Annotated in this window: 51 protein-coding genes and 1 riboswitch (2 of these 52 cut by a window edge); of the genes, 36 read left to right on the top strand and 15 right to left on the bottom strand. The window is 73.2% G+C overall.

What is annotated here, in order from left to right; all coding sequences use genetic code 11:
- The 4 genes from ADL22_RS20760 to ADL22_RS20745 form a co-directional block, all read left to right on the top strand.
- A protein-coding gene (locus tag ADL22_RS20760) for a sensor histidine kinase (RefSeq protein ID WP_066981662.1) crosses the window boundary here: on the top strand, positions 1–782 show its 3' portion. The gene continues 475 nt to the left of window position 1, outside the view; only the last 782 of its 1,257 coding nucleotides appear in the window; its start codon lies beyond the left edge, outside the window; its stop codon occupies positions 780–782.
- 16 nt (positions 783–798) lie between these two features.
- The gene (locus ADL22_RS20755; RefSeq protein WP_066981658.1) at positions 799–1,485 is read left to right on the top strand and encodes a response regulator; all 687 of its coding nucleotides are present in this window, start codon (positions 799–801) and stop codon (positions 1,483–1,485) included.
- A 259-nt stretch (positions 1,486–1,744) separates the two neighbouring features.
- The gene (locus ADL22_RS20750; protein WP_066981655.1) at positions 1,745–4,918 is read left to right on the top strand and encodes an efflux RND transporter permease subunit; all 3,174 of its coding nucleotides are present in this window, start codon (positions 1,745–1,747) and stop codon (positions 4,916–4,918) included.
- Between the two features lie 258 nt (positions 4,919–5,176).
- The gene (locus tag ADL22_RS20745; protein ID WP_234430783.1) at positions 5,177–6,373 is read left to right on the top strand and encodes a carboxylate-amine ligase; all 1,197 of its coding nucleotides are present in this window, start codon (positions 5,177–5,179) and stop codon (positions 6,371–6,373) included.
- Between the two features lie 62 nt (positions 6,374–6,435).
- Here the strand turns inward: ADL22_RS20745 and ADL22_RS20740 are convergent, their stop codons facing one another.
- Complete coding sequence (locus ADL22_RS20740) at positions 6,436–7,290, bottom strand: 4Fe-4S domain-containing protein (protein ID WP_066981745.1); 855 nt, start codon at positions 7,288–7,290, stop codon at positions 6,436–6,438.
- 306 nt (positions 7,291–7,596) lie between these two features.
- A complete protein-coding gene (gene nadA, locus ADL22_RS20735) occupies positions 7,597–8,775 on the bottom strand; it encodes a quinolinate synthase NadA (protein WP_066981652.1) in 1,179 nt (392 codons plus the stop codon).
- A 337-nt stretch (positions 8,776–9,112) separates the two neighbouring features.
- Here nadA and erpA point away from each other — a divergent pair, with 337 nt between their 5' ends.
- Positions 9,113–9,466: an iron-sulfur cluster insertion protein ErpA gene (gene erpA, locus ADL22_RS20730; protein WP_018539634.1), complete on the top strand. Its 354-nt coding sequence runs from the start codon at positions 9,113–9,115 to the stop codon at positions 9,464–9,466.
- Positions 9,467–9,557: 91 nt separating this feature from the next.
- Here erpA and ADL22_RS20725 read toward each other — a convergent pair whose 3' ends face one another.
- The gene (locus ADL22_RS20725; protein ID WP_234430782.1) at positions 9,558–11,075 is read right to left on the bottom strand and encodes a hypothetical protein; all 1,518 of its coding nucleotides are present in this window, start codon (positions 11,073–11,075) and stop codon (positions 9,558–9,560) included.
- A 321-nt stretch (positions 11,076–11,396) separates the two neighbouring features.
- Between ADL22_RS20725 and ADL22_RS20720 the strand changes: the two genes are divergently transcribed.
- Positions 11,397–12,371, top strand: coding sequence for a carbohydrate kinase family protein (locus tag ADL22_RS20720; protein ID WP_066981650.1), 975 nt, complete (start codon positions 11,397–11,399; stop codon positions 12,369–12,371).
- 10 nt (positions 12,372–12,381) lie between these two features.
- Here ADL22_RS20720 and ADL22_RS20715 read toward each other — a convergent pair whose 3' ends face one another.
- Positions 12,382–13,824, bottom strand: a complete 1,443-nt coding sequence (locus ADL22_RS20715; protein ID WP_066981647.1) for a cysteine desulfurase/sulfurtransferase TusA family protein — start codon at positions 13,822–13,824, stop codon at positions 12,382–12,384.
- Positions 13,825–14,106: 282 nt separating this feature from the next.
- Here ADL22_RS20715 and coxB point away from each other — a divergent pair, with 282 nt between their 5' ends.
- From coxB to ADL22_RS20695, 4 genes are all read left to right on the top strand, one after another.
- Positions 14,107–15,069 (top strand): cytochrome c oxidase subunit II, encoded by a 963-nt coding sequence (gene coxB / locus ADL22_RS20710; protein WP_079064293.1) that lies wholly within the window; start codon positions 14,107–14,109, stop codon positions 15,067–15,069.
- Entirely contained in the window at positions 15,066–16,796 is a 1,731-nt protein-coding gene (gene ctaD / locus ADL22_RS20705; protein WP_066981641.1) for a cytochrome c oxidase subunit I, read from the top strand. Before coxB ends, ctaD begins: the two co-directional genes overlap by 4 nt.
- Positions 16,793–17,191, top strand: a complete 399-nt coding sequence (locus ADL22_RS20700; protein ID WP_066981638.1) for a cytochrome c oxidase subunit 4 — start codon at positions 16,793–16,795, stop codon at positions 17,189–17,191. The genes ctaD and ADL22_RS20700 overlap by 4 nt, the downstream gene beginning before the upstream one ends.
- 154 nt (positions 17,192–17,345) lie before the next feature.
- Positions 17,346–18,623 (top strand): L,D-transpeptidase, encoded by a 1,278-nt coding sequence (locus tag ADL22_RS20695; RefSeq protein ID WP_199836344.1) that lies wholly within the window; start codon positions 17,346–17,348, stop codon positions 18,621–18,623.
- Positions 18,624–18,654: 31 nt separating this feature from the next.
- Here the strand turns inward: ADL22_RS20695 and ADL22_RS20690 are convergent, their stop codons facing one another.
- On the bottom strand, positions 18,655–19,068 hold the full coding sequence (locus ADL22_RS20690) for a hypothetical protein (RefSeq protein WP_066981632.1): 414 nt from the start codon (positions 19,066–19,068) through the stop codon (positions 18,655–18,657).
- 293 nt (positions 19,069–19,361) lie between these two features.
- Between ADL22_RS20690 and ADL22_RS20685 the strand changes: the two genes are divergently transcribed.
- The 6 genes from ADL22_RS20685 (at position 19,362) to ADL22_RS20660 (ending at position 26,546) form a co-directional block, all read left to right on the top strand.
- Positions 19,362–19,982, top strand: a complete 621-nt coding sequence (locus tag ADL22_RS20685) for a cytochrome c oxidase subunit 3 (protein ID WP_066981629.1) — start codon at positions 19,362–19,364, stop codon at positions 19,980–19,982.
- Between the two features lie 88 nt (positions 19,983–20,070).
- Positions 20,071–20,880, top strand: a complete 810-nt coding sequence (locus tag ADL22_RS20680; protein WP_066981626.1) for a c-type cytochrome — start codon at positions 20,071–20,073, stop codon at positions 20,878–20,880.
- Entirely contained in the window at positions 20,877–21,920 is a 1,044-nt protein-coding gene (locus tag ADL22_RS20675; RefSeq protein ID WP_066981623.1) for a ubiquinol-cytochrome c reductase iron-sulfur subunit, read from the top strand. Before ADL22_RS20680 ends, ADL22_RS20675 begins: the two co-directional genes overlap by 4 nt.
- Positions 21,917–23,554: a cytochrome b gene (locus tag ADL22_RS20670; RefSeq protein WP_066981620.1), complete on the top strand. Its 1,638-nt coding sequence runs from the start codon at positions 21,917–21,919 to the stop codon at positions 23,552–23,554. Before ADL22_RS20675 ends, ADL22_RS20670 begins: the two co-directional genes overlap by 4 nt.
- 140 nt (positions 23,555–23,694) lie before the next feature.
- Positions 23,695–24,759 (top strand): anthranilate phosphoribosyltransferase, encoded by a 1,065-nt coding sequence (gene trpD / locus ADL22_RS20665; protein WP_066981617.1) that lies wholly within the window; start codon positions 23,695–23,697, stop codon positions 24,757–24,759.
- Positions 24,760–24,835: 76 nt separating this feature from the next.
- Positions 24,836–24,953, top strand: a riboswitch (SAM riboswitch).
- Between the two features lie 207 nt (positions 24,954–25,160).
- Positions 25,161–26,546: an aminotransferase class V-fold PLP-dependent enzyme gene (locus tag ADL22_RS20660; protein WP_066981614.1), complete on the top strand. Its 1,386-nt coding sequence runs from the start codon at positions 25,161–25,163 to the stop codon at positions 26,544–26,546.
- 519 nt (positions 26,547–27,065) lie between these two features.
- Here ADL22_RS20660 and ADL22_RS20655 read toward each other — a convergent pair.
- Entirely contained in the window at positions 27,066–27,347 is a 282-nt protein-coding gene (locus ADL22_RS20655; protein ID WP_066981611.1) for an Lrp/AsnC family transcriptional regulator, read from the bottom strand.
- The gene (locus ADL22_RS20650) at positions 27,344–28,075 is read right to left on the bottom strand and encodes a rhomboid family intramembrane serine protease (protein ID WP_066981608.1); all 732 of its coding nucleotides are present in this window, start codon (positions 28,073–28,075) and stop codon (positions 27,344–27,346) included. Before ADL22_RS20650 ends, ADL22_RS20655 begins: the two co-directional genes overlap by 4 nt.
- Positions 28,076–28,273: 198 nt before the next feature.
- Between ADL22_RS20650 and ADL22_RS20645 the strand changes: the two genes are divergently transcribed.
- The 5 genes from ADL22_RS20645 (at position 28,274) to ADL22_RS20625 (ending at position 33,957) form a co-directional block, all read left to right on the top strand.
- A complete protein-coding gene (locus tag ADL22_RS20645) occupies positions 28,274–28,513 on the top strand; it encodes a hypothetical protein (RefSeq protein ID WP_066981605.1) in 240 nt (79 codons plus the stop codon).
- Positions 28,514–28,531: 18 nt separating this feature from the next.
- On the top strand, positions 28,532–29,905 hold the full coding sequence (locus tag ADL22_RS20640) for an NYN domain-containing protein (protein ID WP_079064292.1): 1,374 nt from the start codon (positions 28,532–28,534) through the stop codon (positions 29,903–29,905).
- Positions 29,906–30,209: 304 nt separating this feature from the next.
- Positions 30,210–31,235, top strand: a complete 1,026-nt coding sequence (locus ADL22_RS20635) for an NlpC/P60 family protein (protein WP_066981602.1) — start codon at positions 30,210–30,212, stop codon at positions 31,233–31,235.
- A gap of 235 nt (positions 31,236–31,470) precedes the next feature.
- A complete protein-coding gene (locus ADL22_RS20630) occupies positions 31,471–32,514 on the top strand; it encodes an NlpC/P60 family protein (protein ID WP_066981599.1) in 1,044 nt (347 codons plus the stop codon).
- Positions 32,515–32,565: 51 nt separating this feature from the next.
- A complete protein-coding gene (locus ADL22_RS20625; RefSeq protein ID WP_066981596.1) occupies positions 32,566–33,957 on the top strand; it encodes a hypothetical protein in 1,392 nt (463 codons plus the stop codon).
- Here ADL22_RS20625 and ADL22_RS20620 read toward each other — a convergent pair.
- Positions 33,914–35,224, bottom strand: a complete 1,311-nt coding sequence (locus ADL22_RS20620; RefSeq protein ID WP_066981737.1) for a glycosyltransferase 87 family protein — start codon at positions 35,222–35,224, stop codon at positions 33,914–33,916. The two genes, ADL22_RS20625 and ADL22_RS20620, sit on opposite strands and share 44 nt — an antisense overlap.
- 216 nt (positions 35,225–35,440) lie before the next feature.
- On the opposite strand from ADL22_RS20620, the gene ADL22_RS20615 reads away from it, so the two are divergent.
- Positions 35,441–36,583: a glycosyltransferase family 4 protein gene (locus ADL22_RS20615; RefSeq protein WP_066981594.1), complete on the top strand. Its 1,143-nt coding sequence runs from the start codon at positions 35,441–35,443 to the stop codon at positions 36,581–36,583.
- A 34-nt stretch (positions 36,584–36,617) separates the two neighbouring features.
- Here the strand turns inward: ADL22_RS20615 and ADL22_RS20610 are convergent, their stop codons facing one another.
- Positions 36,618–38,414 (bottom strand): AMP-dependent synthetase/ligase, encoded by a 1,797-nt coding sequence (locus ADL22_RS20610; RefSeq protein WP_066981591.1) that lies wholly within the window; start codon positions 38,412–38,414, stop codon positions 36,618–36,620.
- Positions 38,415–38,686: 272 nt separating this feature from the next.
- On the opposite strand from ADL22_RS20610, the gene ADL22_RS20605 reads away from it, so the two are divergent.
- From ADL22_RS20605 to ADL22_RS20580, 6 genes are all read left to right on the top strand, one after another.
- A complete protein-coding gene (locus tag ADL22_RS20605; RefSeq protein WP_066981586.1) occupies positions 38,687–39,463 on the top strand; it encodes a metallophosphoesterase family protein in 777 nt (258 codons plus the stop codon).
- Between the two features lie 170 nt (positions 39,464–39,633).
- Complete coding sequence (locus ADL22_RS20600) at positions 39,634–40,116, top strand: SRPBCC family protein (RefSeq protein WP_066981584.1); 483 nt, start codon at positions 39,634–39,636, stop codon at positions 40,114–40,116.
- Between the two features lie 2 nt (positions 40,117–40,118).
- The gene (locus ADL22_RS20595; RefSeq protein ID WP_066981582.1) at positions 40,119–41,336 is read left to right on the top strand and encodes an ArsA family ATPase; all 1,218 of its coding nucleotides are present in this window, start codon (positions 40,119–40,121) and stop codon (positions 41,334–41,336) included.
- 162 nt (positions 41,337–41,498) lie between these two features.
- On the top strand, positions 41,499–41,984 hold the full coding sequence (locus ADL22_RS20590) for a DUF5304 domain-containing protein (protein WP_066981579.1): 486 nt from the start codon (positions 41,499–41,501) through the stop codon (positions 41,982–41,984).
- Positions 41,985–42,044: 60 nt separating this feature from the next.
- On the top strand, positions 42,045–42,986 hold the full coding sequence (locus tag ADL22_RS20585; RefSeq protein ID WP_066981577.1) for an ROK family glucokinase: 942 nt from the start codon (positions 42,045–42,047) through the stop codon (positions 42,984–42,986).
- A 5-nt stretch (positions 42,987–42,991) separates the two neighbouring features.
- Positions 42,992–43,807, top strand: coding sequence for an endonuclease/exonuclease/phosphatase family protein (locus tag ADL22_RS20580; RefSeq protein ID WP_159048697.1), 816 nt, complete (start codon positions 42,992–42,994; stop codon positions 43,805–43,807).
- Between the two features lie 36 nt (positions 43,808–43,843).
- Here the strand turns inward: ADL22_RS20580 and ADL22_RS20575 are convergent, their stop codons facing one another.
- Both ADL22_RS20575 and ADL22_RS20570 read right to left on the bottom strand, forming a co-directional pair.
- Complete coding sequence (locus ADL22_RS20575; RefSeq protein ID WP_066981574.1) at positions 43,844–44,440, bottom strand: hypothetical protein; 597 nt, start codon at positions 44,438–44,440, stop codon at positions 43,844–43,846.
- Positions 44,427–45,224, bottom strand: coding sequence for an alpha/beta hydrolase (locus ADL22_RS20570; protein ID WP_066981571.1), 798 nt, complete (start codon positions 45,222–45,224; stop codon positions 44,427–44,429). The genes ADL22_RS20575 and ADL22_RS20570 overlap by 14 nt, the downstream gene beginning before the upstream one ends.
- Positions 45,225–45,429: 205 nt before the next feature.
- On the opposite strand from ADL22_RS20570, the gene ADL22_RS20565 reads away from it, so the two are divergent.
- From ADL22_RS20565 to ADL22_RS20545, 5 genes are all read left to right on the top strand, one after another.
- A complete protein-coding gene (locus ADL22_RS20565; protein WP_066981568.1) occupies positions 45,430–46,137 on the top strand; it encodes a lysophospholipid acyltransferase family protein in 708 nt (235 codons plus the stop codon).
- Between the two features lie 265 nt (positions 46,138–46,402).
- Complete coding sequence (macS, locus tag ADL22_RS20560) at positions 46,403–47,632, top strand: MacS family sensor histidine kinase (protein WP_066981732.1); 1,230 nt, start codon at positions 46,403–46,405, stop codon at positions 47,630–47,632.
- Positions 47,629–48,324, top strand: a complete 696-nt coding sequence (locus ADL22_RS20555; protein ID WP_066981565.1) for a response regulator — start codon at positions 47,629–47,631, stop codon at positions 48,322–48,324. Before macS ends, ADL22_RS20555 begins: the two co-directional genes overlap by 4 nt.
- A 186-nt stretch (positions 48,325–48,510) precedes the next feature.
- Positions 48,511–49,539, top strand: a complete 1,029-nt coding sequence (locus ADL22_RS20550; protein WP_066981562.1) for a 6-phosphofructokinase — start codon at positions 48,511–48,513, stop codon at positions 49,537–49,539.
- A 115-nt stretch (positions 49,540–49,654) separates the two neighbouring features.
- On the top strand, positions 49,655–50,671 hold the full coding sequence (locus tag ADL22_RS20545; protein ID WP_066981560.1) for a 2-hydroxyacid dehydrogenase: 1,017 nt from the start codon (positions 49,655–49,657) through the stop codon (positions 50,669–50,671).
- Here the strand turns inward: ADL22_RS20545 and ADL22_RS20540 are convergent.
- Entirely contained in the window at positions 50,637–52,601 is a 1,965-nt protein-coding gene (locus ADL22_RS20540; RefSeq protein ID WP_066981557.1) for an anthranilate synthase family protein, read from the bottom strand. The two genes, ADL22_RS20545 and ADL22_RS20540, sit on opposite strands and share 35 nt — an antisense overlap.
- Before the next feature lie 252 nt (positions 52,602–52,853).
- Between ADL22_RS20540 and ADL22_RS20535 the strand changes: the two genes are divergently transcribed.
- Both ADL22_RS20535 and ADL22_RS20530 read left to right on the top strand, forming a co-directional pair.
- Positions 52,854–54,203, top strand: a complete 1,350-nt coding sequence (locus ADL22_RS20535) for a class II 3-deoxy-7-phosphoheptulonate synthase (protein WP_066981554.1) — start codon at positions 52,854–52,856, stop codon at positions 54,201–54,203.
- 167 nt (positions 54,204–54,370) lie between these two features.
- On the top strand, positions 54,371–54,679 hold the full coding sequence (locus ADL22_RS20530; protein ID WP_066981551.1) for a (2Fe-2S)-binding protein: 309 nt from the start codon (positions 54,371–54,373) through the stop codon (positions 54,677–54,679).
- Between the two features lie 39 nt (positions 54,680–54,718).
- Here ADL22_RS20530 and bfr read toward each other — a convergent pair whose 3' ends face one another.
- Positions 54,719–55,195, bottom strand: a complete 477-nt coding sequence (bfr, locus tag ADL22_RS20525) for a bacterioferritin (RefSeq protein WP_066981549.1) — start codon at positions 55,193–55,195, stop codon at positions 54,719–54,721.
- 155 nt (positions 55,196–55,350) lie between these two features.
- Here bfr and ADL22_RS20520 point away from each other — a divergent pair, with 155 nt between their 5' ends.
- Positions 55,351–55,971 carry a sulfite oxidase-like oxidoreductase gene (locus tag ADL22_RS20520; RefSeq protein WP_066981546.1) on the top strand — a complete coding sequence of 207 codons (621 nt, stop codon included), beginning with the start codon at positions 55,351–55,353 and terminating at the stop codon, positions 55,969–55,971.
- A gap of 27 nt (positions 55,972–55,998) precedes the next feature.
- On the opposite strand, the gene ADL22_RS20515 is transcribed toward ADL22_RS20520, so the two are convergent.
- Together ADL22_RS20515 and pknB are read right to left on the bottom strand one after the other, a co-directional pair.
- Entirely contained in the window at positions 55,999–56,898 is a 900-nt protein-coding gene (locus ADL22_RS20515) for a deoxyribonuclease IV (protein ID WP_066981543.1), read from the bottom strand.
- 68 nt (positions 56,899–56,966) lie between these two features.
- A protein-coding gene (gene pknB / locus ADL22_RS20510) for a Stk1 family PASTA domain-containing Ser/Thr kinase (RefSeq protein WP_079064291.1) crosses the window boundary here: on the bottom strand, positions 56,967–57,671 show its end. The gene runs 1,287 nt beyond the window's last position; the window shows 705 of its 1,992 coding nt (coding positions 1,288–1,992); its start codon lies beyond the right edge, outside the window; its stop codon occupies positions 56,967–56,969.

Genomic DNA, 57,671 nt, shown 5'->3' with positions numbered 1-57,671 from the left:
TCCTCGCCTGGACGGGGCTGGCCGCGGCGGCCGGCGACGCGGTGCGCAGCCGCCGCGCCTACGTCGACGCCATCCGCGAACGCGCCGAACGCGCCGAGCGCACCCGCGAGGAGGAGGCCCGCCGCCGGGTCGCCGAGGAGCGGCTGCGCATCGCCCGCGAACTGCACGACGTGGTCGCCCACCACATCGCCCTGGTCAACGTCCAGGCCGGGGTCGCCTCGCACGTCATGGACAACCGCCCCGACCAGGCCAAACAGGCCCTCGCGCACGTCCGGGAGGCGTCCCGGTCGGCGCTGGAGGAGCTGCGCGCCACGGTCGGGCTGCTGCGCCAGTCCGACGACCCGACCGCGCCCACCGAGCCCACGCCGGGCCTGGGCGTGCTGGACCAGCTCGTCGAGGGGTTCGTCCGAGCCGGTCTGCCGGTCGCGGTGGAGCTGCCGCCCGGGCCGCCGCCGGCGCTGCCCGCCTCGGTGGACCTGACCGCCTACCGCGTCGTCCAGGAGGCGCTGACCAACGTCCGCAAGCACGCCGGCGACGGCGCCCGCGCCACCGTCCGCATCGGCCACACCGGCACCGCGCTGACCGTCGCCGTCCTGGACGACGGCCGCGGCCCGGGGGAGGGGGCCGTGCCGGAGCGCGGCGGCGGGCATGGTCTCATCGGGATGCGCGAACGCGTCCAGGCGCTGCGCGGCACGGTCGACACCGGCCCCCGCGCGGCGGGCGGCTTCCAGGTGCGGGTCACCCTGCCGCTGGGCGGCGCGCGTACCGCCGAGCCGACCTGAGCGCGAGGACACGGGGATGACCATCAAGGTGCTGCTGGCCGACGACCAGGCGCTGCTGCGCAGCGCGTTCCGGGTCCTGGTGGACTCCGAGCCGGACATGTGCGTGGTGGGGGAGGCGTCCGACGGCGCGCAGGCGTACGAACTCGCCCGCGCCGAGCGGCCCGACGTGGTCCTGATGGACATCCGGATGCCCGGCACGGACGGCCTGGCCGCCACCCGCATGATCTGCCGGGACCCGGAGCTGGACGGGGTGCGGGTGGTCATCCTGACCACGTTCGAGGTGGACGACTACGTGGTCCGGTCGCTGCGGGCCGGGGCCAGCGGCTTCCTCGGCAAGGGCGCCGAACCGGACGAGATGCTGAACGCGATCCGGATCGCGGCCGGCGGCGAGGCGCTGCTGTCGCCCGCCGCGACCAAGGGCCTGATCGCCCGCTTCCTGGCCCAGGGCGAGGACCCCGGGGAGGACGGGCCGGGCGGTGCGGGCGCGGCGCGGCTGGCCACCCTCACCGGCCGGGAGCGCGAGGTGCTGGTCCTGGTGGCCGGCGGGCTGTCCAACGACGAGATCGCCGGGCAGCTCGACGTCAGCCCGCTCACCGTCAAGACCCACGTCAACCGCGCGATGGCCAAGCTCGGCGCCCGCGACCGGGCCCAACTCGTCGTCATCGCCTACGAGTCGGGACTGGTCCGGCCCCGGGCGCACTGAGCCGCCGCCGGGCCGGGGGCACGGGCCGGGCGTCCGCCCGTACGCCCAGGGGTGCAGCGCGGGTGGAGTCCGCCGTACTGCGGACGCGGTACGGGCGGCGGGCCGGAAACCGACCTGGGAGCGACGAAAACGGGCCGGTCCCTGGCGCAGGGTGTAAGTGGGCCGGTGTCGGCCCCGCCCCCGGGCCCGCGCACGGCCCCCGCCGGTGCGCCCGCCCGCGGAACCCGCTTTTGCGAACAGAAGAGAGAGACCCCTACCCATGTCCTGGCTGTCCAGAATCAGCCTCGTACAACGGGGCCTGATAGCGCTGATGTCGATCGTCGCGATCGCTTTCGGTGCCATCGCGATCCCGCAGCTCAAGCAGCAGCTGCTGCCCTCCATCGACCTGCCGATGGTGTCGGTGATCGCCCCGTACCAGGGCGCCTCGCCCGACGTCGTGGAGAAGCAGGTCGTCGAGCCGCTGGAGAACGGCCTCCAGGCGGTCAACGGCATCAAGAGCGTCACCTCGACCTCCAGCGAGGGCTCCGGTGTCGTGATGGCGCAGTTCGACTACGGCAACGACTCCAAGCGCCTGGTCACCGACGTCCAGCAGGCCGTCAACCGCGCCCGCGCGAAGCTGCCCAAGGACGTGGACCCGCAGGTGGTCTCCGGCGGGACCGACGATCTGCCGACCGTCGTACTGGCCGTCTCCTCCACCACCAAGGACCAGCAGACCCTCGCCGACCAGCTCAACCGCACCGTCGTCCCGGACCTGAAGAACATCGACGGCGTCGGGCAGGTCAGCGTCAGCGGCGTCCAGGACCGGATCGTCGCGGTCACCCCGGACGACAGGAAGCTGGCCGCCGCGGGTCTGAGCTCCTCGGCGCTCGGCCAGGCGCTCCAGTCCGGCGGCACCTCGGTGCCGGCCGGCGCGTTCTCCGAGGGCGGGCAGAGCCGCACCGTGCAGGTCGGCGCCGGCTTCACCTCCGTCCAGCAGATCAAGGACCTGATGGTGACCCCGGCGGCCGGCCCGATGGGCGGCGGCCAGGGCGGCAAGCCCGTCCGGCTCGGCGATGTCGCCACCGTCAAGGAGACCTCCGCCACCCCGACCTCGATCACCCGCACCGACGGCCGGCCCAGCCTCTCGGTCACCGTGACGATGAACCAGGACGGCAGCGCGGTCGCCATCTCCGACGCGGTCAAGGGCAAGCTGGACGCCATCCGCAAGGACCTCGGCCCGGGCGCGCGCGTCACCATCGCCTCCGACCAGGGCCCGCAGGTCTCCAAGTCCATCGAGTCGCTGACCACCGAGGGCCTGCTCGGCCTGGTCATGGCGGTCGTGGTGATCCTGGTCTTCCTGCTGAGCCTGCGCTCGACGCTGGTCACCGCGGTCTCCATCCCGCTGTCGGTCGTCATCACGCTGATCGTGCTGTGGACCGGCGACCTCTCCCTGAACATGCTCACCCTGGGCGGTCTGACCATCGCCATCGGCCGGGTCGTCGACGACTCGATCGTCGTCCTGGAGAACATCAAACGGCACCTGGGCTACGGCGAGGAGCGCCGCACGGCCATCCTCACCGCCGTCAAGGAGGTCTCCGGCGCGATCACCTCCTCGACCCTGACCACCGTCGCGGTCTTCCTCCCGATCGGCGTGGTCGGCGGGATGGTCGGCGCGCTCTTCGGCTCGTTCTCCGTCACCGTCACCGTGGCGCTGCTCTCCTCGCTGCTGGTCTCGCTGACCGTGGTGCCGGTCCTGTCGTACTGGTTCCTGCGCGCGCCCGAGATCCCCGAGGGCACCGACCCCGAGGCGCTGCGCCGCGAGGCGGAGGAGAAGGAGTCCCGCAGCGCGCTCCAGCGGCTCTACGTGCCGGTGCTGCGGTTCGCCACCCGCCGCCGCGGGATCAGCCTGCTGATCGCCGTGGCGATCCTGGCCGGCACCTTCGGTATGGCCCCGCTGCTGAAGACCACCTTCTTCGACCAGGGCAAGCAGGACACCCTCAGCATCAAGCAGGAGCTGAAGCCGGGCACCAGCCTCAGCGCGGCGGACGCGCAGGCCAAGCGGGTCGAGCGGGTGCTCGCGGACGACGAGGACGTGGCGGACTACCAGGTCACCGTCGGCTCGTCCGGCATCATGGCGGCGTTCGGCGGCGGCTCCGGCGCCAACCAGGCCAGCTACCAGGTCAAGCTGAAGAGCTCCGCGGACTCCGAGAAGGCCACCACCCGCCTGCGGGACGGGCTGGCCAAGCTCGGTCCGGCGGCCGGCGAGACCACCGTCACCGCGGGCGGCGGCGGCTTCGGCAACCAGAACCTCAGCGTGGTCGTCAAGGCCGGCGACGGCACGGTGCTCCAGCGGGCCGCCGAGCAGGTCCGCAAGGCCGTCGCGGGCCTGGACCACGTCACCGACGTGCAGAGCGATCTGGCGCAGAGCGTGCCGCGGATCTCCGTGACGCCCAACGAGAGGGCCGCCGCGGCCGGTTACACCCAGACCTCGCTCGGCGCGGCCGTCGCCCAGGCCGTCAGCGGCACGTCCAGCGGCAAGGCCGTCCTGGACGACACCGAGCGCGATGTGGTGATCAAGTCGGGCCACCCGGCCACCACCGAGGCGCAGTTGAGGGACCTGCCGCTGCCGACCCCGTCCGGCATGGCCCGGCTCGGCGACCTGGCCACCGTCAAGACGGTGCCGGGGCCGGTCCAGATGACCCGGATCGACGGCGCCCGCTCGGCGACCATCACCGCCAAGCCCACCGGCGACAACACCGGCGCGGTCTCCACCGACCTGCAGAGCACGATCAAGGCCCTGAAGCTGCCGGCCGGCGCCACCGCCACCATCGGCGGCGTCTCCCAGGACCAGTCCGACGCGTTCTCCTCGCTCGGCCTGGCGATGCTGGCGGCCATCGCGATCGTCTTCCTGCTGCTGGTGGGCACCTTCCGGTCGATCGTGCAGCCGCTGATCCTGCTGATCTCGATCCCGTTCGCGGCCACCGGCGCGATCGGCCTGCTGGTCGCCACCGGCACCCCGATGGGCGTCCCGGCCATGATCGGCATGCTGATGCTGATCGGCATCGTGGTCACCAACGCGATCGTGCTGATCGACCTGATCAACCAGTACCGGTCGCGCGGCTACGGCATCGTGGAGGCGGTCGTCGAGGGCGGCCGGCACCGGCTCCGCCCGATCCTGATGACCGCGCTGGCCACCATCATGGCGCTGCTGCCGATGGCGCTGTCGCTCAGCGGCGACGGCGGTTTCATCTCGCAGCCGCTGGCCGTGGTCGTGATCGGCGGTCTGATCACCTCCACCCTGCTCACCCTCCTCCTCGTCCCGACGCTCTACGCGGTCATCGAACTGCGCAAGGAGCGCCGGGCGGCGAAGAAGGCGGCGAAGCGGGCCGGGAAGGGCGGCGGTCCGGCGGCCCCCGCGGACACCGACCGCGCCCCGGAGCCGGCCGGCGTCTGACCCCGGCCGCCTGATACCCGGGCGATCCGACGAGCCCCCGCGGCCGCGACCGGCGGCCGCGGGGGCCCGCGCGTTTCCGGGGGCGCCGCGCTCCCCGTACGGCCGGGCGTCCGCGGAGGCACCGCGTCCGGGTGGCCGGAAGCCGCCGCCCCGGCCGCCCCCGGGCGCACGCGCACCCCCACGCCCGCACCCGCGCCCTTATCATCGGCCTCCCCGCATCGATGAGTTGTCCTCCCAGGCCGGAAGGGTTGCCGCATCGTGACGTTGGAACCGGAAGGCCGAAGAGACCCCGGCCCCCGTACGGAAGCAGGGCGCGGGCGCCCCCTTTCCGGGGACCCGCCGACGTTCGGTGTCGAGGAGGAGTTCTTCCTCGCCGACCGCGCCACCCGGGCCACCGTCGCCCGCGCGCCGGACGTCATCAAACGCGCCCGCGCGCACCTCGGCGACCAGGTCGGGGCCGAACTCTTCACCACCACCGTCGAGACCCGCACCCCGCCCGTCAGCACCCTCCAGGAGCTCCGCCGCCACCTGCGGACGCTGCGCGCCGGGCTGGTCGCGGCCGCCGCCGAGGCCGACTGCCGGGTGGTGGCCTCCGGCACGCCGGTGATCCCGTTCGCCGGGCCGCCGGAGATCGCCGACGTACCGCGCTACCGCGCGATGGTCGACCGCTACGCCCCGCTGGTTTCCGGCGACCGGAACACCGGCGTCTGTGCATGTCATGTGCATGTCTTCGTACCGGACCGGGAGGAGGCCGTGCAGCTCTGCAACCACCTGCGCCCCTGGCTGCCGGTCCTCCAGGCGCTCGCCGCCAACTCCCCGTTCCAGGACGGCCGGGACAGCGGATTCGCGGCCTGGCGGGCGCTCCATTTCGGACGATGGCCGCACGTCGGCCCGACCCCGCCGTTCCGCGACGCGGCGGCCTACACCACCCTGGTCGACACCCTCGTCGAATCCGGGATGCTGATGGACCGCAAACTCGTCTACTGGTACGCCCGCCCCTCCGAGCGCTGGCCGACCCTGGAGATCCGGGTCCCCGACGTCAACGCCGACCTCGACACCGTCCTGCTGCTGGCCAGCCTGACCCGCGCCCTGGCCGGGGTGCTGCTGGCCGACATCCGCCGCGGCGCGCCGGCCCCGGAGATCGGGGACGCGATGCTGCGGGCCGCGCACTGGCGCGCCGCCCGCGACGGACTGCGCGGCTCCGGCTTCGACCCGCTCACCGGCCGGCTCCGCCCCGCCCACGACCTCGCCGACCGGCTCCTGGCCCGCGCCGCCCCGGCGCTGGAGGAGACCGGCGAACTGCCCTTCGTCCGGCGGGTGTGGGGCCGGCTGCGGCGGGACGGCGGGGGAGCGGAGCGGCAGCGCGCCGCGTACCGGCGGCGCGGCGACCTCCGGGACGTGGTGGACCTGGTGGCCGGCGAACTGGAGGCGGACCCCGCCGCCGCCCTGCTCTGACGCGGGGCCGGCGGCGGACGCGGGGCCGGCGGCGGCTCACCCCGGCCCGCCGCCGCCGGCCCTCACCACCGCACCGCCGTGAAGTCCACCGGCCGCGGCGCGAGCGCCGCCGTACGGGCCGCCAACTCCCGCATCCGGCGCGCCATTTCGGGCACCGGGCGGTGCATCCGGTCGCCGTGCCCGGGCAGCACCCACGCGAACCGCAGCCGGTCCGCGGTCCGGGCCAGCGACGCCGCCAGCTCGGTGACCGAGTACCACACCACGCTGTCCGCCACCGCCAGATCGCCGTCGGCCCGCGACCAGTAGAAGCTGTCGCCGCTGAAGCAGTAGGTGTCGTCGGCGACGTAGAGCACACTGCCCTCGGTGTGGCCGGGCAGCGGGTGCGCCACCACCCCCGCGGCGATCTCCACCGGTTCCGTGCCGCGCAGCACCCGGTCCGCGTCCGGCGCCGCCGCCAGATCGCCCTCGTGGATCCACAGCCGGGCCCCGAACCGGTCGGCGTACTGCCGGCCGTGCGCGGCGTGGTCCCGGTGGGTGAGGAGTACGTCGGTGACCGGCCCGGCCGCCGCGAAGCGGGCGGCCAGCTCCTCGCCGTACCGCGGGGTGTCGATCATCATCTGGGTCCCCTCCGGGCGCCGCAGCAGATACGCGTTGGCGCCCGCGGTCTGCCGGGAGTTGTGGCCGCACAGCGCGACCGTGCCGTCCAGCGCCAGCGGGAACGGGTCCCACTCGGCCGCCAGTCGCCCGCCGTCCGGCCGCACCGAACGCGTCGGGCAGGCGAACGCGGCCGCCCGCACCGCCCGTTCCTCCGCCGCCCCGCGCGGCTGCCGGACCACCTCGGACCGGCCGCCGATCTCGGCGATCAGCCCCGGCGCGAGCTGCCGCGCGACATCGCAGTTGGTGCACCGGTCGTCCACGTACCAGGCGCCCGCGCCGCCGTCTTCCGCCGCGCCGCCGCCCTGTGCCGTACCGCCGTCCTGTGCCGTGCCGCCGTCGTGTGCCGTGTTCACGGTGGGGATGCCTCCTGCCCTGTGGGGGTTGTGGCCTGGTCACGAGGGTGCCCCGGCGCGGCCGGAAACCGGAAGGGGGCCCGGGTCTTGTTTCTCCTGGTCACGGGCGCTCTCACGGGCGCCCGGCAGGGGCGCCGGGACGGAAAAAACGAACGGGCGGGCCGCAGGCGGTGATCCGCCCGCGGCCCGCCCGTGAGACGGCGGCCGCCCCCGCTACGGCAGCGCCAGCATCCGCTCCAGCGCCAGCTTCGCGAAGTGCTCGGTCTCCTTGTCGACCTGGATGCGGTTGACGACCTTGCCGTCCGCCAGCGACTCCAGCGCCCAGACCAGGTGCGGCAGGTCGATGCGGTTCATGGTCGAGCAGAAGCAGACCGTCTTGTCGAGGAAGACGATCTCCTTGCCCTCGGGGGCGAAGCGGTTCGCCAGCCGGCGGACGAGGTTCAGCTCGGTGCCGATGGCCCACTTCGAGCCGGCCGGCGCGGCCTCCAGCGCCTTGATGATGTACTCCGTCGACCCGACGTGGTCCGCCGCCGCGACGACCTCGTGCTTGCACTCGGGGTGGACGAGGACGTTGACGCCGGGGATCCGGGCCCGGACGTCGTTGACCGACTCCAGCGAGAAGCGGCCGTGCACCGAGCAGTGGCCGCGCCACAGGATCATCTTCGCCGCCCGCAGCTCCTCGGCGGTCAGACCGCCGCCCGGCTTGTGCGGGTTGTAGACCACGCAGTCGTCCAGCGACATGCCCAGATCCCGGACGGCGGTGTTCCGGCCCAGGTGCTGGTCGGGCAGGAACAGCACCTTCTCGCCCTGCCCGAACGCCCACTCCAGGGCCCGCTTGGCGTTGGAGGAGGTGCAGATCGTGCCGCCGTGCTTCCCGGTGAACGCCTTGATGTCCGCCGAGGAGTTCATGTACGACACCGGGACGACCTGCCCGGCCACCCCGGCCTCGGTGAGCACGTCCCAGCACTCGGCGACCTGCTCGGCGGTGGCCATGTCGGCCATCGAGCAGCCCGCGGCCAGGTCCGGCAGGATCACCTGCTGGTCGTCGCCGGTGAGGATGTCGGCCGACTCGGCCATGAAGTGCACACCGCAGAAGACGATGTACTCGGCGTCCGGCCGGGCCGCGGCGTCCCGCGCGAGCTTGAAGGAGTCGCCGGTGACGTCGGCGAACTCGATGACCTCGTCGCGCTGGTAGTGGTGCCCGAGGACGAAGACCTTCTCGCCCAGCCTGGCCTTGGCGGCGCGGGCGCGCTCGACCAGGTCCGGGTCGGAGGGCGCCGGCAGGTCACCGGGGCACTCCACGCCGCGCTCGCTCCTCGGGTCGGCCTCGCGGCCGAGGAGCAGCAGCGCCAGCGGGGTCGGCTGGACGTCCAGGGGCTGGGCGGTGGTCACGACACGCACCCTCTCTTCTCTGCGGAAAGTCCTTGCGGACGGTCTCTGCGGGACGGCGGGATGCGCGGCGGCACCGCCTTTTCGTCTATTTGACGCTATCTATCATAGCCGCTTCACGTCAGTTTGACGATGGCCCTCGTGTCGATGTGACGCATCCGCCGCCCGGCCCCCGGACGCCCCCGCCCGGACGGTCGGCCCGAGGTGTCCCGCGGCCGGTGTGCGAGCATGAAGGGAAGAGAAGGACAGATCACGCGCAGCCGGAATTAATCCGGGACGCCGGCGGTTGCAGCGAAGCGCAACCGATGGCAAGCGGTCCGACAACCCGGGAGAGATGTAGATGAGCGTTCAGGACGAGACCACCGTCACCGACGGCATCATCCTGTCCGACGCGGCCGCGTCGAAGGTCAAGAGCCTGCTGGAGCAGGAGGGCCGGGACGACCTCGCGCTGCGGGTGGCGGTCCAGCCCGGCGGCTGCTCCGGCCTGCGCTACCAGCTCTTCTTCGACGAGCGCTCGCTCGACGGCGATGTCGTCAAGGAGTTCGACGGGGTCAAGGTCGTCACCGACCGGATGAGCGCTCCCTACCTGGGCGGCGCCTCCATCGACTTCGTCGACACCATCGAGAAGCAGGGCTTCACGATCGACAACCCCAACGCCACGGGCTCCTGCGCCTGCGGCGACTCCTTCAGCTGACGGGCCCCGGCCCCACGGCGTACGGAGGCGGCGCTCCCCTGGAGGGGGGCGCCGCCTCCGCCGTATGTCCGGGCCCGGCCGCCGCGGCCCGCTACCGCAGCGGCACCGCCGCGCCGGACGAGGCGTCCACGACCTTCCGGCCGTCCAGCGGCTTGGCCAGCGCCACCGTCTTGGTGAAGTCCTTGGCGATCTTCACGCAGATCTGGCCCGGGTGCTTCTCCTTCCCGGTGACCGTGACCCGCACCGCGCCCGCCGACTCCCGCGCGCTCGCCTCGTAGGTGCTGCACACCCCGCCCCAGAAGTGGACGGTCAGCGTCCGGCCGTCGCCGGACACCGTGTAGCCGGACAGCGCCATCGCCGTCGCCCCCGGCTCCGACGGCCGCGGCCCGGCCGGCCCGGGACCGCGCAGATACCGCGGGTCCACCGCCGTCCCGGCCACCACCGACGTGCTCCCGGGCGCCTGCCCGGCCCCCGCCGCGCGCACGGTGTACAGCCACGACGGCACCAGCACCGTCCCGCCCTGGGCGTAGCGGGCCGCCAGCCCGAAGACCGCCCCGGTCACCTCGTCCGCCGGGTGCCGCCCGTCCGGGGCCGGTTCGCACGGCGCGATCCCGCCCGGGTGCGGGGTCTTGCTGTCCTTGTGCTGGAACGTCGGCACCGTGGGGCAGCCGGCGGGTGTCCGCGCCCCGCCGCCGGAGTTCAGTCCCGCCAGCGTCGCCCTGGCGTCCCGGACCGGGTACTCCGCGCCCTTCACCGGCGCCGCCAACTCCCCGCTGCCGCCGACCACTTGGCCGTCCGCGCCGATCTGCAGCCGGCTCTGCCAGCCGTACGTGGGCAGCCCGCCGATCACCGGGTCGGCGGTCACCACCCGCACCGCGCCGTACGCCTGGTGCGCGTCCAGGCGCGCGCCCGGCTGCCCGAGCGCCGCCAGCACCGGCGCGGCCGCCCGCCGCGCCGCGGCCTCCGGCAGCGGACCGCCGCCGCCGTCCCCGCCCGCGCCGTCCGGCCCGTCCGCCCCGCCGCGGTACGACGGGCAGCCCGGCCGCTCGCCCGCCAGCGGGCACTTGACCCCGTCCCCGCCGCCGTACCGGCTGAACGTCCAGCTCCCGGCCCCGGTCCTCCCGACCCGCAGCGTCGCGCCCCGGCCGTCCGGGCCCGGCCCGCCGACCGTCCACCAGGCGCCGTCCGGGCGCGCCGTTCCGGCCACATCCAGCGCCTTCGCCAGCCGTTCCACGGCCGCCCGGCCGACCTCGCCCGCGGGCCGGTACACCGGCGCCGACCGCGGCCCCTCGGGGAGCGCGCCCGCGATGCGGTAGTGGCCGCCGTTCGGCGCCGGTTCGCCGACCGCGATCGACGCCGAGTCCAGCACCAGCGGCGGCGGCCCGTCGCCGGCCGCGCCCGCCGGTCCGCCGCTTCCGCCGGACGCGGAGGCGGCCCAGTACGCCGCGCCGCCGCCGGCCAGCAGCACCGCGGCGGCCACCGACGCGGCCACCAGCGGGGTCCGCCGCCCGCGCCGCTCGCGCCGCTCCGGCCGGGAGGTCTCCGGGGTGTCCGGAGTGTCCTGGGTTTCCGGGGTCTCGCCGCCACCCGGGGTGTCCTCGGTGCTCACCGCTTGACTCCTTCTGGCTCCGCCGGTCATCTGACGCGCCACCCGCCGGGGGTGGCCGCCGATGGGACGGGCCGGGGGCGCGTACGGTTCCCCGCGCGCCCGCCGTCCCGCCGGTGTCCCGCCGCCCGCGCGCCCTGTGACGGCTCTCACAGCCCGCCGCGCGCCGGGAAGCGCGCCATCCCCGAAGGCGAGGAGAATGTCCTCTCAAGAGGCAATTCTCCGCTGTCCGAGTGTCCGGGAATGCGCGGATGGCGGTGCTCCCGCCCGGTAGCGTTGCCCTCCGTCCGCCCACCCCACGCCCTCCGCAGGAGCAGACCCGCCGTGCGTATCGCAGTCACCGGCTCCATCGCCACCGACCACCTGATGACCTTCCCCGGCCGCTTCGCCGACCAGCTGGTCGCCGACCAGCTGCATACGGTCTCCCTCTCCTTCCTGGTCGACCAGCTCGACGTCCGCCGCGGCGGGGTCGCCCCCAACATCTGCTTCGGCATGGGCCAGCTCGGCATCCGGCCGATCCTGGTCGGCGCCGCCGGCAACGACTTCGAGGAGTACCGCGCCTGGCTCGACCGGCACGGCGTGGACACCCGCTCGGTGCGGATCTCCGAGGTCCTGCACACCGCCCGCTTCGTCTGCACCACCGACGCCGACCACAACCAGATCGGCTCCTTCTACACCGGCGCCATGAGCGAGGCCCGGCTGATCGAGCTGCACACCGTCGCCGAGCGCGTCGGCGGCCTGGACCTCGTCCTGATCGGCGCCGACGACCCCGAGGCGATGATCCGCCACACCGAGGAGTGCCGCACCCGCGGGATCCCGTTCGCCGCCGACTTCTCCCAGCAGATCGCCCGGATGGACGGCGAGAACATCCGCACCCTCATGGAGGGCGCCACCTACCTCTTCTCGAACGAGTACGAGAAGGGCCTGATCGAGTCCAAGACCGGCTGGACCTCCGAGGAGATCCTCGCCAAGGTCGGCACCCGCGTCACCACCCTCGGCTCCAACGGCGTCCGCATCGAGCGGACCGGCCAGCCCGACATCGTCGTCGGCGTCCCCGAGGAGAAGACCAAGGCCGACCCGACCGGCGTCGGCGACGCCTTCCGCGCCGGCTTCCTGTCCGGCCTGGCCTGGGGCGTCGGCCTGGAGCGCGCCGCGCAGGTCGGCTGCATGCTGGCCACCCTGGTCATCGAGACGGTGGGCACCCAGGAGTACGAGCTGCACCGCAGCCACTTCATGGACCGCTTCACCAAGGCGTACGGCCACGACGCCGCCGCCGAGGTCCGCGGCCACCTGGCCTGACCCGGCCGGATCAGACGCGGCGCCGCACCACGTACGCGGCGCCGCGGTCGGCCGGCTCCTCGCCCACGTACTCCTGCTCGCGCATCGCGCACCACGCCGGGATGTCCTGCCGGGCCGCCGCGTCGTCGGAGAGCACGGTCACCGTGGCGCCGACCGGCACCGTGCCGATCACCTTCGCCAGCTCGATCACCGGAACGGGGCAGCGCCGCCCGAGCGCGTCCACCACGACACCGGGCGCCGCCCCTTCTTCCGGGGCCGCCGCCTCCTCGGCCTGTTCCGCGACCGCCGCCCCGGCCGCCCGCACCGGCTCGCCCGCCGGCACCCCGAACCGCTCCCGCACCGACCGCACCGCCTCCGGCAGCACCGCCAGGAAGCGCGCCACATCCTCCTCCGCCGCCCCGTACGGCAGCGAGACCCGGACGTTCCCCTCCGACAGCACCCCCATCGCGCGCAGCACATGGCTCGGCGTCAGCGTGCTGGAGGTGCACGACGAACCGGACGAGACGGAGAAACCGGCCCGGTCCAGCTCGTGCAGCAGCGCCTCCCCGTCGACATAGAGACAGGAGAAGGTGACCAGATGCGGCAGCCGCCGCACCGGATCGCCCACCACCTCCACGTCCGGCACCAGTTCCGGCACCCGCGCCCGGATCCGCTCCACCAGCCCGCGCAGCCGCTCCGCCTCGTCCGGGCCGCTCTCCGCGGCGGCCCGCAGCGCCCGCAGCGAGGCCGCCGCGGCCACCACCGCCGGGAGGTTCCCGAAGCCCGGGCTGCGCCCCGACTCCCGCTCGTCCGACGGCCCCTGGGGCGCGAACCGGGTCCCCTTGCGGACGACCAGCAGCCCCACCCCGGGCGGCCCGCCCCACTTGTGCGCGCTCGCGGTCAGCACCGACCAGTCACCCGGCACCGGCCCCCACGGCACCGACTGCGCCGCGTCCACCAGCAGCGGCACCCCGGCCTCCCGGCAGATCCCGGCGACCTCCGCCACCGGCTGCTCGGTGCCCACCTCGTGGTTGGCGGACTGCAGGCACACCAGCGCGGTGTCCGCGCCGAGCGCCCCGGCCACCGCGTCCGGCGCCACCCGGCCGGCCCGGTCCACCGGCACCTCGGCCACCGTGCCGCCGCCGGCCGCGTGCGCCTCGGCGGCGTGCAGCACCGAGGAGTGCTCGACGGCCGAGTGCACCAGGTGCCGCCCGGCCCGCCGCCGCGCCGCCAGCACCCCGGCCATCCCCGCGTGCACCGCGTGCGTCCCCGAAGGAGTGAACGTCAGCTCGTCCGGGCGGCACCCCACCGCGCCGGCCGCCGCCTCCCGCGCCGCATCCAGCAGCATCCGGGCCCGCCGCCCCTCGCGGTACAGGCGGGCCGGATCGGCCCACCCCTCGTCGAGCGCGGCGAGCAGGGCCTCCCGGGCGACGGGATGCAGCGGGGCGGTGGAGGCGGCGTCGAAGTAGGGCACGTACGAGAAGGTAGAGCACCGGCCGCGGGTCCGCCGGGCGGGCCGTCAGATGCCCCCCGGTGCCGGGAGTTCGGGCCCCGGAACGGCCGCCTCCAAGGGGCCCGGCCACCCCATCGGGGTGCCTCGCGGCGCGTTGGGCACCCTCCCCGCGCGACCCCAAATAGCGTCCAGTAGGGTTTGGTCCGCATAAACATCCAAACCCCTGCCCGACGCAGGGCGGCGACCGACCAGCGAGTAAGGCCGCAGCCGACCGCTCGGGCGAGACTCTCGGGAAGGCGCTACGTGAGTCCCAACGGCTCCGACCGCTCGTCGCGGCGCCCGATGCGGCGGAAGCTGCCGCAGGTGCTTGCTGCGGGCCTGGTCCTGGCGACCGCTACTGGTTGCACATACAAGGACTTCCCCCGCCTCGGCATGCCAACGCCCGTCACCGACGAGGCGCCGAAGATCCTCTCTCTGTGGCAGGGCTCCTGGGCCGCCGCCCTCGCAACGGGTGTGCTGGTATGGGGCCTGATCATCTGGAGCGTGATCTTCCACCGCCGTAGCCGGACGAAGGTGGAGGTACCCGCCCAGACGCGGTACAACATGCCCATCGAGGCGCTGTACACCATCGTCCCGTTCATCATCATCGCGGTGCTGTTCTACTTCACCGCGCGCGATGAGAGCGCGCTCCTCAAGACCTCCAAGAAGCCGGACCACGTCATCAACGTCGTGGGCTTCCAGTGGAGCTGGGCGTTCAACTACCTGGAGGACGTGGACGGCAACAAGGCCACCACGAACATCAACGCTCCGGAGCTCGACGCGATTCCGGACAAGTGGAAGAAGTCCGCGCCGCAGGGCGCGGACGGTGTCTACGACTACGGCACGCCGGCCACGCGCAACCCGCAGACCGGCAACCCGGGCCCCACGCTCTGGCTGCCGAAGGGCGAGACCGTCCAGTTCGTGCTGACCTCGCGTGACGTCATCCACTCCTTCTGGGTGGTGCCGTTCCTCATGAAGCAGGACGTCATCCCGGGCCACACCAACGTCTTCGAGGTGACCCCCAACAAGGAGGGCACCTTCATGGGCAAGTGCGCCGAGCTCTGCGGCGTCGACCACTCCCGGATGCTCTTCAACGTCAAGGTCGTTTCTCCTGCCAAGTACCGGCAGCACCTGAAGGACCTGGCGGCGAAGGGTCAGACCGGATACCTGCCGGCGGGTATCAAGCAGACTGACCACGCCAGGAATGCGGAGACCAAGAACCAGTGAGCATCCTCAACGAACCTCAGGGTGCCGCCGCCGAAACGGCTCCGGCAGCACCGCCCGCACGCAAGAAGCAACCCGGTATCGCTGCCGTCAAGTGGCTCACCACCACTGACCACAAGACCATCGGCACGATGTACCTGGTCACGTCGTTCGCGTTCTTCTGCATCGGCGGCCTGATGGCGCTCCTCATGCGCGCCGAGCTGGCCCGCCCGGGCACGCAGATCATGTCGAACGAGCAGTTCAACCAGGCGTTCACGATGCACGGCACGATCATGCTGCTGATGTTCGCGACGCCGCTGTTCGCCGGTTTCGCGAACTGGATCATGCCGCTGCAGATCGGCGCGCCGGACGTGGCGTTCCCGCGGCTGAACATGTTCGCCTACTGGCTCTACCTCTTCGGCTCGCTGATCGCGGTCGCCGGCTTCCTCACCCCCCAGGGCGCCGCCGACTTCGGGTGGTTCGCCTACTCCCCGCTCTCGGACGCGGTGCGTTCGCCGGGCGTCGGCGCCGACATGTGGATCATGGGTCTGGCCTTCTCCGGCTTCGGCACGATCCTCGGTTCGGTCAACTTCATCACCACCATCATCTGCATGCGCGCCCCGGGCATGACGATGTTCCGGATGCCGATCTTCACCTGGAACGTCCTGCTGACCGGTGTGCTGGTCCTGCTGGCCTTCCCGGTCCTGGCCGCCGCGCTGTTCGCCCTGGAGGCGGACCGCAAATTCGGTGCCCACGTATTCGATGCCGCCAATGGCGGAGCATTGCTCTGGCAGCACCTCTTCTGGTTCTTCGGCCATCCAGAGGTCTACATCATCGCGCTGCCATTCTTCGGCATCATTTCCGAGGTCATTCCGGTCTTCTCGCGCAAGCCGATGTTCGGTTACATGGGCCTGATCGCCGCGACGATTTCCATCGCCGGCCTCTCGGTCACGGTGTGGGCGCACCACATGTACGTGACCGGCGGTGTGCTGCTGCCGTTCTTCTCCTTCATGACGTTCCTCATCGCCGTTCCGACCGGTGTGAAGTTCTTCAACTGGATCGGCACGATGTGGAAGGGCTCGCTGTCCTTCGAGACCCCGATGCTCTGGGCGATCGGCTTCCTGATCACCTTCACCTTCGGCGGTCTGACCGGCGTCATCCTGGCGTCGCCCCCGATGGACTTCCACATCTCCGACTCGTACTTCGTGGTGGCCCACTTCCACTACGTCGTCTTCGGCACGGTCGTCTTCGCGATGTTCGCCGGCTTCCACTTCTGGTGGCCGAAGTTCACCGGCAAGATGCTCGACGAGCGGCTCGGCAAGATCACCTTCTGGACGCTGTTCATCGGCTTCCACGGCACGTTCCTCGTCCAGCACTGGCTGGGCGCCGAGGGCATGCCCCGCCGCTACGCGGACTACCTCGCGGCCGACGGCTTCACGACGCTGAACACCATCTCCACCATCAGCTCGTTCCTGCTCGGCATGTCGATCCTGCCGTTCTTCTACAACGTCTGGAAGACCGCCAAGTACGGCCAGAAGGTCGGCGTGGACGACCCGTGGGGCTACGGCCGTTCGCTCGAATGGGCGACGTCCTGCCCGCCGCCGCGGCACAACTTCCTCACCCTGCCGCGCATTCGCTCCGAATCCCCGGCGTTCGATCTGCACCACCCCGAGATCGCCGCGCTGGACGCGCTGCACAACGGTCGCGAGGGTGACAAGGCGCTGGCCGGCGGCAAGGAGGCGGGCAAGTGAAGATCCAGGGCAAGATGTTCATCTGGCTGAGCGTCTTCATCCTCGCCATGGCGGTCGTCTACGGCGTGTGGTCGAAGGAGCCGGCCGGTACCACGGCGCTCTTCCTGGCGTTCGGCCTGTGCATCATGGTCGGCTACTACCTGGCCTTCACGGCCCGGCGGGTCGACGCGGGCGCCCAGGACAACGAGGACGCCGAGGTCGCGGACGACGCCGGTGAGCTGGGCTTCTTCAGCCCGCACAGCTGGCAGCCGCTCTCCCTGGCCGTCGGTGGCGCGCTCGCCTTCCTGGGCGTGGTCTTCGGCTTCTGGCTGCTGTACTTCTCCCTGCCGGTGATCCTGATCGGCCTCTTCGGCTGGGTCTTCGAGTACTACCACGGCGAGAACCGCACCCAGTAGGGCATCACACGCGAAAACCGCGGCGGACACGCCGCACGGACGGGCCCGGGCACCCCAACAGGTGTCCGGGCCCGACCCGTTCGGCCCCACCGCGGCAGACCCGTTTGCAGTCCTCCAGCGCGCCGCCGAATGGGATTCTTCGTACGTTTGGGGCATGAGTCACAGACCTCGAACCCGGACGGTGCTGAGCTGCGGCCTCCTGCTCGTGCCCCTCGCGGTGAGCACCACCGCGTGCGGGGGCTCGTCGTCGGAGGCCCTCTCGGGCAATCCCTACGACGCGTCGGACCAGATATCCGCCAACACCCCGGCGGACGGCAGGCAGAAGGCGGACCCCGACAAGCCGCTTGAGGTCTCCCTCAAGGGCGACGAGGCCAAGATCACCGACGTCACCGCCACGGACTCCACCGGCCGCTACGTCCGCGGCGAACTGAGCGCGGACGGGCGGCACTGGCGCACCACCGTGCCGCTGGCCGCCGGCACCCGCTACACCGTGCAGGTCAGCACCGAGGAGGAGGACGGCACCCCGGGCCGCAAGACCCTGGTGGTCAACACCAAGGACGCGGACGACCGGCTGACGGTGGTGTTCGGCCCGGAGAGCGGCGAGTACGGCGTGGGCCAGCCGATCACCGCCGAACTCAGCAAACCGGTCAACGACCCCAAGGCCCGGGCCGTCGTCGAGAGCGCCCTGAAGGTCGACTCCTCGCCCCGCGTGGAGGGCTCCTGGCACTGGGTGGACGGCAAGAAGCTGCACTTCCGGCCCAAGGACTACTGGCCCGCGCACGCCACCGTCGCCGTCCACAGCAACCTCGACGGCCTGAAGATCGCCGGCGGGCTCTACGGCGGCCCGGCCAAACCGGTCCGGCTCACCACCGGCGACCGGATCGAGGCCGTCACCGACGCCGCCGCCCACCAGATGACCGTGCTGCGCAACGGCAAGGCGATCAACACCATCCCGGTCACCACCGGCAAACCCGGCTTCTCCACCCGCAACGGCGTCAAGGTCGTCCTGGGCAAGGAGAGCTTCGTACGGATGCGCAGCTCCACCGTCGGCATCGCCGCGGGCAGCTCGGACTCCTACGACCTGCCCGTCTACTGGGCCACCCGGGTGACCTGGAGCGGCGAATACGTGCACGCCGCGCCGTGGTCGGTCGGCTCCCAGGGGGCCGCCAACGTCAGCCACGGCTGCACCGGCATGTCCACCGGCAACGCCCAGTGGTTCTTCAACACCGTCCGGGTCGGCGACATCGTCAAGGTCGTCAACAGCGGCGGCGACACCATGACGCCGTTCGACAACGGCTTCGGCGACTGGAACATGCCGTGGAAGGAATGGCGGGCCGGCAGCGCGCTGAAGAACAAGGCCCCCACGACCACAGGCGCGGCCGAGCGGGAGCAGAACCCCGCCGCCGACGCCCGGCTGCGCCCGCAGGTCTGAGGGACCGCCCAGCGGCCGCCTGAGCGCCTCGTCAGGCCGGTACGGCCTCCTGGGCCAGCCGCCGCCGGCGCAGCAGCCCGGCCAGCGCGTCGGCGAACGCCACCGGGTCGATCGGGTGGGTCACCGCCGCGTCCGCGCGGCTCCACGTGGCAAGCCAGGCGTCCTGCGGGCGGCCGATCAGCAGCAGCACCGGCGGGCACCGGAAGACCTCGTCCTTGATCTGCCGGCAGACGCCCATCCCGCCGGCCGGCGCGGTCTCGCCGTCCAGGACGCAGACGTCGATCCCGCCCTGCTCCAGGGCCTCCAGCACCGCCGGGGCGGTGGCGCACTCCAGGATCTCGATCTCCGGGGCGTCGGGGGCCGGGCGCCGCCCGGCCGCCAGCCGGACCTGCTCGCGGGTGTTGGCGTTGTCGCTGTAGACCAGCACCGTGGCAGTCGCCTGCATCGTTCCTCCACCTGTCTCGCGGCACCTACGTAGCGGTACGGCTCCTGATCAAACCGTTGCGCGATGCTACTCCCGGACCGGCCCCGCGCAGGAGAGGCCGTACGGCCCCGGAAAACCGCCGACACCCCGTCAGGACCGGGTTCCCGGGCGGCCACCGGCCGCCGGGGGCGCCCCGCCGCCCCGCGCGTCCCCCCTTCGGGCGACCGCCGCGACGCCCCGGACGAGCAGGCCATATGGCCTTGACACACCGAACGGCACCCCCCGGAGTGAGGGCGGGATAAGCGACCGACATAATGTCGGTCGTGGCGACAGCAACGACAGTAGAAACCGGGCACGCGCACCCGTCGGTCAATCGACCGAACCTCACCAGCGTCGGAACCATCATCTGGCTGAGTTCCGAGCTGATGTTCTTCGCGGCCCTCTTCGCGATGTACTTCACCCTCCGGTCCGTGACGGGCGAGGCGTATTGGAAGGAATCCGCCAGTGCGCTGAATCTTCCGTTCTCCGCGACCAACACCACGATCCTGGTGCTCAGCTCACTGACGTGTCAGCTCGGCGTTTTCGCGGCCGAGCGCGGCGACGTCAAGAAGCTGCGGGCCTGGTTCGTGGTCACCTTCATCATGGGTGCCATCTTCATCGGCGGTCAGGTCTTCGAGTACACGGATCTCGTCAAGCACGAGGGCCTCTCGCTCTCGTCCGGTCCGTACGGCTCGGTGTTCTACCTGACCACCGGTTTCCACGGACTGCACGTGACAGGCGGTCTGATCGCCTTCCTGCTGGTCCTGGGCAGGACGTACGCGGCCAAGAGGTTCACCCACACGCAGGCCACCGCGGCCATCGTCGTGTCCTACTACTGGCACTTCGTCGATGTCGTCTGGATCGGCCTCTTCGCCACGATCTACCTGATCCGGTAACAGGTCCGACCGGAATCGGACCGGATCCGCATACCGGACAGACACAGCCAAAGCATCGACGCAGAAGATCCTGACACCGGGGTAATCCGTGAAAAAGCTCTCCGCACGACGGCGCCATCCGCTGGCGGCGCTCGTCGTCCTACTCTTCGCGCTGGCGGTCACTGGGGGGCTGTACGCCGCGTTCGCGCCGGCGGACAAGGCTCAAGCCGATGACACCGCCCAGTCTCTTGCCATCAAGGAGGGCAAGAAGCTCTTCGCCGTGGGCTGCGCAAGCTGCCACGGCACCGGCGGTCAGGGCACCTCCGACGGCCCGAGCCTGGTCGGCGTGGGCGCCGCCGCCGTCGACTTCCAGGTGGGCACCGGCCGCATGCCGGCCCAGCAGCCCGGCGCGCAGGTGCCGCGCAAGCGGAACATCTACAACAACGCCCAGATCGACCAGCTCGCGGCCTACGTCGCGTCGCTGGGCGCCGGCCCGTCCGTGCCCGACAAGTCGCAGTACAGCGCGGAGGGTGCCGACATCGCCAAGGGCGGCGAGCTGTTCCGCACCAACTGCGCGCAGTGCCACAACTTCACCGGCAAGGGCGGCGCCCTGACCAACGGCAAGTTCGCACCCACGCTGGAGGGCGTGGCCCCGAAGCACATCTACGAGGCCATGCAGACCGGCCCGCAGAACATGCCCTCGTTCGGTGACGGCACGCTGAGCCCGCAGAACAAGAAGGACATCGTCGCGTACCTCGGCGCCGTCAACGGCGACAAGACCGCGACCCCGGGCGGTATGGAACTCGGTGGTCTGGGCCCGGTGACCGAAGGTCTCTTCGGCTACATCTTCGGCCTCGGTGCGTGTGTCGCGGTCGCCATCTGGGTCGCAGCCCGGACTACGAAGGCCAAGAAGTCATGAGTGAGACAGAAGAAAACCTTCCCAGTGAGCGGGAGTCGGCTCACGAGGGCGCGGTAGGGAAGTCGGACAACCCCTTCGCCGACCCCGGACTGCCGCCCCACGAGCACCGCGTCCAGGACATCGACGAGCGGGCCGCCCGGCGCTCCGAGCGCACCGTCGCCCTGCTCTTCCTGGTGTCCATGCTCGCCACCGTCGGCTTCATCGCGTCGTACGTGGCGATCCCGATCGACAAGATCATCTATGTCTTCCCGCTCGGTCACATCAGCGGGCTGAACTTCGCGCTCGGTCTGACGCTGGGCGTGGCGCTCTTCTGCATCGGCGCCGGCGCGGTCCACTGGGCCCGCACGCTGATGTCGGACGTGGAGGTCGCCGACGACCGCCACCCGATCGAGGCCGCCCCCGAGGTCAAGGCCAAGGTGCTCGCGGACTTCGCGCAGGGCGCCAAGGAGTCGCAGTTCGGCCGGCGCAAGCTGATCCGCAACACGATGTTCGGCGCGCTGGCCCTGGTGCCGCTCTCCGGCGTCGTCCTGCTGCGCGACCTCGGCCCGCTGCCCGAGAAGAAGCTGCGCACCACCGGCTGGAAGAAGGGCGTCCGACTGGTCAACCAGTCGACGAACCTCCCGCTGCGTCCCGAGGACATCGCGGTCGGCTCCCTCACTTTCGCCAAGCCCGAGGGCCTGGAGGAGGGCGATGAGGACTTCAACGAGAAGATCGCCAAGGACGCCCTGATGCTCGTGCGGATCCAGCCGCAGAACATCAAGGACAAGCAGGAACTGGCCTGGTCGCACGAGGGCATCGTGGCGTACTCGAAGATCTGCACCCACGTGGGTTGCCCGATCAGCCTGTACGAGCAGCAGACGCACCACGTGCTGTGCCCGTGCCACCAGTCGACCTTCGACCTTTCCGACGGCGGCCGGGTGATCTTCGGCCCGGCCGGGCACCCCCTGCCGCAGCTGCACATCACGGTCAAGGACGGCTTCCTTGAGGCCGTGAGCGACTTCGCGGAGCCCGTCGGCCCGAGCTTCTGGGAGCGCGGATGAGTAACGAGACAACCGCGACCACCACGCGCCGTGGCCAGGCACCACGGGGCGAGCGGATCGCTGACTGGGCCGACGGCCGGCTGGGCATCTACAGCCTCGCCAAGGCCAATATGCGCAAGATCTTCCCGGACCACTGGTCCTTCATGCTGGGCGAGGTCGCGCTCTACAGCTTCGTCATCATCATCCTGACCGGTGTCTACCTGACGCTGTTCTTCCACCCGAGCATGGCCGAGGTCACCTACCACGGGTCCTACGTGCCGATGCACGGGATCAAGATGACCCAGGCGTTCGAGTCGACGCTGGACATCAGCTTCGACGTGCGCGGCGGTCTGCTGATCCGGCAGATCCACCACTGGGCGGCGCTGGTCTTCCTGGCCGCGATGATGGTCCACATGATGCGGGTGTTCTTCACCGGCGCGTTCCGCAAGCCGCGTGAGGTCAACTGGCTCTTCGGCTTCCTGCTGTTCGTCCTGGGCATGTTCACCGGCTTCACCGGTTACTCGCTCCCCGACGACCTGCTGTCCGGCACCGGTGTCCGCTTCATCGAGGGCGTGATACTGGCGATGCCGCTGGTCGGCTCGTACCTGCAGATGTTCATCTTCGGCGGCGAGTTCCCCGGGCACGACATCATCCCGCGGTTCTTCACCATCCACGTGCTGCTGCTGCCGGGCATCATGCTCGGCCTGCTGGTGGCCCACCTGATCCTGGTCTTCTACCACAAGCACACGCAGTTCCCGGGTGCCGGCAAGACCAACAACAACGTGGTCGGCATGCCGCTGCTGCCGGTCTACATGGCCAAGGCCGGAGGCTTCTTCTTCCTGGTCTTCGGTGTGATCTCGGTGCTCGCCGCGGTCGCCAGCATCAACCCCGTGTGGGCCATCGGCCCGTACCGTCCTGACCAGGTGTCCACCGGTGCCCAGCCGGACTGGTACATGGGCTTCGCCGAGGGCCTGGTGCGCGTCATGCCGGGCTGGGAGTGGAACTTCTGGGGCCACACGATCAACTTCGGCGTGCTGATCCCGATCCTGGTCTTCCCGCTGGTCCTGATCGCCATCGCGGTCTACCCGTTCATCGAGTCCTGGATCCGGGGCGACAAGCGCGAGCACCACATCCTGGACCGCCCGCGCAACACCCCGACCCGCACCGGCTTCGGTGTGGCCTGGCTCGTCGCGTACTTCGTGATGCTGATCGGCGGCGGCAACGACCTGTGGGCCACCCACTTCCACCTGTCGATCAACTCGATCACCTGGTTCGTCCGGATCGCGTTCTTCGTCGGGCCGGTGATCGCCTTCATCGCCACCAAGCGGATCTGCCTGGGCCTCCAGCGCCGCGACCGCGACAAGGTGCTGCACGGACGCGAGTCCGGCATCATCAAGCGGCTGCCGCACGGTGAGTTCATCGAGGTCCACGAGCCGCTCGACCAGGAGCAGCTGCACTTCCTGACCCAGCACGAGCAGCCCGAGCCGCTCGAACTCGGTCCCGAGGTCGACGAGAACGGTGTCCGCCGCAAGATCAAGCGCACGCAGAAGCTGCGGGCCAAGCTCTCCAAGGGCTACTACGGCGAGGACAACGTCATCCCCAAGCCGACCGTAGAGGAGTACAAGGAGATCACCAGCGGCCACGGCCACCACTGATCCCGGCGGGCGCGACACCGCGCACCGCTCGTAGTACGCCACCCAGAGGGCCCCGTCCGGACGTCGGACGGGGCCCTCCGGCATGCCCGCGGCTCGATAGGGTGACGGCAGAAGCAGGTGACGAACCAGGAGCGTGGACCATGAACGTCGTGACCCCGGCAGGCGGCGGCAGCGTGGCGGACCGCTCCTGGCCGGCCGTACTCAACGCCCTGCTCGACGGCCGGGACCTCACCGCCGACGACACCGCCTGGGTCATGGACCGGATCATGCGCGGCGAGGCCACCGACGCCCAGATCGCCGGCTTCGCGGTGGCGCTGCGGGCCAAGGGCGAGACGGTCGCGGAGATCTCCGGCCTGGTGCGCACCATGTACGCGCACGCCAGCCTGATCGAGGTGCCCGGCCCCAGCGTCGACATCGTCGGCACCGGCGGCGACGGCGCGAAGACCGTCAACATCTCCACCATGTCCGCGATCGTGGTCGCCGGCACCGGCGCCAAGGTCGTCAAGCACGGCAGCCGGGCCGCGTCCTCCGCCAGCGGCGCCTCGGACGTCCTGGAGAAGCTCGGCGTCAATCTCGACCTCTCCCCGCGGCGCGTGGTGGAGGTCGCCGAGGAGGCCGGGATCACCTTCTGCTTCGCGGCCAAATTCCACCCCGCGCTGCGCCACGTCGCCGCCGCCCGCGGCCAGCTCGGCATCCGCACCACCTTCAACGTCCTCGGCCCGCTCACCAACCCCGCCCGGGTCCGGGCCCAGGCGACCGGTGTCGCGGACGCGCGGATGGCGCCCATCCTGGCCGGTGTGCTCGCCGAGCGCGGCTCCTCCGCGCTGGTCTTCCGCGGCGACGACGGGCTGGACGAGCTGACCACCACCGCCACCTCCCGGGTCTGGCTGGTCCGCGGCGGCGAGGTCCGCGAGGAGCCCTTCGACCCCCGGGACGTCGGCATCGACCTCGTCCCCGTGGAGGCGCTGCGCGGCGCGGACGCCTCGTACAACGCCGAGGTGGCCCGGCGGCTGCTGGACGGCGAGACCGGCCCGGTGCGGGACGCGGTGCTGCTGAACGCGGCGGCCGCGCTGGCCGCGCTGGAGCCCTCCGGCGCCCCGCTGGCCGAGCGGATCCGGGACGGCCTCGGCAAGGCCGCCGAGTCGCTGGACTCCGGCGCGGCCCGGCGCACGCTGGACCGCTGGGTGGCCGCCAGCAACGCCTGACGGACGCGGCGCGGCCCCCGTCCGGAATACGGACCGGGGGTTGCGCGCCGATGATCGTGTGGCATTATTCAGCCCAGGTCACGAGTGACAGCGACACAGGCCCCGGCCCGCTGTCCGGCAACCCTCCTTCCGTGGCGGGGTGCCCCGGGTGATGACCAGGTCGCAGGCAGCGAGGTCTGCGGCAAGCGCGGATCCCTCGCCCGGGATCCTGGTCCCCGAGGGAGTCCTTCCGTGATGCAGCGAATGCGCTAGGGCCGTCCGGCCCCTCTTCCGCGCAACCTTTTCCTTCCCGCCGCGGCACCCTTTTGCCGGGCCGATCCGCCGCACCCCCGGGTGCCGAGCGGCGCCCCCGCCTACCCTTCCGCCGCGGCGAATTCGCTTCACCCTTACGGGAGTTCGCCATGTCTGTTTCCACCAACGCCGCCGCCGACCGCTCCGTGTGCGCCCCGCTGCCGGTCCTGGGCCGGGACGTCACCGTCCCGCTCGTCACCGGCGGCGAGGCCGTCTACGCCGCGCTGGACTACGCCGCCAGCGCCCCCGCCCTCCAGCGCGTCTGGGACGACGTCGCCGCCTACGCCCCGTACTACGGCAGCGTGCACCGCGGCGCCGGCTACCTCTCCCAGCTCTCCACCGACCTCTTCGAGAACGCCCGCCGGACCGTCGCCGATTTCCTCGGCTGCCGCCCCGACGACCAGGTGGTCTTCACCCGCTCCACCACCGACTCGCTGAACCTCCTCGCCGCCGCGCTGCCGCAGGGCACCCGGGTCTTCGTCTTCGAGACCGAGCACCACGCCTCGCTGCTGCCCTGGGAGCGCCGCGCGGACGTCGCCGTGACCTACCTCAACGCCCCGCGCACCCCCCGGCAGGCCGTCGACACCCTGGAGAAGGCGCTCGCCGCCCGCGAGCCGTACGGTCCGGCGCTGGTCTGCGTCACCGGGGCCTCCAACGTCACCGGCGAGCTGTGGCCGGTCCGCGAACTGGCCGCCGCGGCCCATGCGCACGGCGCCCGCATCGTCGTGGACGCCGCGCAGCTGGCGCCGCACCACCCCGTCGACCTCGCGGCGCTCGACGCCGACTGGGTCGCCTTCTCCGGCCACAAGCTGTACGCGCCGTTCGGCGCCGGAGTGCTGGCCGGGCGCGCGGACTGGCTCCAGGACGCGGAGCCGTACCTTGCCGGGGGCGGCGCCAGCCGTACGGTCTCGCGGCGTGCGGACGGTGGCGTCGACGTCGCGTGGCACACCACGGCGGCGCGGCACGAGGCCGGGTCGCCGAACGTCATCGGCGCCTACGCGATCGCCTCCGCCTGCCAGGCGCTGACCGAGGCCGGGTTCGACGCGCTCGTCGCCCGCGAGCAGGAGCTGATCGCCAAGGTCCGCGCGGGCCTCGCCGAGGTCCCGGAGGTCCGGGTCCTCTCCCTCTTCGGGGAGGACGCGCCGCGGGTCGGTGTGCTGTCGTTCGTCGTCGACGGGTGGAACAGTTCGCACTTCGCGGCGGCGCTGTCCGCCGAGTACGGCATCGGTGTGCGGGACGGTCTGTTCTGCGCGCACCCGCTCGTCCGTACGCTGCTGGGCGGCGAGTCCCAGGACCCGGGCGAGTGCGGGGCGCCCGAGGGGGCGCCGGGGGAGCGGTCCCTCAACGCGATCCGCGTGAGTTTCGGTGCCGGGACGCCGGATGAGCACGTTTCGCGTTTCCTGCGGGCGGTTCGCGAACTCGTCGCGGAGGGGGCCCGGTGGTCCTACCGGGTTGAGGACGGCCGGTGCGTGCCGGCCCGGGGTGACGTGGGCTGAGCCCACGTCGTCGTCTGCCCCGCCGCGGGGGGCGTTTCGTTTGCGCCTGCGGCGCGGGGCTTGATTCCGCTGCGCGGGGCGTTTCGGCCGCGGTGCCGGGTCTGCGGGGTGGGGGTATGCCGGACTGCTGTCGCTTTACGTCCGGCATACCCCCACCCCGCAGACCCGGCCCCTCCCGTGGGGGGTCGTAAATACGGTGCGTGGGGGCTGACGTGAGTGGGTTGGTGCAGGTCGTCTCGTTGAGGGTGAGCGTCCGGAAAGGACCACTGGGCCGCACCGGCCCACCGTGAACAGGCCCAACGGACAGGTGAATTGACCCCCCTCGGGAGGGGACGGGTCTGCGGGGTAAGGGGTGTCCGGACGTAAAGCGAAGCAGTCCGGACACCCCTTACCCCGCAGACCCGGCACCGCTGCCGACCAGCCCCGCGCAGCGGAATCAAGCAATGCGCCGCAGGCGCAAACGAAACGCCCCCCGCGGCGGAAAACCCAACAACGTGGGAGGCCAAGCCAAGCGCAGCGCTACGCGTCCAAGCCAATAGAGAAGGCGGCCTCAAGGTCGTGTTGCGAGTACGTGCGGAACGCAATGTGCGTCTCCGTCGAGGCCACGCCAGGGACTTTGCTGATGCGGCCGGGGATGACGTCCGCGAGCTCGTCGTGGTTGGCGACCCGGACCATGGCGATGAGGTCGTACGCGCCGGTCACCGAGTAGACCTCGCTGACGCCCGCCAGCGCGGCGATCTGTTCCGCGATTTCCGGGATCTGGTCCACGCTGGTCTTGATGAGCACGATCGACGTGATCACGGCTGGCTCTCTCCCTCGGCCGACGGTCCGTTCCCCCTGGTGGCCCCCACACTATCCCGGGCGTGGCGGGCCCACGCGTAGAGGAATCCGAGGGTGAAGCCGATGACGTGGGCGAGGTAGGCGACGCCCGGGCCGGCCGGGTCGCGGCCGGCGGCCTGCCACTGGAGGCAGAACCAGAAGAGCAGGACCATCCAGGCGGGGAAGCGCAGCGGCAGGAAGAACAGGAACGGGAACAGGCTGGTGACCCGGGCGCGGGGGAAGAGGAAGAGGAACGCGCCCAGGACGCCGGAGACCGCTCCGGAGGCGCCGACCAGGGTCTGGTCGGAGGAGGCGTGCGCGGCGGCGTAGGCCAGCAGCGCGAGGTAGCCGGTGGCCAGGTAGCAGGCGGTGAAGGGGAGGCGGCCCAGGCGGGCCTCGGTCAGGGCGCCGAAGACGTGGAGGAAGAGGACGTTGCCGAGCAGGTGCAGCCAGCTGCCGTGGACGAAGAGGGCGGTGAGCGGGGTGAGCCAGGCCCGCGGCGAGCCGCTCCACAGGTCGAGCGGGATCACGCCCCAGCGTTCGAAGTAGCGGGTCCGGGCGTGCAGCAGGGCGGCGCCGGTGCCGTACGCGCGGTTCAGGCCGGAGGCGGGGCCGAGGACGAAGAGCGCGCAGCAGAGCGCGATCAGCACGTTGGTCATACGGGAGAACACCGCGCGCGGGGTGCGGGCGGGGCGGACCGGCACCGTCATGAAGTGATCATGGCGCAATCCGGGCAGAGGGGACAGAGTGCCTCGCCGCGTCCCGCCTTCCGGGCGGGCCCGCACCGGCCCCCTGTCAGGCCGTAGGGTTACAGGCAGTACGTTGCGTATTTCCGCAGTCCGGCGCCGCAGCCCGCGAGCGCGCCGGGTGATCCGCACCGCGGCACGAGCACGAAAGAGGACGACACGATGGCTGTTCCCCTGCCGACGGCGGAGACCCGGTGGCGCTGCACGCTGTGCGGCAATCTCACGCGGTTCGACGTCACCCGCCGGTCGAAGGTGGTGGAGTACGTCCACCTCGACCTGGCCGGGGAGCCGGCGGTGGAGGAGCGCGAGGTCATCAGCGAGACCATCGAGTCGGTGCGCTGCCGCTGGTGCAACGCGGTCGACAAGATCGAGCTGGTGGACCGTCCGGGCGCGAGCGCCTGAGATCGGAGCGAGGCAGCCGTGGTGGAACGTCCAGAAGGGGAGCCGGGGGCGGAGCGCGCGGACGCGCCCGAAGGGGCGGCCGACGAGGTGCTCGACCAGCCGCTGCCCGAGGGCGTACGGCGCCGTGTGGTGGCGCTCACCGCGGAGTCCTTCGGGGCGCTGACGGTCTCCGAACTCCCGCCCGCCTTGCGGCAGTACGCCCGTTTCACCCCGTCCCGGCGGGCCAAGTTCGCCGGGAACGCGATGGCCGCGGCGCTGGAGGGCGACGCGGTGTTCCGGCAGCGGATCGCCGGGCGGCTGCGGGACGCCCAGCCGGAGCTGGCCGAGGCCCTGGAGCAGGGCACCCCGCCCGCCGCCGCCGATCCGCTGGACGTGGCGGCCGCGGCGTACGTGCTGCGCCCCGAGGGCTGGGTCAAGCTGGTCGCGGCGGCCGGCGAGGAGGCGCAGCGGGCGCGGGCCGAACGGGCCGGCGCGGAGGCCGAGCGGGAAGTGGCCCGGCTGCGGCAGGAGCTGGCCCAGGCGCGCGGCCAGGCCCGTACGGAGACCGAGCGGGTCCGGGCGGATCTGGAGGCGGCGCGCAAGGAGAACGAGTCCCTCCAGCGCAAGCTGCGCAGCGCGCTCAGCGACATCAAGCGCGGGGAGGCGGCGGTCCGCAAGGCGCAGGCGGCGGCGGCCGAGGCGCGGGAGCGGGCGGCGGCCGACAGGGCCGCGGCGGACAGCGAGCTGCGCCGGCTCAAGGCCCGGATCGCGGAGGCCGAGGCGGCGCTGGAGACCAGCCGGCGCTCGGCCCGCGAGGGCCGCAGCGTGGAGGCGATGCGGCTGCGGCTGCTGCTGGACACGGTCCTGGACGCGGCCCAGGGGCTGCGCCGCGAGCTGGCGCTGCCGCCCGCCGCGGGCCGTCCGGCGGACACCGTCGACGCGGTCGAGCCGGGCCGGATGACCCCGAAGGACATCGCGACCCGGGCGCTGTCGGAGACCGATCCGGCGCTGCTGGACCAGCTGCTGGCGCTGCCCCAGGCGCATTTGGTGGTGGACGGCTACAACGTCACCAAGACCGGCTATCCGACGATGCCGCTGGAGAAGCAGCGGCTGCGGCTGCTGGGCGGGCTGGCGGTGCTGGCGGCGCAGACCGGTGCCGAGATGACGTGTGTCTTCGACGGGGCGGAGCTGGCCGCGCCGGTGCTGCTGGCGCCGCCGCGCGGGGTGCGGGTGCTGTTCAGCAAACCGGGCGTGACGGCGGACGAGTTGATCCGGCAGCTGGTGCGGGCCGAGCCGGCGGGCCGTCCGGTCGTGGTGGTCTCCTCGGACCGCGAGGTGGCCGACGGTGTGGCGAAGGCGGGCGCGCGGCCGGTCGCATCGGCCTTGCTGCTCAAGCGACTTGCGCGAACGTGACATTTCCGCCGGTGTCCGTTTTGGTGCCGGATATCTTCGTTCCGCTTCGTGCCGCTGCGTCAGTTGACGCTTACTGGCCGTGTGATGTTGGTAAAAGATGGGGTTGGCGGGGGAGTTTTTCCCCGGCAGGATTTGAAGCGATCACAACTCGGTTACTAAGGTCGGGCCTCGAACCTTCATACAGGTGATCATCCACCCGGGATGGTCAGTGGAGGTACCGCCGAGTCCGCGGCGTTCGCGCGGAGCCGGGGCCCTGCTCCCCCCACTCCCGGTAGGCGGCTGGAGGAAGAAGGAGCTCGCCCCCGTGGCGTCCCACCGTCGACCCAAGCAGCCGAGCCGTACTCGTGTGACCGTGCTCACCGCGACCGCCGCCGCGGCCGTCGCCCTCTCCGCCCAGGCGGCGCACGCCGACCCGACCCCGTCGAAGAAGGACGTCAAGTCCGAGGTCGACAAGCTCTACAACGAAGCGGAGCAGGCCACCGAGAAGTACAACGGCGTCAAGGAGCAGCAGGACAAGCTCCAGAAAGAGGTCGACGACCTCCAGGACAAGGTCGCCCGCGGCCAGGACGAGCTGAACCAGCTCCGCAAGGGCCTCGGCGCCATCGCCTCCGGCCAGTACCGCAGCGGCAGCATCGACCCCTCGGTGCAGCTGTTCCTCTCCGGCGACCCGGACACCTACCTCGAAAAGGCCGCCACCCTCGACCAGTTGAGCGGCAAGCAGGCCGACCAGCTCAGGACGATCGCCGACAAGCAGCGCCGGCTCGCCCAGGAGCGCGCCGAGGCCGCGAGCAAGATCCAGGACCTCTCCGAGACCCGCAAGACCCTCGGCGAGAAGAAGGACGAGATCAAGGACAAGCTCGCCAAGGCCCAGGAGCTGCTCAACACGCTGACCGCCAAGGAGCGGGAGGCCATGCAGGCCGCGGACTCCCGCGCCAACCGCAGCAACGAGCGGGTCAACCTCGGCGACGACGTCCCGGCCTCGCAGCGCGGCGCCGCCGCCCTGGCCGCCGCCCAGTCGAAGATAGGCTCGCCCTACGTCTGGGGCGCCACCGGCCCGTCCTCCTTCGACTGCTCGGGCCTGACCGGCTGGGCGTACGCGCAGGCCGGCCAGTCGCTGCCGCGCACCTCCCAGGAGCAGGCCAACGCCGGCACCCGCATCTACTCGGAGAGCGGCCTCAAGCCCGGCGACCTGGTGCTCTTCTACGGCGACCTGCACCACATCGGCCTCTACGCCGGCAACGGCACCGTGCTGCACGCCCCGAAGCCGGGCGCCTCGGTGCGCTACGAGTCGATCAACAACATGCCGTTCCAGTTCGGCGTGCGGGTCTGAAAAGCCTCACAACACCCGCAACCTGCCGCCCGATCGGGCGAATTGCGGCCCCCGCCGCTGACCTGCCGCTCCGCCGGTGACCTGCGAGGTCACCGGCGGAGCGGCTTTTCGCGTACGAAAAGCGGTCTTTGGCCGGTGTACCGGGGCGCGGCTACTGTCGGCCCTCGCAGCTGCCGGATCACCGACCGTCCACGCCCGGACGGCAGGGGCTGCACACGGAAGGAGTTGCGGCCTCGTGGTGTCCCATCGCCGTACGTCGCAGCGCGGCCAGTCCACCCTCGCCTCGGTCACCGTCCTGTCCGCCGCCCTGGCGACCGCCGCGCTCTCGGCCCCGCAGGCCGGCGCCGACCCCGCCGGCCACCCGCACACCGGCCGGGAGGGCACCACCGCCCGGGTCGGGGCGCTCTACGAGGAGGCCGAGCGGGCCACCGAGAAGTACGACGGCGCCACCGCCCGCGCCAAGGAGCTGCGCCGGGACGTCTCGGCCCTCCAGGACCGGGCCGCCCGCACCCAGGAGCGGGTCAACCGCATGCGGGCCCGGCTCGGCGCGGTGGCCGCCGCCCAGTACCGCTCCGGCGGCCTCGACCCCACCCTCCGGCTGATGCTCTCCGAACGGCCCGACAGCTACCTGGAGAAGGCGTCCGCCCTGGACCGGCTGAGCGGCACCCAGGCCCGCGAACTCCACCGCCTGCGGGCCGCCACCCGCGATCTGGAGCAGCAGCGCCGGGAGGCCGCCCGCAAGCTCGCCGAACTGGAGGCCGTCCGGGCGGAGGTGGCCCGCCACAAGAAGGACGTCCTGCGCAAGCTGGCCACCGCCCGGCGGCTGCTCAACGCCCTGCCGCCGCACGCCCGCGCCGCCTACGACCGGGCCGCCCGCGGTGACGGCCGGGACACCCTCGTCCCCGACCTCCCCGGACCGTCCGCGGCGGGCTCAGGACGGGCCGCGGCCGCGGTCGCCGCCGCCCGGGCCGCGGTCGGCGCGCCCTACGCCTGGGGCAGCACCGGCCCCGCCGCGTTCGACTGCTCCGGGCTCACCCAATGGGCCTACGCCCGGGCCGGCGTCTCGCTGCCGCGCACCTCGCAGGCCCAGCGCGGCGCCGGACGGCAGGTCCCGCTGTCCGAGGCCCGCCCCGGCGACCTGGTCATCTACCGCTCGGACGCCAGCCATGTGGCGATGTACGTCGGCAACGGGCAGGTCGTGCACGCACCGCACCCCGGCGCCCGGGTGCGCTACGACCCGGTCGCCATGATGCCGATCGCGGCGGTCACCCGGCCCTGAACGGCCCGCCCGCGGTTTTGCCCCCGCCGGGGCGCCCTTACGATCGGCCGCATGCCGGACCACAGGGCGCGAGGCGGGAGGCGGTGGCGGGCCGCGCGGGCGGCCGGCCGCGCGGCGCCGCTGCTCGCGCTGCTCGTCCAGCTCACCGGCTGCGCCCCCGCCGAGAGCGCCACCGACCGCTATCCCGGCGTGCAGAAGATGCTCGACGAGCGGGCCGGGGCGGTGCGGCGGCACGACACCGCGGCGTTCCTCGCCACCGTCGATCCCCGGGCCACCGCCTTCCGGGACCGCCAGCGCGCGGTGCTCGGCAACCTCGCGGCGGTCCCGCTGGCCGACTGGCGCTACGACCTGGTGTCCACCGGCGCGTTCGCGCTCCCGGCGGGCGGCGGGCGGCGGCTGGCCGCGCAGGTGCGGCTGCGCTACCGCCTGTCCGGCTACGACACCGCGCCGGTCACCAGCGTCCAGTACCTCACCCTCACCGAGCGCGGCGGCCGCTGGCTGGTCTCCGCCGACACCGACGGCGCCGCGGACGGGAAGACCGGCACCCGGCAGCTGTGGGACCAGGGGCCGGTGCGGCTGGTCCGCGCCCGGTACGGCCTGGTGCTGGGCGGCGCCGCCGATCCGGACCGGCTGCGGGACCTGGCGCGGCGGGTGGACGCGGCGGTGCCCGCGGTCTCCGCGGTCTGGAAGGGCGCCTGGGCGCGGAAGGTGGTGGTGGAGGCCCCGGACACCGTCGAGCGGATGGCGCAGCTGATGGGCGGTGACGACCCGTCCGCGTACGGCGGGATCGCGGCGGTGACCACCGGGGAGGCGGGTGCGGGGGCCGCGGCCCCCGCGGACCGGGTGATCGTCAACCCCGACGCGTACGAGGAGCTGAACGACCTGGGCCGGACGGTGGTCCTCACCCACGAGACGACGCATGTCGCCACCCGCGCGGTGACCACGCCCGCCACGCCGCTGTGGCTCTCGGAGGGGTTCGCGGACTGGGTCGCCTACCGGGAGGTGCGGCGCCGGCCGGCCACCACCGCGCCGGAGCTGTCCCGCGCGGTCGCGGCCGGGGGCCCGCCGGCCCGGCTGCCGGCCGACGCCGACTTCGGCTTCCGGGGCGGCGCCGAGCGGCTGGCCGAGGCGTACGAGGGCGGCTGGCTGGCCTGCCGGATGATCGCCGAGAGGTGGGGCGAGGCCCGGCTGATCGCCTTCTACCGGGACACCGGGCGGCGCGGGCCGCACGGCGCGGCGGCCGGGCCGGCGACCGGCCCCATGGAGGCGCGGACCGCCGCCCCGGCGCCGTCCGCCACCGGGACGGCGGCGCCGGACGGCGGCACCGTCCGGGCGGCCGGGCGCGGCGGGCCGGTGGAGCGCGCGATGCGGGCCCAACTGGGCGTCGGCATGGCGGAGTTCACCGCGATGTGGCGCGCGTATGTGCGCCGCGAACTGGGCTGAGGGCGGGCCGGGCACCGGGCACCCCGGCCGCGTCCGGAGCGGCCTCGGCGCCCGCCGGGAGCCGCAGCCGGCGGCCGGCCCACAGCGCCGCCGCCACCAGCAGGCCGTTGCGCACCACCAGCAGCGCGACGCCGAGCGGGGTGCTCGCCACCACGTCGGCGAAGTGGACCGGGAACTCCAGCGCGGTCACCGCGGCGGCCGGCGGCACCAGCAGCGCCGGCCCGGCCTGCCGGCTGCCCCGTACCGTCAGGCAGACCGCGGCCAGCCCGACCAGCCACAGCAGGTACTGCGGGCTGACCACCCGGCTGGTGGCGGTGAACAGCAGCACCGCGGCGAACGCGGTGTCGCACAGCGCCGCCGGGGTCAGCTCCCGGGTCCGCGGCCGCCGGCACAGCAGCCACAGCAGCCAGAGGGCCGCCGCGCCGGTCAGCGCCAGGGCCAGCGCGCTGACGAGCGGGACGCCGGGGCCGGTGAACTCCAGCGAGCCGTAGCGCAGCCGCACCTCGCCGGGCCAGCCGGCGTACCGGGCCGCGTGCAGCACCAGCGCGACCGGCGCCTCGACCTCCGTACCGCGGTCCCGCTGGAAGGCGAGGAAGGCCAGCGCGCCCGGGGCCAGCGCCACCGCGGCCAGCGTCAGCCCGGCGCCCCAGCCCGCCGCGCTCCGCCGCAGGGCGCGCGCCCGGCGGCCGCGCACCGCCGCCCCGGCCAGCAGCAGCACCGGCCACAGCTTCAGCAGCGTGCCGAACGCGATCAGGGCGCCGGAGGTCCGGGGCCGGCGGGCGGCGGTGAGCAGCGCCGCGGCGGCCACCGCCGCCACCATCAGGTCGTACCGGGCGTACGCGGTCGGGCCGAGCAGCGCCACCCCGGCGATCCACAGCCACGCGCCGGCCCGGCGGTGGCCCGGCCGCCGCCCGGCGCGCAGCAGCAGCGCCAGCGCCGCCGCGTCGGCGGCCAGCACCAGCGCGGAGAACGCGGTGGCGTACGGGAGGAACGGCAGCAGGTCCGGGGCGAGGAGGGGCAGCGCGGCGGCCGGCGGGTACTGCCAGGTGACGTCGTCCAGGGGGAAGGTGCCGCTCCGCAGGACGTCCGCCCAGCCCTGGTAGATCACCGAGACGTCGGTGGTGACGTCGGGGCCGGGGAGCGTGAGCACGCCGAGGACGCAGAGGAGGAGCAGGGCCCGGGTGGCGGCCCAGGCGAGCCAGGCGGGCCAGGTGGGACCGGCGGCGGCCTCATTGCCGGTCCCCGCGCTGCTGCCGGTGGTGGTCATCGTCATCCCGTCGGTCACCCCGTGCCCGGTCGTCCGTCCTGCCCCGCATCATGCGCGAGGCGCGGCGCGCGGCCGGGGACGCCGGGCGCGGCGTGGCGGGGTCGGCCCTCAGGTGCGGGCTCACAGCCCGGCCACGACCGCCGACCCGGTACTGTCGGCCCCGGACCGTCCGGGCGCACCGCGTCCCGCCAGACCGCCGACCGCCGAGAGACCACCGTGGACAAGACCCTCATCGTCACCAACGACTTCCCGCCCCGGCCCGGCGGCATCCAGGCGTTCCTGCACAGCATGGCGCTGCGGCTGGACCCGGGCCGGGTGGTGGTCTACGCCTCGACCTGGAAGCGGAGCGAGGAGGGCCGGGCGGCCACCGCCGCCTTCGACGCCGAGCAGCCGTTCCCGGTGGTGCGGGACGCCACGACGATGCTGCTGCCGACGCCCCGGGTGACCCGGCGGGCGGTCGCGCTGCTGCGGGAGCACGGCTGCTCGTCGGTGTGGTTCGGGGCCGCCGCGCCGCTGGGCCTGATGGCGCCGGCGCTGCGCGCGGCCGGCGCCCGCCGGATCGTGGCGACCACCCACGGCCACGAGGCGGGCTGGGCGCAGCTGCCCGGCGCCCGGCGGCTGCTGCGCCGGATCGGCGAGGGCACCGACACCCTGACCTACCTCGGCGAGTACACCCGTTCGCGGATCGCCGCCGCGCTCAGCCCGGAGGCCGCCGCCCGGATGGCGCAGCTGCCGCCCGGGGTGGACGAGAAGACCTTCCACCCGGGCTCCGGCGGCGACGCGGTACGGGCCCGGCTGGGGCTGGCCGACCGGCCGGTGGTGGTCTGCGTCTCCCGGCTCGTCCCGCGCAAGGGCCAGGACACCCTGATCGAGGCGATGCCCGCGATCACCGCGGCGGTGCCGGACGCGGTGCTGCTGATCGTCGGCGGCGGCCCGTACGAGGAGCGGCTGCGCGCGCTGGCGCGGGAGAAGGGCGTGGCCGGCGCGGTCCGCTTCACCGGGGCCGTCCCGTGGGAGGAGCTGCCCGCCCACTACGGCGCGGGCGATGTCTTCGCGATGCCCTGCCGCACCCGGCGCGGCGGGCTGGACGTCGAGGGCCTGGGCATCGTCTACCTGGAGGCGTCCGCGACCGGGCTCCCGGTCGTCGCGGGCGACTCGGGCGGCGCGCCGGACGCGGTGCTGGACGGCGAGACCGGCTGGGTGGTCCCCGGCGGCTCGCCCACGGCCGCCGCCGAACGCATCGTCACGCTCCTGGAGGACCCCGCGCTGCGCCGCACCATGGGCGACCGCGGCCGCGCCTGGGTGGAGGAGAAGTGGCGCTGGGACCTCCTGGCGGACCGGCTGCGGGAGCTGCTGTAGCCCCACGCCGGTGCGGCCCGGCGATACGGAACCCCTACCCCCGGTAGATCGCCTCGATCTCCTCCGCGAAGTCCTTGGCGACGACGTTCCGCTTCAGCTTCAGCGACGGCGTCACATGGCCGGATTCCTCGGTGAACTGGGTCGGCAGGATGCGGAACTTGCGGACCGACTCGGCCTTGGAGACCGCCGCGTTGCCGTCGTCCACCGCCCGCTGGACGGCGGCCAGCAGCTCGGGGTCCTGGGCGAGCTGGGCGGGCGTGGCGCCGGCCGGGTGGCCGTGCTCCTCGGCCCAGCGGGGCAGGAACTCCTCGTCCAGGGTGATCAGCGCGCCGATGAACGGGCGGCCGTCGCCGACCACCATGCACTCGGCGATCAGCGCGTGGGCGCGGATGCGGTCCTCGATGACGGCCGGGGCGACGTTCTTGCCGCCGGCGGTGACGAGTATCTCCTTCTTGCGGCCGGTGATGGCGAGGTAGCCGTCCTCGTCGAGGGTGCCGAGGTCGCCGGTGTGGAACCAGCCGTCGGAGAGCGCTTCCTGAGTGGCCGTCGGGTTGTTCCAGTACTCGGTGAAGAGGTGCTCGCCGTGCAGCAGCACCTCGCCGTCGTCGGCGATCCGGACCACCGAGCCGGGCAGCGGCTGGCCGACCGTGCCGATCTTCTGCCGGTCCCAGGGGTTGAACGCGGTGGCCGCGCAGGACTCGGTCAGCCCGTAGCCCTCCAGGGCGGTGAAGCCGATACCGCGGTAGAAGTGGCCCAGCCGCTCGCCGAGCGGGGCGCCGCCGGAGATGGCGTGGGTGGCCCGGCCGCCGAGCACCGCCCGCAGCTTGCCGTAGACCAGCCGGTCGAAGACCTTGTACTTCACCTTCAGGCCGAACGACGGGCCGCCGGGGGTGTCCAGCGCCCGGCTGTAGGCGATCGCGGTCTCCGCCGCCTTGTCGAAGATCTTGCCCTTGCCGTCCGCCTGCGCCTTGGCCCGCGCGGAGTTGTAGACCTTCTCGAAGACCCGGGGGACGCCCAGGATCATCGTCGGCCGGAAGGAGGCCAGGTCGTCGGTGAGGTTCTTGATGTCCGGGGCGTGGCCCAGCTTGATCGGCGCCATCAGCGAGGCGACCTCGACCAGCCGCCCGAAGACGTGCGCGACGGGGAGGAAGAGCAGCACCGAGGACTCGCCGGTGCGGAAGAGGGGGCGCAGCCGCTCGACGACGTTGCCGCACTCGGCGAAGAAGCTGCGGTGGCTGAGCACGCAGCCCTTGGGGCGGCCGGTGGTGCCGGAGGTGTAGACGATGGTGGCGGGGGAGTCCGCGTCGGCCAGCGCGCTGCGCTCATCGACCTCCGCGTCGGTGATGCCGTCGCCGGCGGCCCGCAGCCGGGCGAGCGCGTCGCGTTCGATCTGCCAGACGTGCGCCAGCTGCGGCAGCCGGTCGCGGACCGCTTCCACGGTCGCCTCGTGGTCGGGGGTCTCCACCAGGCAGGCCACCGCGCCGGAGTCGCCGAGGATCCACTGGATCTGCTCGGCGGAGCTGGTCTCGTAGACCGGGACGGTGATCGCGCCGGCGCTCCAGATGGCGAAGTCCAGCAGCGTCCACTCGTAACGGGTGCGCGACATCAGGCCGACCCGGTCGCCGGGCCGGATGCCGGAGGCCATCAGCCCCTTGGCCGCGGCGCGGACCTCGGCGAGGAAGGCGGCGGCGGTGACGTCCTGCCAGACGCCGTCCACCTTCCGCCCCAGGACCGCGACATCCGGGTACTGCGCGGCGTTGCGGCGGATCAGGTCCGTCAGATTGCCGTCCGCGGGGACCTCGTACAGGGCCGGAAGGCTGAACTCGCGCAAGACTGCTGCTCCTCGAAAGCGCCGGCACCACGACGCTGTGTGCGCACCGGCTGCGGTCCATGATCATGCGGGGGGAGTGGACGGCCCGGACGTTACCCATCGGTATTGGTTTTGGGATAGGGGGTCACGGCCAGATGTTCGATGCGTCACATGCTGCGGACACGTCATGGGGACGCACGCGCAGACTAGTCCAGCGCCCTGGTGACCCGAAAGTAACCAAAGGGGACACCCTCGGCCTCCCGGGCCCGCGCCCGGCGATCTAGGGTGGCGCCATGCGCGTGCATGTGGTCAGTGACGTCCATGGGAACAGCCGGGACCTGGCGGCGGCCGGGGACGGCGCCGACGCCCTGGTCTGCCTCGGCGACCTCGTCCTCTTCCTCGACTACGCCGACCATTCGCGCGGCATCTTCGCCGACCTCTTCGGCGCGGCCAACGCCGACGCCCTGGTCGAGCTGCGCACCGCCCGCCGCTACGACGAGGCCCGCGCGCTCGGCCGCCGCCTCTGGGCCGAGGTGGACGCCAGCGGCGCGAGCCGGGAGGAGGTCATCGAGGGCGCGGTCCGCCGCCAGTACGCCGAGCTCTTCGCCGCCTTCCCCACCCCCACCTACGCCACCTACGGCAATGTCGACATCCCGCGCCTGTGGCCGGAGTACGCCGGGCCCGGCACCACCGTCCTGGACGGCGAGCGGGTGGAGATCGGCGGCCGGGTCTTCGGCTTCGTCGGCGGCGGCCTGACCACCCCCATGAAGACGCCGTACGAGATCAGCGACGAGGAGTACGCCGCCAAGGTCGAGGCGGTCGGCGAGGTGGACGTGCTGTGCACCCACATCCCGCCGGACGTCCCCGAGCTGTGCTACGACACCGTCGCCCGCCGCTTCGAACGCGGCAGCCGCGCGCTGCTCGCCGCCATCCGGCGCACCCGCCCCCGCTACGCCCTCTTCGGCCACGTCCACCAGCCGCTGGTCCGCCGGGCCCGGATCGGCGGTACGGAATGCGTCAATGTCGGGCACTTCAACGCGACCGGCCGGCCCTACGTGCTGGAGTGGTGAGGCCCGCCGCGGCGGGGCCCGCTGGTGTCCGCGCGGGATCCGCCGCGCGGTAGCCTTCAGCAGCGTAAAGACGCGGCAGCAGGCGGAAGCACGCGGCAGGGCGCGGCGGAAGACCGCGCCAGTGCCGGTCCGGGCGGTCCGGCCGGCATCGGTATGGAGGAGTCACGGCGATGGCCGAACACACCAGCTCGAACATCACGATCGAGGCGGCACCGGCCGAGGTGATGGCCGTGATCGCCGACTTCGACCGCTACCCGGAGTGGACCGGCGAGGTCAAGCAGGCCGAGATCCTGGAGACCGACGACCAGGGCCGCGCCCGCAAGGTCCGCTTGGTGCTGGACGCCGGCGCCATCAAGGACGACCACACCCTCGCCTACACCTGGACCGGCGGCGACGAGGTCAGCTGGTCGCTGGTCAAGTCGCAGATGCTGCGCGCCCTCGACGGCTCGTACCGCCTCACCCCGCTGGACGGCGGCACCCGCACCGAGGTCACCTACCAGCTCACCGTCGACGTCAAGATCCCGATGCTCGGCATGATCAAGCGCAAGGCCGAGAAGGTCATCATCGACCGCGCGCTGGCCGGCCTGAAGAAGCGCGTCGAGGGCGGCCCCGCGGCCGCCTCCGCGTCCGCCGACGAGGCCGAGAAGCGCTGAGCGTGCGGACCGTCCTCGTCACCGGCCCCGGCGGCGCGGGCCGCACCACGCTCGCCGCGGCGACCGCCCTGGCCGGTGCCCGGCAGGGCGCGCGGACGCTGCTGCTCACCACCCAGCGCAGCGCCCCCGAGCTGGTCCTCGGTGCCCGCCCCGGTGTCGCCGAGGCCGCCCCCATAGCCGGGGCGCCCGGCCTGTACGCCCGCCGGATCGACCCCGCCGACCGCTTCCGCCAGGAGTTCCTCGCCTTCCAGGAGCGGGCCGGCGCCGCGCTCGACCTGCTCGGCGCGGCCCCCCTGGACGAGGACGAACTCACCGAACTCCCCGGCTCGGAGTCGTTCGCGCTGCTGCACGCGCTGCGCGCCGCGCACGCCTCGGGCTCCTGGGACCTGCTGGTGGTGGACGCGCCGCCGGCCGCTGAAACGATCCGGCTGCTGGCCCTGCCCGCCCAGGTCCGCCGCTACCTCCGCCGCCTGCTGCCGCCCGAGCGCCAGGCCGCCCGCGCCCTGCGCCCGGTCCTCGCCCAGCTCGCCGGCGTCCCCATGCCGGCCCAGAAGCTCTACGAGGCCGCCGAGCGCTGGGAGGCCGAACTCGCCGCCGTCCAGCGGGTGGTGGACGCCCCCGGCACCTCCGTACGGCTGGTCACCGACGCCGGGCCGGTTGCCACCGCCGCCCTGCGCACCCTGCGCGCCGGACTCGCCCTGCACGGCCGCCGCACCGACACCGTGCTGGTCAACCGCCTGCTGCCGACCGGCTCCGCCGACCCGTTCCTGGCCGGGCTCTCCGGCGGCCAGCAGGCCGCCCTGAAGGCCATCCGCGAGGAGTTCCCGGACGTCCCGGTGCACGAGGTCCCGCACCTGGGCCGCGACCCGCAGGGCGTCGAGGAGCTGACCGCGCTGCTCGACGGCGCCGGCGGCGGCGTCACCCCGCCGCCCCCGCCCGCCGCCCCCGCCGACCCCTGGACCGTCGAGGACCGGCTGGCCGCCGAGGGCCTGCTGCTGTGGCGGGTGCCGCTGCCCGGCGCCCGGCGGGACGGCCTCGGCCTGGTCCGCCGCGGCGACGAGATCGTGGTGACGGTCGGCCGCTTCCGGCGGATCCGCACCCTGCCCTCCGCGCTGCGCCGCTGCACCGTCTCCGGCGCCGCGCTGCGCGACGGCACCCTGGAGATCCGCTTCACCCCGGACCCGGCCCTGTGGCCGCGGGGCGGTACGCCCGGCGCCTGAAGCCGGCCCCTCCGTACGCACGTCGCCCGGCGCCCCCGTTCCGGTACCGTCGAAGGCGTAAGCGTCACCGCCGTGCCGGTGCCCCGCGCGCTGCCTCCGGCACCGCACGGCAGCCGTCCGGTCCGCACCGTCCGCAGATCCGCAGGAGTCACGGAGTCCGCCATGAGTGATGCCACCGAGCGCCCCGCCGACCGCCGCGCCGCGCCGGACGCCGACGCCTGGGAGACCGCCTGCGCCGAGGACCTCGCCGCGGAGCAGGCCCGCCGCAAGGCCGCGTACGGCCCCCAGCCGGGCAGCGCCGCCGAGGAGCTGCGCCGGCTCGCCGAGGCGGTGACCGACAAGCTCTCCGCGATCCAGCTGCCCGGCGCGCTGGGCGGGATCGCCGCGAGCGGCGCGGTCGGCCGGCTGCTGCGCCAGGCCAAGGCCGCCGTCGAGCCGGTCGTCGAGCGCAACCCCGACGTCTTCGACCACCTCGCCGCGGCCGGCTCCGAACTCCTCGCCGCCTACCGCTCGGCCGTCGAGAGCGGCGAGCGCCGCTGGACCCGCGGCGAGGACCCCGCCGACCGCCCTTCCGGCCGCCCCGGCGGCCGCGCCGCCGACCCGCGCGACGACGGCCCGGCCGGCCCCGAGCGGATCGACCTCGACTGACGCTCCGTCCGCCTCCGGTACGGTGGGACCCGGCGGGGTTCGAGCGAAACTGAGGGACATATGGGACTCACCATCGGCGTCGACATCGGCGGCACGAAGATCGCGGCCGGCGTGGTCGACGAAGAGGGTTCGATCCTTGAGACGTGCAAGGTAGCGACCCCGCAAGCCACCGACGCGCTGACCGAGGCCATCGCGGACGCCGTCCGCACCGTCGGCGCCGGCCACCGGGTCGAGGCCGTCGGCATCGGCGCCGCCGGCTACGTCGACGAGAAGCGGGCCACGGTCCTCTTCGCCCCGAACATCGACTGGCGCCACGAACCGCTCAAGGACAAGGTCGAGCAGCGCGTCGGCCTCCCCGTCGTGGTCGAGAACGACGCCAACGCCGCCGCCTGGGGCGAGTACCGCTTCGGCGCCGGCCAGGGCCACAGCGACGTCATCTGCATCACCCTGGGCACCGGCCTGGGCGGCGGCATCATCATCGGCAACAAGCTCCGCCGCGGCCGCTTCGGCGTCGCCGCGGAGTTCGGCCACATCCGGGTCGTCCCGGACGGCCTGCTGTGCGGCTGCGGCAGCCAGGGCTGCTGGGAGCAGTACGCCTCCGGCCGCGCCCTGCTGCGCTACGCCCGCCAGCGCGCCTTCGCCACCCCCGAGCACGCCGAGGTGCTGCTCTCGCTGGGCGACGGCACGCCCGAGGGCATCCAGGGCCGGCACATCAGCCAGGCCGCCCGCCAGGGCGACCCGGTCGCCGTCGACTCCTTCCGCGAACTGGCCCGCTGGGCCGGCGCCGGCCTCGCCGACCTCGCCTCGCTCTTCGACCCGTCCGCGTTCATCGTCGGCGGCGGCGTCTCGGACGAGGGCGAACTGGTCCTGGACCCGATCCGCAAGTCGTTCCGGCGCTGGCTGGTCGGCAGCCAGTGGCGGCCGCACGCCCAGGTGCTCGCCGCCCAGCTCGGCGGCCGGGCCGGACTGGTCGGCGCGGCTGACCTGGCGCGCCAGGGCTGACACCGATGGCGGCCGAGCGCTCCGGACGGCCCGCGTCCGGCACGGGAGCGGGCCCCGCGCCCCTGCCCGCCGCCGGCGGACTCCCGCTGTCCGCCACCGAGGCGGACGGCTCCGCGGTGGTCCGGGTGCTCGGCTACAACATCCGCTCGCTGCGCGACGACCGGGCGGCGCTGGTCCGGGTCATCCGGGCCTGCGCCCCCGATCTCGTGCTGGTCCAGGAGGCGCCGCGCTTCTTCCGCTGGCGCAAGGCCGCCGAACGGCTCGCCCGCGCCGCCGGGCTGGTGTACGTCACCGGCGGCGCCACCGCCACCGGACCGATGATCCTGGCCACCCTGCGCGCCCACGTCGAGCGCGCCGAGGACGTGCTGCTGCCCCGCACCCCCGGGCTCCACCGCCGCGGTCTGGCCACCGCGGTGGTCCGGATCGCCGGGGCCCGGCTCGGGGTGGTCAGCTGCCATCTGAGCCTGTCCGAGCGGGAGCGGTACGGCCAGGCCGGGCTGCTGCTGGAGCGGGTCGCCGGACTGGACGCGCCGCACGCGGTGGTGGCCGGGGACCTCAACGACCGCCCGGACGGCCGGAGTTTCCGGCGGATCGCGGCGGCGCTCACCGACGGCTGGGCGGCCGCCCCGTGGGGCGAGGAGTTCACCTCCACCCCGCACGCGCCCCGGCAGCGGATCGACGCGGTGTTCGCCACCGGCGGGGTGGAGTTCCTCGGCTGCGGGGTGCCGCGCGGGCTGCCCGGGCTGCGGGACGCCGATCTGCTGGCCGCCTCGGACCATCTGCCCGTGCTGGCCGCGCTGCGGGTGCCGGCCGGCGGCTGACCGGCCGCGGGGCCGCGAGGCCCCGGGCGCGCCGGGTCAGACCACCGCGCCGCTGCCCGGCAGATCGTCGTCGTCCTCCCGGTCGTCTCCCATCCGGGCGAAGAGGGTGGCCAGCCCGCCCAGGAAGCCGCCGATGCCCAGCACCACCATCCACCACGTGAGCGGCTGCTGGAAGACGACCATGGCGATCAGCAGCAGCGGGCCGCCGAGCGCCGCGATCCAGGCGAACTTGGTGGTGGTGTCGGCGCGCGGCAGCGGCGGCGGCTCGGGCGGTGTGAAGTGGCCCTCGTCGGTCTCGTCGAAGTCGTCGTCGGACGGTTCGGACGGCGCCCAGTCGCGCGGCCCGACGCCGGGGGCGAAGACCACGAAGCTGCCGGGGCGGGACGGCGAGCCGTCGCCGGGCACCCCGCCGGCCGGGCGGGCCTCGGGGGCGCCGGCGGCCGCCTCGGGGGCGTCCGCGTCCGGGGCCTGCTTCTCGGACCGCTCCGCCTGGTCAGCCCCGTCGGACGCGGGCCGCTCCGGCCGGCCGTCCGCGGGGAACTCCGGCCGGTCGCCGTAGCCCGCGACGATCTCCGCCCACGCGGCCTCCTCGTCGAGCGGGTCCCGGGGATCGCGGGGGCTACGCTCCGCCACCGGCCGCCGCCCCCTCCTGGGCCGCCTCCGGCTCCGCCCCGCCGGTGAGCCGGGTGAGGAAGGCGTGGGTCTCCGCGAAGATCCGCTCCGCGTCGTGGTCGAGCGTGGCGACGTGGTAGCTGCGCTCCAGCAGGATCTGGCGGACGTCGGTGGACGAGACCCGGGCCAGGATCCGCTCGGAGTCGGCGGGCGGGACGACATGGTCCTGCGGGCTGGTCATCACCAGCAACGGCTGGGTGACGCGCGGGAGTTCGCCGTCCACCAGCTGGAAGAAGCGGCGCAGCGAATGCGCGGCGTGCAGCGGCACCCGGTCGTAGCCGACCTCCGTCCCGCCGGGCCGGGCGATGTCGCTGGCGATGCCCTTGGTGGAGCGGACGACGTGGCGCAGCACCGGCAGCAGCGGCGCCGCCGTGTCGTGGACCTTGTTGCCGGGGTTGACCACCGCGACCCCGCTGATGGTGTCGCCGTGCCGGGCGGCCAGCCGCAGCGCCAGCGCGCCGCCCATGGACAGCCCGCAGACGAAGACCCGCGTGCACCGCCCGGCCAGCGCGCGCAGTTCGCGGTCGACCTCGGCGTACCAGTCCTGCCAGGTCGTGAGCTGCATGTCCTGCCACCGGGTGCCGTGGCCGGGCAGCAGCGGGACGGTGACGCTCAGCCCGCGGTCGGCGAGGTACTCCGCCCAGGGGCGGACGGACTGGGGGGAGCCGGTGAAGCCGTGGCAGACGAGGACGCCGACGTCTCCGCCGTCACGGCGGAACGGCTCGGCCCCGGGGAGGAGCGGCACCGGTGGACTCCGATCGCTGAAAGGGGGCTGACGGTGATGTCAGGGTACGCAAAGTGACCGCGCCGGGGTAGGGCCGAGGCCGCCGGGAGCCGCGGCGTACGGGCCCCCGCGCGCTCTCCCGGGCCGCTTGCGGCCCCCGGCGCGCCGCGCGGGGGTTAAGGTCAGTGCGTCAGACACAGGAGGCAGTCGGTTGATCTACGGCGCAATGAAGTTTTCCATCGGCGGTCCGCTCAGGCTCGCGTTCCGTCCGTGGGTGGAAGGCATCGAGAACGTTCCCGCCGAGGGTCCGGCGATCCTCGCCAGCAACCACCTGTCCTTCTCGGACTCGTTCTTCCTGCCGGCGGTACTGGACCGCAAGGTCACCTTCATCGCCAAGGCGGAGTACTTCACCTCCCCTGGCCTCAAGGGCAAGCTGACCGCCGCGTTCTTCAAGGGCGTGGGGCAGCTGCCGGTGGACCGCTCGGGCGCCCGCGGCGCGGGCGAGGCGGCCATCAAGAGCGGGATCGAGGTGCTGGAGCGCGGTGAGCTGTTCGGCATCTACCCCGAGGGCACCCGCTCCCCGGACGGCCGGCTCTACCGCGGCAAGCCGGGCGGCCTCGCGCGCGTGGCGCTGGCCACCGGCGCGCCGGTCATCCCGGTCGCCATGATCGACACCGAGAAGGTCCAGCCGCCCGGCAAGGTCCTGCCGAAGATGGTCCGGCCCGGCATCCGGATCGGCAAACCGCTCGACTTCAGCCGCTACCAGGGCATGGAGGGCGACCGCTACATCCTGCGCTCGGTCACCGACGAGGTGATGTACGAGATCATGAAGCTCTCCGGCCAGGAGTACGTCGACATCTACGCGACCGCGGCCAAGCGGCAGATCGCGGAGGCCGCCAAGGCCGCCGAGGCGCAGAAGAAGGCAGAGGGCTGACGGCCCGGCGCGGCACGGCGGTACCGGCCGGCCGCGCCGGACGGGACGCTACGGACCGACGAGCCGAGACCGAGGGCCGGGGCGGTCCCCGGTGAGGGGTGGGGCCGGCATGACGGATGCCGACATGCACGACGTAGGGGCCGCGGGCGGCGGTATACGGGCCACGGACGTACGGGCCACGGACGTACGGACCGCGGGCGCACGGGTCGCGGGTGGACGGGCCGCGGGCGGTGGCCCGGAGGGCGGGGGCCGCGCGGTGCTGCGGATGTCCGTCGAGCTGCCGCTGTGGCGCGCGCTCACCGGCTACCGCGTACTGACCCTGGTCTACGCGCTGGTCCTGTGCGGCTTCTCGTACCGCCACTACGCGCATCCCCTGGGCGCCGCCGCCTACTTGGCGGTGCTCACCCTCTGGACCGCGCTGACCTGGCGCCGCACCACCTCCGCCGAACGCTGCACCCGCCGCTTCCTGCTCGCCGACCTCGGCCTGGCGGTCGCCGGGATCCTGCTCACCTACGTGGTCGACACCCAGGCCCGCATCATGGGCGGCGCGCCGACCCTGCCGTCCATCTGGACCGCGGGCGCCGTCCTGGGCTTCGCCATCAAGGGCGGCTGGCGGTGGGCGGCGGTGGCCTCCACCGTCGTGGCGGCGGCCAACCTCGCCGAGCGCCAGGAGCTGGCCCGGGACACCGTCCACAACGTGGTGCTGGTGTGGGTCGCCAGCGTCGCCATCGGCTACGTCGTCGAGGTCGCCCGGGCCAGTGAGCGCACCCTGGCCCGCGCCCTCCAGATCGAGGCCGCCACCCGGGAGCGGGAGCGGCTGGCCCGCGACATCCACGACAGCGTGCTCCAGGTGCTGGCGATGGTGCAGCGGCGCGGCGCCGCGATCGGCGGCGAGGCGGCGGAGCTGGGCCGGATGGCCGGCGAGCAGGAGGTGGCGCTGCGCACCCTGGTGGCCGGCGGGCCGGTGCCCCGGCAGCGGACCGCGCCACCGGCGGGCGCCCCGGCGGACGGCACCGGCCCGGCCCGGCCCGCGCCCCCGGAGTCCCCGGCCGCGCCGCGCGATGACGGGTCCTGCGACCTGCTCGCGCTGCTCACCCCGTACGCCGGCGCCGGCGTGACGCTGTCCGGGCCCGGCGCGCCGGTCGGGCTGCCGGCCGCCGCGGCCGCCGAGCTGGCCGCCGCTGTCAGTGCCGCGTTGGACAATGTCAGGGTGCACGTGGGGGCCGGTGCCCGCGCGTGGATCCTGGTGGAGGACGAGGGGGACGCGGTGATCGTGACGGTGCGCGACGAGGGCCCCGGCATCCCCGAGGGACGGCTCGCCGCGGCCGAGCGCGAGGGCCGCCTCGGCGTGGCGCTGTCGATCCGCGGCCGGCTGCGGGAGCTGGGCGGCAGCGCCGAGTGGATCTCGGTCCCGGGCCAGGGGACGGAAGTGGAGCTGAAGGTTCCCAAGGGCCGCGCGCCCGAGGGCGGACGACGGGGGAGGGCGCGCGCATGAGCGGCGCGGAGACAGACGGCGCGGACGGCGCGGCGGGCCTGCGGGTCATGGTGGTCGACGACCACCCGATGTGGCGGGACGCGGTCGCCCGCGATCTGGCGGAGGCCGGTTTCGAGGTGGTGGCCACGGCCGGCGACGGCCTCCAGGCGGTGCGCCGGGCGCGGGCCGCGGCGCCCGACGTGCTGGTGCTGGACCTCAATCTCCCGGGCCTGCCCGGCGTCCAGGTGTGCAAGGAGCTGGTCGGCGACGGCGCCGGGCCGCGGGTGCTGGTGCTCTCCGCCAGCGGTGAGCACGCCGACGTCCTGGAGGCGGTGAAGTCCGGCGCCACCGGCTATCTGCTGAAGTCCGCCAGCACCGGCGAGCTGCTCGACGCGGTCCGCCGGACCGCCGCCGGCGACCCGGTGTTCACGCCGGGCCTGGCCGGCCTGGTCCTCGGCGAGTACCGCCGCCTGGCCACCGAGCCCGCCCCCGCGGCCCCCGACGAGCCCGGCGCCCCCCGGCTGACCGACCGCGAGACGGAGGTACTGCGCCTGGTCGCCAAGGGGCTCTCGTACAAGCAGATCGCCGAGCGGCTGGTGATCTCCCACCGCACGGTGCAGAACCACGTCCAGAACACCCTCGGCAAGCTCCAGCTGCACAACCGCGTCGAGCTGGTCCGGTACGCCATAGAGCGCGGCCTGGACGGCGTCTGACGCCGCCGGGCCGCGTCCCGCCCCGCGCCCTTCCGCTCGTACGGGTGAACGCCTCGCGCCAACTCCCCTTCCGCGCAAGGGAGTCCGCATCCGCGCCATCCCGGAGTGACCCAGGTCACCATTAGCGTGACGCCGTCAGCTTTACGGACGGCCGTACGCGGCCACGGACGGGATGAAGGTGAAGCGATGCGGGTCGGAGTACTGACCGGCGGCGGCGACTGCCCGGGTCTGAACGCGGTGATCAGGGGCATCGTCCGCAAGGGCACCCAGGAGTACGGATACGACTTCGTCGGTTTCCGGGACGGCTGGCGCGGGCCCCTCCGGAACGTCACGGTACGGCTGGACATCCCGGCGGTGCGCGGCATCCTGCCCCGCGGCGGCACCATCCTCGGCTCGTCGCGGACCAACCCCTTCAAGGAGGAGGACGGGGTCCGCCGGATCAAGGAGACGCTCGCCAAGCACGAGACCGACGCGCTGATCGCGATCGGCGGCGAGGACACCCTCGGCGTCGCCGCCCGGCTCCACGAGGAGTACGGCGTGCCCTGCGTCGGTGTGCCCAAGACCATCGACAACGACCTCTCGGCCACCGACTACACCTTCGGCTTCGACACCGCCGTCGGCGTCGCCACCGAGGCCATCGACCGGCTGCACACCACCGCCGAATCGCATATGCGGGTCCTGGTCGTGGAGGTGATGGGCCGGCACGCCGGCTGGATCGCGCTCCACTCCGGCCTGGCCGGCGGCGCCAACGTCATCCTCATCCCGGAGCAGCGGTTCGACGTCGAGCAGGTCTGCCGCTGGATCGAGTCCCGCTTCAAGGCCAGCTACGCGCCGATCGTGGTGGTCGCCGAGGGCGCCATGCCCAAGGACGGCGACCTGGTCCTCAAGGACGGCAGCACCGACTCCTTCGGCCACGTCCGGCTCTCCGGCGTCGGCGAATGGCTGGCCAAGGAGATCGAGCAGCGCACCGGCAAGGAGGCCCGCACCACCGTCCTCGGCCACACCCAGCGCGGCGGCACGCCCAGCGCCTTCGACCGCTGGCTGGCCACCCGCTTCGGGCTGCACGCCATCGACGCGGTCAAGGACGCCGCCTTCGGGACGATGGTCGCGCTGCGCGGTACGGACATCGTCCGGGTGCCGCTCGGCGAGGCGACCGCCAAGCTGAAGACCGTCGATCCGGCGCTCTACAAGGAGGTCGGCGTCTTCTTCGGCTAGGGCCGCACCCACCCCCCGGGCGACGGCCGCGGACCGGTGATCCGTATACTCAAAAACGGCAAATCCGGTCAACTGTCGCGTCCGGGATGGCCGGCCGCGAGAAGCGGAGGGCAATGTGGAGATCGTCGCTTTCGGTGTCCAGGCGGACGAGCGGCCGCTCCTGGAGGCCGCGTTCGCCGGCCGGCACCAGGTCCGCTGCCTGGACATCTGCCTCGACCGCGACACCGCCCCCATCGCCCACGGCTACGAGGTCGTCTCCACCAGCGTCAACGACGACCTGAGCGCCGAGGTCCTGCAGACCCTCGCGGCCGGCGGCACCAAGATGGCCGCCCAGCGCTCCACGGGCTTCAACAACATCGATCTGGAGGCCGCGGCCGATCTCGGGATGACCATCGGCCGGGTCTCCTCCTACTCCCCGTACGCGGTCGCGGAGTTCGCCTGGCTGCTGGCGCTGGCGGTCGACCGGCGGCTGGTACCGGCCGCCCAGCGGACCCGGAACTTCGACTTCCGCCTGGACGGCCTGATCGGCCGCGATCTGCACGGCCGGACGGCCGGGGTGGTCGGCACCGGCCGGATCGGCACCGCCTTCGCCCGCATCGCCCACGGCTTCGGCATGCGGCTGCTCGGCTGGGACCTCACCGAGAACCCCGACTGCCGGGCGCTGGGCATGGCCTACGTCCCCCGGGAGCGGCTGTTCGCCGAGGCCGACCTCGTCAGCCTGCACGTCCCGCTGACGCCGGAGACCCGGCACCTGGTCGACGCCGCCGCGCTGGCCGCCATGAAGGACGACGCCATCCTGGTCAACTCCAGCCGCGGCGGCCTGATCGACACCGCGGCGCTGGTCGAGGTGCTCAAGGCCGGCCGGCTCGCCGGCGTCGGCCTGGACGTCTACGAGGAGGAGGCCGGGCTCTTCTCGTACGACAAGTCCATGGACGTCATCGGCGACGACGTGCTGGCCCGGCTGATGACGTTCTCGAACGTGCTGGTCACCTCGCACCAGGCGTACTTCACGCGGGAGGCGGTCGGCCAGATCATCGCCACCACCGTGGTGAACGTGGAGGACCATCTGGCCGGCCGCGCCAACGCCCATATGCTCGTCACACGAGGACAGCTGCCAGCAGCTGCGCGGTGACCGCGGCGCCGTCCAGGGTCAGCACCGACTCGGGGTGGAACTGCACCCCGGCGAAGCCCGGACCGCGCAGCGCGTGCACCTCGCCGGTGGCCTCGTCGCGGCTCAACTCCACGCGGTGCAGGGCGAGTTCGGTCGCCGTCCGGTCGTCGCAGCGGGCCGTGAAGGTGTTGTAGAAGCCCACCGTCTCGGGCCGCCCGAAGAAGTCGATCCGCTCCTGGGCGCCCTGGAACGGCACGTCCTTGCGCACCAGCGGCAGCCCCAGCTCGGCCGCGATCAGCTCATGGCCCAGGCACACCCCGAGCAGGCCGTGGCGGTGCCCGGCGAGCAGGTCCGCGGCGAGCGCGCGCAGGAAGCGCATCTTGGGGTCGGCGGCGTCGGACGGGTCGCCCGGGCCGGGGCCGAGCACCACCGGGCCCTGGTGCGCCAGGGCGGCCTCGCGCAGCCCGGGCTCGTCGTAGCGGCGCACGGTGACCGTCAGCCCGGAGGCCCGCAGCAGATGCGCCAGCATCGCGGTGAAGGTGTCCTCGGCGTCGATCACCAGGGCGTGGCCGCGCGGCCCGCCCGCAAGGTCCTCGGCCGGTCCGCCGGTGCGCATCCGCAGCCAGAACGGCGCCAGGTCGGCGCGGCGGGCGTCCAGCGCGGCCCGCACCCGCGGATCGTCGGCCAGCCGCGGCGCCGGCCCGGCCGCCGGGCGCGCGGGCGCCGGCCGGACGCCCAGCGCGGTGAGCACCCCGGCGGCCTTGGCGTGCGTCTCGGCGACCTCGCCGTACGGGTCCGAGGCGCGCACCAGGGTCGCGCCGACCGGGACCCGCAGCCGCCCGCCGGCGTCGATGTCGGCGGTGCGGATCAGGATCGGCGAGTCCAGCGTCTGCGCGCCGCTGGCGTCCCGGCCGAGCAGCGCCAGCGCGCCCGCGTAGTAGCCCCGCCCGCGCCCGTCCGCGCCGGCCGGCTCGTGGCGCTCGATGACCCGGCAGGCGTTCTGCACCGGCGAGCCGGTGACGGTGGCCGCGAACATGGTCTCCTTCAGCACCTCGCGGACGTCCAGGGTGGAGCGGCCGCGCAGCTCGTACTCGGTGTGCGCCAGGTGCGCCATCTCCTTGAGCCGGGGCCCGACCACCACCCCGCCCCGGTCGCCGACGGTGCACATCATCTTCAGCTCCTCGTCCACCACCATCGACAGCTCCTCGACCTCCTTGCGGTCGCCGAGGAACGCCAGCAGGCCGTCCGGGGTGGGCCCCTCGGCGGGATAGCGGTAGGTCCCGCTGATCGGGTTCATCACGACCGTCCCGCCGGCCATCCGGACGTGCACCTCGGGGCTGGCGCCGACCAGCGTGCGCAGGCCCGGCCGGTGCACCACGAACGTCCAGTACGCGCCGCGCTCGCCGGCCAGCAGCCGCCGGAACAGCGCCAGCGCGTCGGCCGCCGAGAAGTCCGGGATCTCGCCCCGGAAGGTCCGCCGGATGACGAAGTTGGCGCCCTCGCCGCTGCCGATCTCGTCCCGGACGACCCGCTCGACGATCTCCGCGTACGCCGCGTCGGACACGTCGAACGCGCCGTCCCCGACCCGCACCGGGTGCGCCGGGAGCGCCGCCAGCAGGTCGTCCAGCGCCACCTCATGGCACTCGGCGGGGCGCAGCACGGCCAGCGGGGTGCCGTCGTCGTGCGCCCGGAAGCCGCGCTCGCGGATCTGCCGGAACGGGACGAGGGCCAGCGCGTCGGTCACCGGGGCGCCGGGCGCGCCCTCGCCCAGCGGGATGTCGGCGAGGTGCTCGACCTCGGTGACCTCGCCGATCAGCACCTCTACGGTGCCGGCGTCCCGGCCGGGGGAGCGGCGGCGGAGCAGGGCGAAGGGCGGGCAGGCGGGGTCGAGGAGGCGGCGGACCAGGGCGGCGGCGTCCGGCCGGGGCGCGGCGGGGGTCTCGGGGTGCATGGCGGTTCCTTCCAGCTGTGGGGGAGGAACGGCCGCGGACACACCGAAGGCCGCCCCTCGGGCGGCCTTCGCGGTGGTGCGGGATGCGTACGCGAATCAGTGGGCCGCCGGATGGGCGGTCCACCACCAGTTCAGGTGTGTGCCGGGTCGCGTCTGCATGGCGCGCACCCTACCCGATCTCCGGTCCCACGGCGCGTCTCACAGTCCGGATGGCGGACGGGCACCCCTTCCGGACCCCGTAATGTGGGGGATGTGACCGTGAACGCTGAAACCCACGCCGGTGGCAACACCTGGCGAGACCTGCCCGCGGCGCAGCAGCCTGACTGGCCGGACCAAGAGGCTCTGCGCGATGTGATCGCGGAGCTTGAGTCCTATCCGCCGCTCGTCTTCGCCGGCGAGTGCGACCAGCTGCGCGAGCGCCTGGGCGCGGTCGCCCGAGGTGAGGCGTTCCTGCTTCAGGGCGGCGACTGCGCGGAGGCGTTCGACGCCGTCTCCGCCGAGCACATCCGCAACAAGCTCAAGACGCTGCTGCAGATGGGCGCCGTGCTGACGTACGCCGGGTCGGTCCCGGTGGTCAAGGTCGGCCGGATCGCCGGCCAGTACAGCAAGCCGCGCTCGAAGCCGACCGAGACCCGCGACGGGGTGACCCTGCCGACGTACCGCGGCGACTCCGTCAACGGCTTCGAGTTCACCCCCGAGGCCCGGATCCCGGACCCGCAGCGGCTCAAGCGGATGTACCACGCCTCCGCCGCGACGCTCAACCTCGTCCGCGCCTTCACCACCGGCGGCTACGCCGACCTGCGCCAGGTGCACGCCTGGAACCAGGACTTCGTGAAGTCCTCGCCGTCCGGCCAGCGCTACGAGGCGCTGGCGCGCGAGATCGACCGCGCGATGAACTTCATGAACGCCTGCGGGGTGGACCCGGAGGAGTTCCGGACCGTGGAGTTCTACTCCTCGCACGAGGCGCTGATCCTGGACTACGAGTCGGCGCTGACCCGCGTGGACTCCCGCACCGGGAACCTCTACGACGTCTCGGGCCACATGGTGTGGATCGGTGAGCGCACCCGCCAGCTGGACGGCGCGCACATCGAGTTCGCCTCCCGCATCCGCAACCCCATCGGCGTGAAGCTCGGCCCGACGACGACGCCGGAGGACGCGCTCACGCTCATCGACCGGCTCGACCCGGACCGCGAGCCCGGCCGCCTCACCTTCATCACCCGCATGGGCGCGGACAAGATCCGCGACAAGCTCCCCGAGCTGGTGGAGAAGGTCACGGCGTCCGGCGCCCAGGTGGTGTGGATCTGCGACCCGATGCACGGCAACACCTTCGAGGCGGCCTCGGGCCACAAGACCCGCCGCTTCGACGACGTACTGGACGAGGTCAAGGGCTTCTTCGAGGTCCACAAGGGCCTCGGCACGCACCCGGGCGGCATCCACGTCGAGCTGACCGGTGACGACGTCACCGAGTGCGTGGGCGGCGGCGACGAGATCTTCGTCGACGATCTCCACCAGCGCTACGAGACCGCCTGCGACCCGCGGCTGAACCGCAGCCAGTCGCTGGACCTGGCGTTCCTGGTGGCGGAGATGTACCGCGACCAGTAAGGCGGATTGACGTGAGTGGGGCGCGGATCCTTGTGATCCGCGCCCCACTGCGTTGCCGTGCGTTGTTCCGCGCCCGCCGACGCGGGTAAGGTAAGGGTAACCTCACTGACGATCACCGGGAACGGATCCGGGGACCGCACGAGGCGCCCTGACGGAGGTGAACCCGCGTGTACGTCTGCTCCTGCTTCGGCATCACCGAGGAGCAGGTCCGCGCGCACGCGGACCGCGGCGCCTGCACGCCCCGCCAGGTCGCCTCCGCCTGCAAGGCCGGTACGGACTGCGGTTCGTGCGTCCGCCGCATCCAGGCGCTGCTGGGCCGGGGCGCCTGCCCCCGCCGCGAGCTGATCGACCGGGGCGAGCGGGACATCCTGGGCGCACCGGCCGCGCCGGCCGGCGAGGTGCCCGCCGGGGCCTCCGTGCCGCCGGACGCGGCGGCGGACGCACCGGCGCCCGCGGCCCTCCCGGCGGCCGCGTGACCTCCGGGGGCGTCCGGGCGGGCCGCACCGCCGCCGCCCTCAGCTCGGCTGCTCGATGACCTGCGCGAGGTAGAGCGGTTCGCCGAGTTTCTCCACCAGCTCCAGCTGGGTGTCGAGGTAGTCGATGTGGTGCTCCTCGTCGGCGAGGATGTCCTCGAAGATATTGGCCGAGGTGATGTCGCCCTTGGCGCGCATGACCTCGATCCCGCGCTTGAGCCGGTCGATGGCCTCGACCTCGATCTGGCGGTCGGCCTGGAACATCTCGGTGACGGTCTGGCCGATCCGGACGTGGAACAGCCGCTGGTAGTTCGGCAGCCCGTCAAGGAAGAGGATCCGGTCGGTCAGCGTCTCCGCGTGCTTCATCTCGTCGAAGGACTCGGCGCGGGTGTATTTGGCGAGCTTGTACCAGCCGAAGTTCTCCTGCATCTTCGCGTGCAGGAAGTACTGGTTGATCGCGGTCAGCTCGGCGGTCAGCTGCTCGTTGAGGAATTCGATGACCTCGGGGTCGCCCTGCATGGCTGCGGGCCCCTTTCACGCGAGTTACTGGGCAGGTGCCGCGCATCCTCGCACCGCCGCGACGAACCGTCCAGTAAGTTCACACTTAGTACGAGTTGCCCGATTCCGTACCACCCTGGTGACCGGCACCCGCGAGGGTCTGACACCATGGGGGCATGGGTCAGCCGCAACGCCGCGAAGAGGAGCCGGTACTGCCTCCGGGCCAGCGGCTCCAGAGGGGCTGGCCGGTGACGCACTACGGGCCGGTCCCGAAGTTCCGCCCCGAGCGCTGGGAATTCCGGGTCTTCGGCGCCACCGCCGACGGCGCCAAGCACTGCTGGACGCACGAGGAGTTCACGGCCCTGCCGTACGCCACCGTCGTCGCCGATATGCACTGCGTCACCAAATTCAGCATGCTCGGCGCCGAATGGGGCGGGGTGCTGACCCGGACCGTCCTCGACCTGGCGCCGCCCGCGCCGGACGCCACCCATGTCATGGTCTGGGCGGAGTACGGCTTCAGCTCCAACCTCCGGCTCGCCGACTTCGCGGCGGAGGACTGCCTCTTCGCCACCCACCGCTCCGGCGAACTCCTCACCGCCGAGCACGGCTTCCCGGTCCGGCTGATCGTGCCGCACCTCTACGCCTGGAAGGGCCCCAAGTGGGTCCGCGGTATCGAGTACATGACCGCCGACCGCCGCGGCTTCTGGGAGGAGCGCGGCTACCACAACCTCGGCGACCCCTGGCGCGAGCAGCGCTACTCCTACCAGGAGGAGCCGGGCGAGGGCCCGGAGCTGTAGACCGGGGGCGCCCCGCCCGTACCGCCGTCAGGGCGTCCGCAGCTCCTTCAGCCGCGCCACGTCCGCGGCATGCCCCTCCGTCCCGCCCGGCGTCTCGATCACCAGCGGAACGCCGCTGGTCGCGGGGTGGGCGAACAGCTCGGCGAACGGCTCCGCGCCGATGTGCCCGGCGCCGATATTGGCGTGCCGGTCCTTGTGCGCGCCCACCACGTCCTTGGAGTCGTTGGCGTGGATGAGCTTGAGCCGGCCCTCGCCGGTGACCTCCACCAGCTCGTCCAGCAGCGCCTTCACCCCGCCCGGCGCGGCCAGGTCGTGGCCGGCCGCGAACGCGTGGCAGGTGTCCAGGCACACGCCCAGCCGCGGATGCCGGTCCAGCGCCTCGAAGTACGGGCCCAGGTCCTCCGCCAGCGCGCACAGCGAGGCGCCCTGGCCGGCGGTCGGCTCCAGCAGCAGCCACGGGTCGTCGTCGTGCGTCAGCTCGTCCAGCAGCGGCCGGACCCGCTCGCGGACCTGCGCCAGCGCCGTCTCGCGCGCCCGGCCGCCGGTCGCCGAGCCGGTGTGCACCACCACACCGAGCGCGCCGATCGCCCGGCCGCGGCGCAGCGAGTGGCGCAGCGACGCCACCGACTTCTCCACCGTGGCCTCGGTGTGCGAACCGAAGTTGATCAGGTAGGGGGCGTGGACGTACGCCGGGATGCCGTCCTTGGCGCAGCGCTCGCGGAATGCCGCGTCCTGCTCGGGGTTGCCGGGCGGGGTCGCCCAGCCGCGCGGATTGGCCACGAAGACCTGGACGGCCTCGCAGCCGATCTCCTCGGCGTACGCCAGGCCGGTCCGGGCCAGGCCGCCGGCGACCGGGACATGGCTGCCGACGGGATTGCGGGCGCGGGCGCGCCGGGCGGCGCCCTCGGGGGACAGGGGAGTGCTCACCCGTCAAGGGTGCCAGGTGCCCCGCGCCGGCCGGCGGGGCACCCGGGGTGGTGTGCGCTACAAGGGGCCTAGAGCGCGCCCTTGAGCCGGATGGTGATCGTGCTGCCCTTGGGCGCCTGCTCGCCGGCGTCCACCGACTGGGACGCCACGCTGTCCTGCGGGAACAGGAACGGCCGGTCCACCTTCACCTTGAAGCCGGCCGCGGTCAGCGCCCGGGTGGCGTCCGCGGTGCTCTTGCCGCCGACGTCCGGGACGGTGGCCATCTCCGGGCCCTTGGAGAGGGTGAGGGTGACCGTGTCGCCCGTGCCGAGGGTGGCGCCCGCGCCGGGCGACTGGCGGGCGACGGTGTCCTTGTCCTGCGGGGAGAAGACCGGCTGGTCGGCGAAGGCCACGCGGAGCCCGGCCTCCCGCAGCGCGTTCGCGGCGTCGTCCCGGGATTTGCCCGTCAGGTCCGGTACGTCCACCGGGGCGCCCCGGCTGACGGTGAGCGCGACGGCGGTGTCCGGGTGGCGGGTGCTGCCCGCCGCCGGGTCCGTGGAGATCACCGAGCCCTTGGCGACCTCGTCGCTGAACCGCCGGGTCTCGGTGCCCGGCACCAGCCCCAGATCGCGCAGTTTGCGCCGGGCGTCGGCGACGGGGGTGCCCGCCAGGTCGGGGATCGTGACGGTCTCCGGGCCGCGCGAGACGATCAGGGTGACCGTGCCGTTGCCGCGGATCCGCTTGCCGGTCGCCGGGTCCGTCGCCATGACGTGGCCGCGCCGGACGTTCGGGCT

The organism is Streptomyces sp. NRRL F-4489 (assembly GCF_001509485.1).
GTDB lineage: Bacteria > Actinomycetota > Actinomycetes > Streptomycetales > Streptomycetaceae > Streptomyces.
Note: the sequence above shows the minus strand (reverse complement) of the source record. Positions and strands in the feature narration are given on the sequence as shown.

What these genes read in the sequence shown, in the direction of transcription:
- ADL22_RS20690 (WP_066981632.1), bottom strand. Translation starts at nt 19,068, where the DNA reads ATGCAGGCGACTGCCACGGTGCTGGTCTACAGCGACAACGCCAACACC.
- ADL22_RS20585 (WP_066981577.1), top strand. Translation starts at nt 42,045, where the DNA reads ATGGGACTCACCATCGGCGTCGACATCGGCGGCACGAAGATCGCGGCC.
- ADL22_RS20520 (WP_066981546.1), top strand. Translation starts at nt 55,351, where the DNA reads ATGGGTCAGCCGCAACGCCGCGAAGAGGAGCCGGTACTGCCTCCGGGC.
- ADL22_RS20755 (WP_066981658.1), top strand. Translation starts at nt 799, where the DNA reads ATGACCATCAAGGTGCTGCTGGCCGACGACCAGGCGCTGCTGCGCAGC.
- ADL22_RS20675 (WP_066981623.1), top strand. Translation starts at nt 20,877, where the DNA reads ATGAGTGAGACAGAAGAAAACCTTCCCAGTGAGCGGGAGTCGGCTCAC.
- ADL22_RS20685 (WP_066981629.1), top strand. Translation starts at nt 19,362, where the DNA reads ATGTCGGTCGTGGCGACAGCAACGACAGTAGAAACCGGGCACGCGCAC.
- ADL22_RS20600 (WP_066981584.1), top strand. Translation starts at nt 39,634, where the DNA reads ATGGCCGAACACACCAGCTCGAACATCACGATCGAGGCGGCACCGGCC.
- trpD (WP_066981617.1), top strand. Translation starts at nt 23,695, where the DNA reads ATGAACGTCGTGACCCCGGCAGGCGGCGGCAGCGTGGCGGACCGCTCC.
- bfr (WP_066981549.1), bottom strand. Translation starts at nt 55,195, where the DNA reads ATGCAGGGCGACCCCGAGGTCATCGAATTCCTCAACGAGCAGCTGACC.
- ADL22_RS20625 (WP_066981596.1), top strand. Translation starts at nt 32,566, where the DNA reads ATGCCGGACCACAGGGCGCGAGGCGGGAGGCGGTGGCGGGCCGCGCGG.
- ADL22_RS20650 (WP_066981608.1), bottom strand. Translation starts at nt 28,075, where the DNA reads ATGACGGTGCCGGTCCGCCCCGCCCGCACCCCGCGCGCGGTGTTCTCC.
- ADL22_RS20565 (WP_066981568.1), top strand. Translation starts at nt 45,430, where the DNA reads ATGAAGTTTTCCATCGGCGGTCCGCTCAGGCTCGCGTTCCGTCCGTGG.
- ADL22_RS20750 (WP_066981655.1), top strand. Translation starts at nt 1,745, where the DNA reads ATGTCCTGGCTGTCCAGAATCAGCCTCGTACAACGGGGCCTGATAGCG.
- ADL22_RS20660 (WP_066981614.1), top strand. Translation starts at nt 25,161, where the DNA reads ATGTCTGTTTCCACCAACGCCGCCGCCGACCGCTCCGTGTGCGCCCCG.
- ADL22_RS20605 (WP_066981586.1), top strand. Translation starts at nt 38,687, where the DNA reads ATGCGCGTGCATGTGGTCAGTGACGTCCATGGGAACAGCCGGGACCTG.
- ADL22_RS20580 (WP_159048697.1), top strand. Translation starts at nt 42,992, where the DNA reads ATGGCGGCCGAGCGCTCCGGACGGCCCGCGTCCGGCACGGGAGCGGGC.
- ADL22_RS20620 (WP_066981737.1), bottom strand. Translation starts at nt 35,224, where the DNA reads ATGACCACCACCGGCAGCAGCGCGGGGACCGGCAATGAGGCCGCCGCC.
- macS (WP_066981732.1), top strand. Translation starts at nt 46,403, where the DNA reads ATGTCCGTCGAGCTGCCGCTGTGGCGCGCGCTCACCGGCTACCGCGTA.
- ADL22_RS20590 (WP_066981579.1), top strand. Translation starts at nt 41,499, where the DNA reads ATGAGTGATGCCACCGAGCGCCCCGCCGACCGCCGCGCCGCGCCGGAC.
- ADL22_RS20645 (WP_066981605.1), top strand. Translation starts at nt 28,274, where the DNA reads ATGGCTGTTCCCCTGCCGACGGCGGAGACCCGGTGGCGCTGCACGCTG.
- ADL22_RS20670 (WP_066981620.1), top strand. Translation starts at nt 21,917, where the DNA reads ATGAGTAACGAGACAACCGCGACCACCACGCGCCGTGGCCAGGCACCA.
- ADL22_RS20695 (WP_199836344.1), top strand. Translation starts at nt 17,346, where the DNA reads ATGAGTCACAGACCTCGAACCCGGACGGTGCTGAGCTGCGGCCTCCTG.
- erpA (WP_018539634.1), top strand. Translation starts at nt 9,113, where the DNA reads ATGAGCGTTCAGGACGAGACCACCGTCACCGACGGCATCATCCTGTCC.
- ADL22_RS20550 (WP_066981562.1), top strand. Translation starts at nt 48,511, where the DNA reads ATGCGGGTCGGAGTACTGACCGGCGGCGGCGACTGCCCGGGTCTGAAC.
- ADL22_RS20555 (WP_066981565.1), top strand. Translation starts at nt 47,629, where the DNA reads ATGAGCGGCGCGGAGACAGACGGCGCGGACGGCGCGGCGGGCCTGCGG.
- ADL22_RS20540 (WP_066981557.1), bottom strand. Translation starts at nt 52,601, where the DNA reads ATGCACCCCGAGACCCCCGCCGCGCCCCGGCCGGACGCCGCCGCCCTG.